Origin of the sequence: Ursidibacter maritimus (assembly GCF_009761395.1) — a bacterium.
In the GTDB taxonomy this organism is placed as follows: domain Bacteria; phylum Pseudomonadota; class Gammaproteobacteria; order Enterobacterales; family Pasteurellaceae; genus Ursidibacter; species Ursidibacter maritimus.
Genome location: NZ_LEKN01000036.1, coordinates 57672 through 113068 on the forward strand (window position 1 = coordinate 57672; position 55397 = coordinate 113068).

Sequence of the window (55397 nt, forward strand, 5' to 3'; positions counted from 1 at the left end):
GTGAATATATGCAAAAAGCATACGATTTAGGTCACGGTTCACAAGTGGTTGATTTAAGCAAATTTACTGATGAAGAAGTAATGACACTTGCGCAAAACTTACGTAAAGGTTTACCGCTTGCAACACCAGTATTTGACGGTGCTCACGAAAGTGAAATCAAAGGGTTATTAGAGCTTGGCGGTTTACCGACATCAGGTCAAATTACACTTTATGATGGTCGTACAGGTGAGAAATTCGAGCGTCCAGTAACCGTAGGTTATATGTATATGCTCAAATTGAACCACTTAGTTGATGACAAAATGCATGCTCGTTCAACAGGTTCTTATAGTCTTGTTACTCAACAACCACTTGGTGGTAAAGCACAGTTCGGTGGTCAGCGTTTCGGTGAGATGGAGGTTTGGGCATTAGAAGCGTATGGTGCAGCTTACACCTTACAAGAAATGCTCACAGTTAAATCCGATGACGTGAATGGTCGTACGAAGATGTATAAAAACATCGTGGACGGTACACACTATATGGAACCAGGAATGCCAGAATCTTTCAACGTAATTACGAAAGAGATTCGTGCATTAGCGATTGATATGGAGTTGGACGAAGCGTAAGAGCGAAAATTGGTATGGATACACACAGTATATCCCTACGTTCGTTCGAACAAGCGGTCAGATTTTCGCAAAAAATTTGCAAGAAATGACCGCTTACAACCAAAGATTTTCAGTTGAAATGGCTCTCTATTTTAAGTTAGCCATTTCAAGAACAAAAACCTCAAATCAGGGGCAAAAACGTGAAAGACTTAGTTAAGTTTTTAAAAGCACAATCAAAATCAAGTGATGATTTTGATGTAATTAAAATTGGTTTAGCATCACCAGATAAGATCCGTTCTTGGTCTTTCGGTGAGGTAAAAAAACCTGAAACCATCAACTATCGTACCTTTAAGCCAGAGCGTGATGGTCTTTTCTGTGCACGTATTTTCGGACCAGTAAAAGATTACGAATGTCTTTGTGGTAAATATAAACGTTTAAAACATCGTGGTGTAATTTGTGAAAAATGTGGTGTTGAAGTAACGCAAACTAAAGTTCGTCGTGACCGTATGGGGCACATCGAATTAGCTTGTCCTGTTGCACACATTTGGTTCTTAAAATCATTACCGTCCCGTATCGGTTTGATTTTAGATATGCCACTGCGTGATATTGAACGTGTGCTTTATTTTGAAAGCTATGTAGTTATCGAACCAGGTATGACTGATTTAGAAAAAAATCAGTTATTAACCGAAGAACAATTCTTAGATGCTGAAGAGCGTTGGGGCGATGAGTTTGATGCCAAAATGGGTGCGGAAGGTATTCAAGCCCTATTAAAAGATTTAGATTTAGAGCATCAATGTGAATTATTACGTGAAGAATTACAAGAAACTAACTCTGAAACTAAACGTAAAAAAATTACTAAACGCTTAAAACTGTTAGAAGCATTTATTCAATCAGGTAATAAACCTGAATGGATGGTAATGACAGTATTGCCTGTTCTTCCACCAGATTTACGTCCATTAGTTCCACTTGATGGTGGTCGTTTTGCAACATCAGACTTAAACGATTTATATCGCCGAGTTATTAACCGTAATAACCGTTTAAAACGTTTATTAGATTTAGTTGCACCAGACATTATTGTGCGTAACGAAAAACGTATGTTACAAGAGTCTGTGGATGCGTTATTAGATAATGGTCGTCGTGGTCGTGCAATCACTGGCTCTAACAAACGTCCATTAAAATCGCTTGCCGATATGATCAAAGGTAAACAAGGTCGTTTCCGTCAGAACTTATTGGGTAAACGCGTAGATTATTCTGGTCGTTCTGTAATTACCGTAGGTCCATACTTACGTTTACACCAATGTGGTTTACCGAAAAAAATGGCGTTGGAATTATTCCGTCCATTTATTTATTCAAAATTAGAAAGCCGTGGTATCGCATCAACTATTAAAGCTGCGAAGAAAATGGTAGAGCGTGAAGATCCAATTGTATGGGATATTCTTGCTGAAGTTATTCGTGAACACCCGATTCTTCTTAACCGTGCACCAACACTTCACCGTTTAGGTATTCAAGCGTTTGAGCCGTTATTGATTGAAGGTAAAGCGATCCAGTTACACCCACTTGTTTGTGCGGCGTTCAACGCGGACTTCGATGGTGACCAAATGGCGGTTCACGTGCCATTAACATTAGAAGCTCAACTTGAAGCTCGTGCGTTAATGATGTCAACGAATAACGTACTTTCTCCAGCGAATGGTGATCCAATTATCGTTCCGTCTCAAGACGTTGTTTTAGGCTTGTACTATATGACGCGTGAGAAAGTAAACGGTAAAGGTGAAGGAATGTATTTCTTAGACCCACGTGAAGCAGAAAAAGCTTATCGTACAGGGCAAGCAGAGTTACATTCTCGCGTAAAAGTTCGTGTAACAGAATATGAGAAAAATGAAGCAGGAGAATTTGTTGCTTCAACCAATTTAGTGGAAACTACAATCGGTCGTTCAATTTTATGGATGATCGCACCAAAAGGTATGCCATTTAAATTATTCAACCAAACCTTAGGTAAGAAAGCGATTTCTAAATTGATTAACGAAAGCTACCGCCGTTTAGGTTTGAAAGAGTCTGTTGTATTTGCTGACCAAATTATGTACACAGGTTTTGCCTACGCCGCTCGTTCAGGTTCTTCTGTTGGTATTGATGATATGGTTATTCCAGAACAAAAATATAGCATTATTTCAGCGGCAGAAGCAGAAGTAGCAGAGATCCAAGAACAGTTTAACTCAGGTCTTGTAACAGCAGGCGAGCGTTATAATAAAGTAATCGATATTTGGGCTGCAGCAAACGAACGCGTTGCGAAAGCGATGATGGAAAACTTATCAACGGAAGAAGTACTTAACCGTGAAGGTAATCCAGAAAAACAAGCATCATTCAACAGTATCTTTATGATGGCGGATTCAGGTGCTCGTGGTTCTGCGGCACAGATTCGTCAGTTAGCAGGTATGCGTGGATTGATGGCTCGTCCAGATGGCTCGATCATCGAAACGCCAATTACGGCAAACTTCCGTGAAGGTCTGAACGTTCTTCAGTACTTTATTTCAACCCACGGTGCACGTAAAGGTTTGGCGGATACTGCGTTAAAAACAGCGAACTCAGGTTACTTAACCCGTCGTTTAGTTGATGTGGCACAAGACTTAGTTATCATTGAAGATGACTGTGACACCCACGAAGGTATCGTAATGACCCCACTTATCGAAGGTGGCGATGTTAAAGAACCATTGCGTGAGCGTGTGTTAGGACGTGTGGCAGCAGAAGATGTATTAAAACCAGGTACAGATGAAGTATTGATTCCACGTAACACCTTAATTGATGAAAAATGGTGTGATGTGATTGATGCAGAATCAGTTGATGTGATTAAAGTTCGTTCAGTTGTAACCTGTAACACAGACTTCGGTGTTTGTGCGAAATGTTATGGACGTGACTTAGCGCGTGGTCACTTGATTAACCAAGGTGAAGCAGTTGGTGTTATTGCTGCTCAATCAATCGGTGAACCAGGTACACAGTTAACGATGCGTACGTTCCATATCGGTGGTGCGGCATCTGCGGCAGCAAAAGAGTCAAGCATTCAAGTTAAAAATGCAGGTACTTTAAAATTAGCTAATGCAAAATTTGTTACTAATAAAGATGGCAAAATTGTTTTAACTTCTCGTAATACCGAATTAACTGTTGTTGATGCCTTTGGTCGTACCAAAGAGAACTATAAAGTTCCTTACGGTGCGGTGCTTTCAAAAGGCGATGGTGCAGAAGTCAATGTAGGTGAAGTTGTAGCAAACTGGGATCCACATACAATGCCGATTATTTCTGAAGTAAGCGGTTTCATTAAATTCAGTGACGTGGTCGATGGTTTAACAGTAACTCGCCAAACCGATGAATTAACAGGCTTATCATCAGTGGTAGTACAAGATGTGGGTGAACGTGCAACAGCAGGTAAAGATCTACGTCCAGCATTAAAACTGGTTGATGCGCAAGGTAACGATATCTTTATCTCAGGAACAGATACGGCAGTACAGTATTTCTTACCAGGTAAAGCTATTGTAACCTTAAACGATGGTGCAGAAATTTCTGTGGGTGAAGCATTAGCTCGTATTCCACAAGAATCGACGGCAACTAAAGATATTACAGGTGGTCTTCCACGCGTTGCAGACTTATTTGAAGCTCGTAAACCAAAAGAGCCAGCCATTCTTGCGGAAGTCTCAGGTATCGTTTCATTTGGTAAAGAAACTAAAGGAAAACGCCGCTTAGTGATTACGCCAGCAGAAGGCGAAGCATACGAAGAAATGATTCCAAAATGGCGTCAGCTCAACGTATTTGAAGGCGAAATGGTACAACGTGGTGATGTGATCTCAGATGGTCCAGAAATGCCGCACGACATTTTACGTTTACGTGGTGTTCACGCAGTAACAGACTATATCGTTAATGAAGTACAAGAAGTTTACCGCTTACAAGGGGTAAAAATTAACGATAAACACATCGAAGTTATTGTTCGTCAAATGTTGCGTAAAGCAGTGATTACCAATGCTTACGATTCAGAATTCTTAGAGGGTGAACAAGTCGAAGTTTCACGCATTAAGATTGTGAACCGTAAACGTGCCGAAGAAGGTAAACCGCTTGTTGAATTTGAACGTGAATTGCTTGGTATTACCAAAGCGTCTCTTGCAACTGAGTCATTTATCTCAGCGGCGTCGTTCCAAGAAACAACTCGCGTATTAACCGAAGCGGCTGTTGCAGGTAAACGTGATGAATTACGCGGCTTAAAAGAGAACGTAATCGTAGGTCGTTTAATTCCTGCGGGTACAGGTTTTGCGTATCACCAAAACCGCTCGAAAAAACGTGTAAACAATGATGAAATCGTAGCGTTAGAAACAGCAGCGTCATCTTTTGCAACAGCAGAAGATATTGAAGCGGAAACACAAAGTTTTATTGCTGATGAAGCAACTCAAAACTTAGCCGCATTATTAAATGCAGGTTTTGATAGCGATAACGAAGAGTAATTGTTCGTTTTAAATTTGGATAAACCTAGCTTGCAAAAACTAGGTTTTCTATAAAAGGGTTGATGATGATTAGATCGGATTCAACCTTTTTTATAAGCAGTAAATTGTTAGTTTAATGGACAAAATAGTTGTTAATAATATTTTTCTTATGTTGATACTTTCAGAAGGTAAATAAATATAGGGGCTCTAATACAGCCCCTAATGTTATGATTGTGAATAATAGACTACCTACTCTCTAGAACCAGCGAGACCGTAATTTTTACTTAGGTCATTATTTTTATCATTTAAAATCATATTGCCTGAGACTTCTTCTCCAGCTGGGCCGTACAGGTTAAGATTATAATGCCCCTCTCCAGATGAGTATTTAGCATCCCCAAATAAGATGCCTTTCATATCAAAACTATGTCCTATTTTAGCTTCTTGAAGTTCAACATTTCCGATTGGCAAACCAGTTACGCTACCTTTTCCTTTTTTCGTTGAGAAATTAATATCATAGTTAAGTACTCCTTCTCCTTTCATATCTATAGCTACACCTTTATAGCTAAAATTTCCTGATGTAGGTAAGTCTGCCAGATTTGTTTTTACTCCAATGTCTCTAGGCATATTGACGAAATTCCCTTCGTCATTATTTGCAAGAGAATTTGAACGATACTCTATTTTTAAGAGAGAATATTTCTGATTATATATGGATGATCCTACATCATAGGATTTCATATTATCCAAAACTTCTTTAACAATAGGATTTCTTGTTAAGCCTTGAGGATAGTCTTTCCCAAGAATTTCTTTTTTTATTTTTTGTGCAAGTTCTTCATCAGGGGTAGGTTTCTTCTCTTCAGAGATTGGCTTAGGCATATCTTTTTTCTCTTCAGAGATTGGCTTAGGCATATCTTTTTTCTCTTCAGAGATTGACTTAGGCATATCTTTTTTCTCTTCAGAGATTGGCTTAGGCATATCTTTTTTCTCTTCAGAGATTGGCTTAGGCATATCTTTTTTCTCTTCAGAGATTGGCTTAGGCGTATCTTTTTTCTCTTCAGTTATTACTTTAGGTGTATGTTTACTCTCTGGCATTTCTGCTTGAGCATTATTTCCTTTCTTTTCCCCACTACTGCAAGCAGTTAAGCTTACAAGCAGAATACTAGCTAAAGTTGCTTTCATTAATGACATTTTTTCCTCCGTTCAAAGTCATAAATAATAAAGGGTTATTATATAAAATTATGGGATAAAGAGTTTAATTTAGGTCAAATGAATAGTATATACAGGGCAAGATCGCATTTTTCCTAAGTTTATGATCTAATAGTGATTCATATCCAATATCAATATAGGATGTAAAATGAACATTTCTAGTTCTTCTGAGAATGTATTTGACCCTCGAGCATATAACTAAAATTTTAGACATCATCTTTCTTATTCGCATCTCATTAGTGCAACATATGCTCCTTACTATGTGGGTTTGGTAAAAAGTCTTAACCTAGCTTGCTCCACCTTTAATAAACTGATGCTAATCGTGGTTTCCTACACAATAGGATAAAATCCTTTATTTTTCATTTAATAAATCTACCACCGCTTGAGCTGCTTGAACGTCTGCATTACATTGAATTTGTTGATGTAATTCAGTAAAACGTTGTTTGAGTGCGTTGGTTTTAGTTTGATTATCACTATCTTCAGATAAATAAATACTAAGATGTTGAGCTAAATTTTCAGGGGTACATTCGTGCTGAATTAACTCAGGTACAAGCGGTTGGTTTGCCAATAAATTTGGCAATGAGATATAGTCTGTTTTGACTAATTTCTGTGCTAACCAATAGGTTGTTGGTTTCATTTTATAACCAACAACCATTGGTGATTTACATAACATTGCTTCTAATGCGGCAGTGCCTGATGCTAGTAGTGTTGCGTCTGAGACAATCATCGCTGATCTTGCGTTACCTTCTAAAATCGTGACATCAAGTTCGGGAGCAATGTCTGCTTTAATTTGCATAAATTGTTCAATACGTTTCCGATTGACTAATGGTACTAAAAATTGCAAATCAGGATATTGTTGTTTAAGTAATTGAGCGGTTTTAAGAAAGGGTTCAGTTAGAAAGCCGACTTCACTGCTACGACTACCGACTAAAATCGCTAAATAGCGCTGTTTTTCATCAACATTGATTAAACGACATGCTTCATTTCTGCTTGGTTTGAGTGCAATCGCATCAGCCATTGTGTGTCCAATAAAACGACAAGGCACATTAAAGCGATCGTAAAAGGCTTTTTCAAAAGGAAGAAAAGCCAGCACAAGATCCGTTGCTCGAGCAATTTTATGAATGCGATTTTGTCGCCACGCCCACACAGAAGGGCTAACATAGTGAATCGTTTTTATCCCTTTTGCTTTAAGTTTTTCTTCGATCCCAATGTTAAAATCTGGAGCGTCTATACCAATAAAAATATCGGGTTTTTCAGCCAACATTGTTTCAATCACTTGCTGGCGACGTTTTAATAATCTTGGTAAATGCTTAACGACTTCGGCTAACCCCATTACCGCAAGTTCTTCCATATCAAAGAGGGTTTCACAACCAGCCGCTAGCATTTGCTGCCCAGCAACACCAATAAAACGAGCATTTGGGTAGTGAATTTTCAATGCATTGATTAATCCAGCCCCAAGTATATCCCCTGATATTTCCCCCGCAACAATAGCAATAACTGGTTGGTGTTCCATTTTTTATGTCCTTTTCTCATTAAAATAATTCTATTATAGAGAGCATTCGCTATTTTGGGTAGGCTTTCGAGCTTTACCAGCTAGAGCATTAAAACTGCTAGCGTTTTAATGCTCTTATATTTTTTTAAGCTATTTTTACCGCTTTGTATTGGCTTTGTGGCTTAACGATAAATTCTCTAGCTTTGATGATTTGTAGTTCGTATTTGCCACTTTGTTGAGTGACACTCATCACATCATTCACTGCATTTGCAGTATGCTCGAAAGCATCAAGATCGGATTTGCCGTTGAGTAAATTTGCTAAAAAAAGACCGCTTGTAAGATCGCCAACACCAACAGGATCTCGCCCAACAAATTCGTGAAGTGGGCGACGGATATGCCAAATTCCTTCGGCTGTGGCTAATAACATTTCAAACTGGCTTGGATCTTTCCCAACCTTGCTAAGATGTTTAACTAATACACGTTTAGGTCCTTTGCTTAAAATAACGTTAATTGCGTTAAGAGCTTGTTCAAAGTTTTCAACAGCTAAACCTGTTAGCTCTCTCAATTCGACAAGATTTGGCGCAATCAGATCGGCTTTTGTCATTGCGAAATCGCGTAGAAATTCCGCCACACCAGGTGCAACAATACAGCCTTTATCTGGGTGACCCATTACGGGATCACAGAAATATAAAGCATTTGGGTTCTTTGCTTTAATTTTTTCAACAGCGGCGAGAATCTCGGTACCCTGCTCAGCAGCACCGATATAGCCTGAAAGAATGGCATCGCATTCACTTAATGCTTCAATTTCATCAATACCTTGTACAATTTCACCAATTTGTTCTTTCGGCACGACCATTCCTTTCCATTTTCCGTATTGCGTATGGTTTGAAAATTGAACAGTATTTAATGCCCAGATATCTACACCAAGTAGTTGCATTGGGAAGGTTGCGGCTTTATTACCTGCGTAACCATAAACTACGTGCGATTGAATTGAGAGAACATTTTTCATCATTTTATCCTTAACATTGATCTTTAATTTTATCCAACTACCGCAGGTAGATAACCTGCTCTCACCACAAATGCAATGAGTATAATCATACCCTAAATTGCAGGGAGAAGTAATTTTAGATTTTCACTAATGACTCGATAATATAAGTACACCAACTAAAATACGATTTGCTGAATAATTAAAGGTGTGTTTGTCTGTTTATTATCCATTTTGCAACCGTTGTAATAACCTATCCATTGCTCGATAGCCTAAGGCTTCGGCAAGATGAGCTTGCTGAATGTTAGGTTCATTAGCTAGATCAGCAATAGTGCGAGATACTTTTAAAATGCGATGATAAGCTCTCACCGAAAGCCCAAGTTTTAATAATGTATTCTCTAAGAACTGAGCATCTTGTGGAGAAAGTGAGCAATCCTGTTCAATCTCTCTAGTTGTCAGTTGAGCGTTAATTTTTCCCCGTCTGGCTAATTGCAAATCACGAGCGGCAAGTACCCGCTTTCGAACTTGCTCGGTAGTTTCTCCACGCTGCTCACTACCTTGTTGCAATGCCCCTTGTGGTAAAAGTGGGACTTCAATAGAGAGATCAAACCGATCAAGAAAAGGCCCTGATAAACGATTAAGATAACGCATTACTTGTTGTGGTGATGTACGATTGTGAGTGCCTTGATAATGACCTGTTGGGCTTGGGTTCATTGCGGCGATTAACTGAAATCGTGCTGGAAACTGTACTTTAGCATTGGCTCGAGAAATAATAATCTCGCCAGATTCAAGGGGCTGGCGTAATGCGTCCAATACTTTTCTCTCAAACTCAGGAAGTTCATCAAGAAAAAGAATACCATTATGAGCTAAGCTAATTTCACCAGGTTTAGGGATCGAACCACCGCCCACCAATGCAACCATTGACGCACTATGATGAGGTGATCGAAAAGGACGATATTTCCAGTTTTGGACGTTTAGTTCATTCTGAACAAGGCTAGTGATTGATGCGGTTTCAATTGCTTCATCATCAGACATTTCAGGCAAGAGATCGGCTAAACGGCTTGCCAACATCGTTTTCCCCGTTCCGGGTGGCCCTAGAAATAACAGGTTGTGTTGCCCAGCCGCCGCTATCGTTAAAGCCCTTTTGGCGTGTTGCTGCCCGATAATATCGGTTAAATCTCGTTGAATAAGCGGTTGGTTTAAGTTCGTTTTTTGCAAGTCTTGCTGTGCAACGGATAATTTATCTCTATTATTCAGGAAATTGACAACTTGCAATAGCGAGCCTGCAAAATAGGTTTGGGTGCTAGACACAAGGGAAGCTTCATTGGCATTTTGGCGGGGAATAATGAGTTCTCGTTTATCTTTCTCAGCTGAAATTACCGCAGGAATTGCCCCTTGAACGCCACGTAGATGACCTGTGAGAGAAAGCTCACCTAAAAATTCAAATTGTTTTAGTTTGTCACTATCAATCTGTCCTGATGCCGCTAAAATACCAATTGCAATTGGTAAATCAAAACGTCCACCTTCTTTGGGCAAATCCGCAGGGGCTAGGTTGATGGTAATGCGTCTTGCAGGATATTCAAAATTGGCATTTAATAATGCACTTCTTACTCTATCTTGAGCTTCTTTAACACTCTTTTCTGGTAAACCAACCAAGCAAAGCCCGGGGCTACCTAAACTAATATGTACTTCAATTGTAACTAATGGAGCTTCAACACCAATAGATGCCCGACTATAAATAATGGCTAATGACATATTTTCTCCGTCAATATACTCTTATGATGGCCCCACAGCTTAAGCAAAGCTACCTTGCAATTCACGCAAGAAAAAATTGTTTTTCGATCTAGTTCACAAAAATTTTGCAAAAATCAGTGCATAACGCACCGCTTGTAGTACACTTCCGTTTTATTTAGGTGTGAATAAGTGAAGGGGAATATGCGCAATCAGCAAGATGTAATCGTGGTCGGTGGCGGAATGGTTGGAGCGGCGACAGCCTTAGGGTTAGCAAAATTAGGGTTGAAGGTTGCCTTGTTGGAAAAGAATCCATTACCAGAATTTTCCAAAAATGCACCTTATGATGTCCGTATTTCTGCCATTAGCGTCGCGTCTGTTGCCTTGTTAGAAAAATTAGGTGCGTGGCAGGCGATAGAACAAATGCGTGTATGGGCGTATGATGGTTTGGCAACTTGGGAAATTGACGGCTTTAATACCGCATTTCACGCTGCTGAACTTGGTTTAGATAAACTGGGTTTTATGGTGGAAAATAATGTTATTCAAATTGGTTTATGGCAAGCATTGCAAACCTACCCTAATTGTGTTCAAGCGGTAGGATTTCAACATATTTCTGCAAATTCACAACAAGGTATTTGGACATTAACCCTTGATAATCAACAGCAGTTCGCAGCTCCCTTAGTTATCGCTTGCGATGGTGCAAATTCTCAAGTCAGAAATTGGGCTGGCATTGGTTTAACTAGCTGGCAATATCGTCAGCATTGCTTATTAGCCGTTGTAAAAACGTCTTTACCACCGCAAACTGCCACTTGGCAACAATTCTTCCCAAGTGGGCCAAGGGCTTTTCTTCCTTTAGCCGATGATAATGGTTGTATTGTGTGGTACGACTCGCCACAGCGTATTCAGCAACTACAACAAATGAGCAGTGCTGCATTATCCAGTGAAATTGATCAATGTTTCCCAACAAGACTGTGTGAGGTAGAAGTGATAAACCACGCTAGTTTCCCACTCACTCGACAACACGCTCAACACTATTTCCGTAATGGGATTGTTCTTGTAGGGGATTCAGCTCACACAATCAACCCGCTTGCTGGACAAGGGGTGAATTTGGGCTTTAAAGATGTTAAAGCACTATTAGAGATTGCAGAACAAGCGGCCAGAAAAGGGCAATCTTTTGCAGATGTTGAGTGGCTGAAACAGTATGAACGGCAACGTAAAATGGATAATTTAGTCATGCAAACAGGAATGGATATATTTTATAAAGCCTTTAAAACTGATCTCTTACCTGTTAAAGCCTTGCGTAATCTTGCACTTATTGTTGCAGAAAGAGCTACGCCACTTAAAAAACGTGCGTTGAAATATGCGTTGGGGTTGTAATAAGTGATGTGCTATCGGCACACAATAGCCGATAGCAACTAGATGATGGGAGATTTTAAAGGGAAGTTACTTTTTACCAAACATTCCGCCTAAGCCACCAAGTCCGCCTAGACCACCCCCCATCATTCCTTTCATTCCACGCATCATTTTAGCCATTCCGCCTTTACGCATTTTTTTCATCATACGTTGCATTTCATCAAATTGTTTGAGCAATTTATTCACATCTTGCACTTGAGTGCCTGAACCTAATGCAATTCTGCGGCGACGAGAGCCTTTGATAATATCTGGATTAGCACGCTCTTTAAGCGTCATTGAATTGATGATAGCTTCCATTTTAATAAACATCTTATCATCAACCTGATTTTTAACGTGATCAGGTAGATTTTTCGCCCCAGGTAATTTCTCAAGCATTGACATCATTCCACCCATCTTTTTCATTTCAACAAGTTGATCGCGGAAATCATCAAGGGTGAAGTCATCGCCTTTTTTGAATTTAGCTGCCATTTTCTCAGCTTTTTCTTGATCGACAGAACGTTGCAAATCTTCAATCAATGAAAGCACATCACCCATTCCGAGAATACGCGATGCAACACGATCAGGGTGGAATGGTTCTAAAGCATCTGTTTTTTCGCCTACCCCTAGGAATTTAATCGGCTTGCCTGTAATTTGACGAATAGAAAGCGCCGCACCGCCACGAGCATCACCATCTACTTTGGTTAAGATAACCCCCGTTAATGGTAGTGCTTCATTAAAGGCTTTTGCGGTATTAGCTGCATCTTGCCCTGTCATTGCATCAACCGTAAAGAGTGTTTCAATCGGGTTCAAGACTGCGTGAACTTGCTGAATTTCACTCATCATGTCGCTATCAACGTGTAAACGACCTGCGGTATCGACAATCAACACATCAAAGAAATTCAGTTTAGCGTGCTTTAAGGCATTTTCAGCAATTTCAGTGGGTTTTTGGTTGGTTTCACTTGGAAAAAACTCAACTTTTAAAGCTTCAGCTAATGTTTGAAGCTGTTTGATCGCCGCAGGGCGATAAACGTCCGCAGACACAACAAGCACTTTCTTCTTATGACGTTCTTTTAAGAATTTTGCTAATTTCCCCACAGAGGTGGTTTTCCCCGCCCCTTGTAAACCTGCCATTAAGATAACAGCAGGTGGCTGTGTGGCTAAATTCAGCTCTTCATTCGCTTCACCCATCGCTTTTTCAAGCTCAGCTTGCACGATTTTCAAGAACTCTTGCCCTGGCGTTAAGCTTTTATTAACTTCTTCACCAATGGCACGTTCTTTGACTTTATTGATAAATTCACGCACCACAGGTAAAGCGACGTCTGCTTCTAACAACGCCATACGCACTTCACGCAAGGTATCTTTAATATTGTCTTCGGTTAAACGCCCTTTACCTGTAATGTTTTTCAAGGTTTTGGAAAGTCTGTCGGATAGGTTCTCAAACATAATCTTTTCTCTATTTGCAAAATATTAGTTCAATTTAACCGCTTGTTTGCGGCGGAATGTTGGCATTATACAAAAAAAGCGTGGAAGGCGGAGTTATATCTTTGCATAATCTTTGATTTCCCAACATAAGCTATATCTTCCCGGTTATTCAACTTGAATAATTTTCATAATAAATACTAAAATTTATCATTTTGACTCACTAAAAAATTGTGATTTAATTCATCTATTAAAAAAATAAGTAGGAAGAACAGAATGACAACCCAATTCCAATGCCGTGTGCATACTGAAAGATTTGATGAAAATTACGAACCCGCGAACAGTACTCGCTTAACCACCAACTTTGCTAACCTCGCTCGTGGCGAGAATCGCAAAGAAAACCTGCAAAATGCTATTGCGATGATCGATAAACGTTTTAACGATTTGGCAAACTGGGATAACCCAACTTCCGATCGTTACTCCGTCAATTTGGATATTGTTTCTATTGATCTTGATGTAGAAGGTAAAGGTAAATTTTTCTCTGCATTGGAATGTCTTAAAACATCCGTCATTGACAAAAAAACGGGCAAAACCATTGACGGTATAGTGGGTAACAGTTTTTCTTCTTTCGTGCGTGACTACGATTTCAGCGTGTTATTGCTCGATTACAACAAAGATAAGCCAGAGTTTACTGTGCCGGAAGGCTATGGAGATCTGCATGGCAAATTGTTCAAACATTTGCTAGCTTCTCCTGAATATAAGGCACAATTTAAAAAGCTACCAGTGATCTGTTTGAGCGTCGCAACTACTCGTACTTACCACAAAACAACCAATGTTCACCCGATTTTGGGCGTGGAATATGAACAAAACGACTATTCATTAACTGATGCCTATTTTGCGAAAATGGGTTTGAAAGTACGTTACTTTATGCCACCTAAATCGGTCGCACCTTATGCGTTCTATTTTGACGAAAATGCAGATTTGTTGAACGATTACACCAACATTGAGCTAATTAGCACGATTGCGACAATGGAAGCGTTCCAAAAAATTTACCGCCCAGAAATATATAACGCGAATTCAGTGGCAGGACAGGTCTATAAACCAAGCTTGACGAGCAAAGATTATTCTCTCACCAAAGTGGAATATGACCGTGTTGAACGTACTCAGCTTGCGGTTAAGCAAGGCAAATATGCTGAAGAGCATTTCATCAAACCTTATAAAGCATTATTAGATGCGTGGTTAAATGAAAAATAGTCAATAAAGGACAACATAAATTATGAGCAAAATTCTTTTACCCACTTCCACCGCAGGTAGTCTGCCGAAACCGTTTTGGCTTGCTGAGCCTGAAAAACTGTGGTCTGAGTGGAAATTTAGTGGCGATGAGCTGTTACAAGCCAAACGTGATGCGTTGTTGATCTCCCTTGCAGAGCAAAATGCGGCAGGGATTGACATTGTTAGCGATGGTGAGCAAACTCGTCAGCACTTTGTGACAACGTTCATCGAACATTTAGAAGGCGTAGATTTTACCAAGCGTGAAATCGTGCGGATCCGCAATCGCTATGATGCGAGTGTACCCAGTGTAGTTGGAACGGTTCGCCGTCCAAAATCTGTGTTTGTGGAAGATGCGAAATTCTTACGTCAGCACACAGATAAGCCGATCAAATGGGCGTTACCTGGCCCAATGACAATGATCGACACACTGTATGACGGTCACTATAAAAGTCGTGAAAAATTAGCGTGGGAATTTGCCAAAATTCTCAATGAAGAGGCGAAAGAGTTAGAAGCGGCTGGTGTGGACATTATTCAATTTGACGAACCTGCATTTAACGTCTTTTTTGATGAACTCAACGACTGGGGTGTGGCAGCATTAGAGCGTGCGGCGGAAGGTTTGAAATGCCAAACGGCAGTGCATATCTGCTACGGTTATGGTATTAAAGCGAACACCGACTGGAAACAAACGCTCGGCGGCGAATGGCGTCAATACGAAGAGAGTTTCCCGAAACTGCAACAATCTAAAATCGACATCATCTCGCTTGAGTGCCAAAATTCAAAAGTGCCGATGGACTTGCTTGAATTAGTTCGTGGCAAAATCGTCATGGTCGGGGCGATTGATGTTGCCACCAACGTGGTCGAAACGCCAGAACAAGTCGCAGATACACTCCGCAAAGCGTTGCGATTTGTTGATGCAGACAAACTTTACCCAAGCACCAACTGCGGAATGGCACCTATGCCACGCCATATCGCTCGTGCAAAACTCAATGCCTTGAGCCAAGGGGCTTCGATTGTAAGAGCGGAATTGATCGGGAAATAGTGAAAATAGGGTAGATAGGATTGTGAATACCGTAGGGTTTACCTATGGTCAGATTATTGACAAAGTAATTTGATAGCTTCTTATCTTCCTTACTTCATTGTATATTCTGTCAAATCTCCCCTAACCCCTCTTTGCTAAAGAGGGGAACTGGTACAAACGAAAATTCAACATCGAAGTTCTTTAAAAAGATTTTGAGTTTTCTGATGAATGCATAACTTTCTGTGATCTAATCCCCCTCTTTAGCAAAGAGGGGTTAGGGGAGATTTGGAAGAATTGATCTGCACCCCAAAAGTTAGACTGATTTAAGACAAGCGGTGCGTTTTTAGAGGAAATTTGCAAAATTCTTTATAAATCGCACCGCTTGTAAGTATCTTTAATTATTTTTGTGTAATTCCTTCAACAGCGGAATAAACAACGTTTTCTGTGAAGCACTCAACTCTTGCCAATGGCGATCTAACTCCATTTCATCATTATTCCAACCAAATTCTTCCATACAATCCGCAAAAAAGTAGCTTATCGGCGTTTTTAAAAACGTCGCAATCGCAACCAAATGAGCCATATTGATTTTATTTGTCCCACGTTCGTAGCGGGAGAACTGGGGCTGAGAAATATCAACGCATTCAGAAAGTTTTTCTGCTGTAAAACCCAATTCTTTACGTCTTCTTTGAATACGTTGTCCTATTAATCGATCAATCTCACTTGGAACAAATTTTGCCATATCCATACACTTTTAATAATATTCTATAAGTGCATATTTTCTTAGTTTTTATTCTTGCAATAAGAACTATAAAAGCATAAAATAACAATAAATTCATTTATGTAATTTTTAAAATTCTGCATAATAATAGGAGTAAACTATGAAATTAAGAAAATTAATGCTTTTAGCTATTGGTTTAAGTTCTTCAAGTATGGTATTTGCTAACTGGGAAACAGCATTTTTGAAAGCAGAGCATCGGGGTAATGGTTTATATAACACCTGCGTATACGAAACTATATTAGGATACAGATTTTCTCTTCAGATGACATTTTGCCAATATAGTGTTGAAATAAATACAGAAACAGGAATGGTGAGAAAATAATCATTAACATAAACGGTCATTTCACTAAAAAATTTTGCAAGATTTTCCACAGTTCTGACCGCTTATTTTACTACATTTCAACCCAACACTATTTCACTCTTTTACCTTTTCTAAAACTCATTTCAACATTTCCGAGTCATAATCTTGTTTGCAAAAGTCAAGAAAGATATGTCTGCCAAATTGTCGTAGATAGCCATTATTGAGATTGTGATAGATACTAATCTTGTACAAAACTGGTTTATTCTTTATAACAATTCTTCTAGAATAAGTCGATTTTTTTACAATATGAGTATGCTATGTCGAAATCTATTTGTATCATCACCGGTAGCACCTTAGGCGGTGCGGAATATGTGGCAGATAACCTAAATGATGTTTTAACCGCGCAAGGCTTCGAGGTCGAGCTATATAATCAGGCTGAATTGGCGGATATTCAGCATCAATCTAATTTATTGGTCGTTACTTCTACACATGGAGCTGGTGAGCTACCTGAAAATATTCAACCTTTATTTGCAGATTTATTAGAACAACGCCCTGATTTTAGCCAAATGAAATTTGGAGTAATTGGGTTAGGCAGTTCCGATTACGACACTTTCTGTAATGCGGTAAATATTGTGGAAGAGACTTTAAGTTCTCTCGGTGCAACGCAAGTGTGTGAATCTTTACGCATTGATGTGGTAAGTGACTTTGATCACGATGGTAGTGCTGAAGCGTGGTTACCAAACTTGGTTGAGAAGCTATAAATGAAAATCGGATTAGTACTAGAAGGCGGGGCAATGCGAGGAATGTTCACCGCAGGGGTACTTGATGTTTTTTTAGATGAAAAGATTAAAATTGATAGCATTGTGAGCGTTTCTGCTGGTGCGTTGTTTGGAGCAAATTTTCCATCGCAACAAAAAGGTAGGGCTTTACGATATAACAAACAGTTTTTAAATGATAAACGTTATATCAGTTTACAAAGTTGGCTGACAACAGGTAACGTTGTGAATAAAGAATTTGCATTTTATGACGTGCCTTTTAAGTATGATCCTTTTGATAATGAACGCTTTAAACAATCGGGCATTGATTTTTATGCAACCGTGACTAATGTGGTTACAGGAAAAGCAGAATATATCAAAATTACTGATCCCTTTGTTCAAATGGAAGCGCTTAGAGCAACATCAGCAATGCCTTATGTTTCTAAAGTGGTAGAATACAATAATCAACTTTATTTAGATGGCGGTATCGCTGATTCTATTCCGATAGAAAAATGCCAAGCGTTAGGTATGGATAAAATGATTGTGATATTAACTCGCCCATTGGAATATCGCAAAACGCCATCGAATAAATTGATGAGCAAACTCTTTTATTACCGCTATCCAAATTTAGCTCGCACGCTAGATAATCGTTATCAAGAATATAATCAAAAAGTAGAAAAAATCATTGGGTTAGAAAAAGAGGGTAAAATTTTTGTGATACGTCCCTCGCAAACTTTGGCCATTAAACGTATTGAAAAAGACCTTAGTAAAGTGCAAGCAATGTATGATCTTGGTGTATCTGATGCTCGCAATGTAATGGAGAAACTCAAGGTGTATTTAGAGTACTAGAAATGAAAAAAGCCACTATTAAGTGGCTCTTTCTAACGTAATAAGGAGTTATATTATGACGTTTAAATTAATTGGCGGAATGGACGGGACTCGAACCCGCGACCCCCTGCGTGACAGGCAGGTATTCTAACCAGCTGAACTACCACTCCGCAACGAACGAGGCGTATAATAATAATTTCGTTATATAGCGTCAAATACTTTTTTCAAAATTTCTTTTGGTTGCTTTTTTACTATACAGTTCGTGCATTTTTTAGTTTATGCTCGTGTCATCATCAATAGCTATTTTTGTCCATAAGCAATTTCCTTTAGATTTCTTATCGAGTAATTTCAAGTAATCTAAGTGTGCTTGTTGTTCTTCTTCGCTCGGTTGTAACACTATTAAACCTTCACTATTGATAGCTTTATGTTCAAAATTATTATCGCTACCGATAGTATTTGCTTCTGTCTCTTCATCGGCTAGTAATGCAATTTGCCCACCTGTCATCACCAAGAATACATCGGCAAGGATTTCCGCATCCAATAACGCTCCGTGTAATACACGCTTGCTATTATCGATACCTAATCGATCACAAAGCGCATCTAGGTTATTTCGCTTACCTGGGTACATTTTTCGGGCGAGCTGTAAGCTATCTGTTACCATACACATTTCGGCAACTTTGTCAGGGGGATTAGCTAAAAATGAAAATTCATGATCGATAAAGCCTACGTCAAAGGGAGCATTATGAATAATGAGCTCAGCACCTTTAATAAACTCAAGAAACTCATCAGCAATTTCGGCAAAAGTGGGTTTATCCACCAACATTTCATTGGTAATACCATGAACTTTTATTGCTTCTTCTTCGACTTCTCGTGGAGGTTTGATATAGACGTGATAAGTTTTACCTGTTAAGCGGCGGTTAATCACTTCTACCGCACCAATTTCAATAATGTTATGTCCAATATGTGGCGCACCATTGAAATTCATTCCTGTTGTTTCAGTATCAAGGACTACTTGGCGTAGTATCGGTTGTTCGCTCATTTTATCTTTAAAGGCTAGTAAAATATGTGGGATATTATTGAGATTATGTAGCAGTTGCACAAACAGTCAATTTTTGTAGCAACTGCTTTAGATTGCTTACCTATGCATTTTTCATTATTCTCTGAATTCTGCCTTCGGTAATTTCTTCTTCACGAATGGTCATTATTTCACAACCGTCTTTAGTGACTACAATTTGGTGCTCAAATTGTGCAGAATGGCTACGGTCTTTCGTTTTAACTGTCCATCCGTCATTCATCAGACGCACTTCTTTTTTGCCTGAGTTGATCATTGGCTCAATCGTAAAGACCATTCCTTCTTGTAAAATTACACCGCCATCATCGCTAAAATAATGTAAGACTTGTGGATCGCAGTGAAATTCATCGCCGATACCATGTCCGCAGTATTCTCTAACCACTGAAAAACCTTCTTTTTCAACATATTGTTGAATCGTTTTACCAATTTGATTTAAGCGAATACCTGGTTTTACAATTCTTAATGCTTTGTAGAGTGACTCTTGTGTCACTTCAATTAAACGCTTATCTCGAATGCTTGGTTCACCCACCACATACATTTTGGAGTTATCTCCAAAATAACCGTCTTTAATAACCGTTACATCAATGTTGAGAATATCACCTTTTTTCAGCTTTTTATCATCGTGTGGGATACCATGGCAAACCACTTCATTTAGTGAAATACAAGTTGCTTTAGGATATCCATGATAGCCTAAACAGGCTGGGATAGCTTGTTGAACCTTTTCGATATATTCTTGGCAAATACGATCAAGTTCGCCCGTAGTAATCCCTTCTTTTACATAAGGTTCGATCATCACAAGAACATCAGACGCTAACTGACAAGCTAAGCGTAATTTTTCGATCTCTTGCTCTGTTCGGATTGCAATATTTTTCATTATTAACTCTCGCTAGGAAACAAAGTAGAGCCATTATACTGCTTTTGAGATAAGAATTCACGAAAGGAAATCATTTGTAAGCGGTGAGATTCTGTAAATTGTTTGCAAAATCTTACCGCTTATACTGGATTATTTCACTGCTAAGTGTAATTTCTTAATAATGATATTAAGTAAGACGCCATATAGTGGCAAAAATAAGATAAGACTTACAACTAGTTTGAACGCGTAATCGACAGTGCCGATCGCAAACCAATGCTCCGCCATATAAGGATCGCTACTTTGGTAGAACGCAACAGCAAAGAACACAAAAGTATCGATCAGACTTCCGAAGGTTGTCGAGCTTGCAGGAGCTAACCACCAGTGTTTGCCTTGACGTAAGCGGTTAAATACAAAAATATCCATTAACTGCCCCACTGCATAGCCAGCAAAGCTCGCTAAAGCGATACGAAATACAAATAAGTTAAATTCGGTTAGGGTAGAGAAACCTTGAAATACCCCTTCAAAGAAAATCACTGAAATGATGTAACTTGTAATTAAGGCAGGGAGCATCACTAAAAAAATAATTCGGCGAGCTAAATCCGCACCAAAAACCCGTACGGTTAAATCGGTAGCAAGGAAGATAAATGGAAAGCTGAATGTCCCCCAAGTTGTTGGAATAACGCTATCTGTGAAAGGTAGTTTTATCTCAAAAGTAATTTGTACAAGATAATTACTAATGGTGATGATAAAGATGTGGAATAATGAGAGTAAACATAAAGAACGACGCACTTGTGCATCGGAAAAGTTAAGAATAGTCATATTGTACCTTTTTGTTAAAATTTGGGGTTAGGGAACCCAAAGTGAAAATGGAGGCAGAATGATACTCGCAAGCGCGAAAAGATCAAGAAAATTTAGTGCAATACCGCGTACAATTTACTCTAAAAAACAACAAGGACTAAAATTTAGCCCTTGTTTGCAAAAATAATCTGAAAACTGACCGATTGTAAGCTGCCTAGTTTGCGATTTTATTACTCTGCCATTATGAACGTTTCATTATTTCAAAGAATTCATCGTTCGTTTTAGCTACCATCAGCTTATCAATTAAGAATTCCATCGCTTCCACTTCACCCATTGGGTTAAGAATTTTACGCAGAATCCACATTTTTTGTAATTCATCAGGTGTAGTGAGTAAGTCTTCTTTACGAGTACCTGAACGGTTAAAGTCAATTGCTGGGAATACACGTTTTTCAGCAATTTTGCGTGAAAGGTGTAACTCCATATTACCTGTTCCTTTAAACTCTTCAAAAATAACTTCGTCCATTTTTGAGCCTGTATCAACAAGTGCAGTCGCAATAATGGTTAAGCTACCACCTTCTTCTACGTTACGCGCAGCACCGAAGAAACGTTTTGGACGATGTAATGCGTTAGCATCCACACCACCTGATAAAATTTTACCTGACGCTGGCGTAACTGTGTTATAAGCACGAGCTAAACGGGTAATAGAGTCAAGTAAGATCACCACATCTTTTTTATGTTCAACTAAGCGTTTTGCTTTTTCGATTACCATTTCAGCAACTTGAACGTGGCGTGTTGCTGGCTCATCAAAGGTAGAAGCAATAACTTCACCACGCACTGTGCGTTGCATTTCTGTTACTTCTTCTGGACGCTCATCGATCAAGAGAACGATCAATTCACATTCAGGGTAGTTATTCGTAATGCTTTGAGCGATATTTTGTAGAAGAACGGTTTTACCCGCTTTTGGTGGTGCAACAATCAAACCACGTTGCCCTTTTCCGATAGGTGATGCTAAATCTAAAATACGAGCGGTTAAATCTTCAGTTGAGCCATTACCACGTTCCATTCTTAAACGAGAGTTAGCGTGTAATGGGGTTAAGTTTTCAAATAAGATTTTGCTACGAGAAACTTCAGGCTTGTCATCATTTACTTTATCGACTTTTAAAAGTGCGAAATAACGTTCACCTTCTTTTGGTGGGCGAATTTTCCCTTCAATCGAATCACCTGTTTGTAAATTAAAACGGCGAATTTGGCTTGGGGAAACATAAATATCATCAGGGCCGGCTAAATAAGAGCTATCGCCTGAACGTAAGAAACCAAAACCATCTGGTAAAATTTCTAACACGCCTTGCCCGAAAATATCTTCACCACTTTTGGCGTGTTGTTTAAGAATAGCGAAAACGATGTCTTGTTTGCGTAAACGAGCTAAATTCTCTAGCCCCATTTGTTCTTCACCAATACGGACAAGCTCCGAAACAGGTGTATTTTTTAGTTCTGTAAGATGCATAGAAATGTTATATGTTGTTTAAGATTGGATTAAATATTAGATTAATTCAGGAATTTCAATAGAATTGAGTTGCTGAAGAATACAGCGAAATTGGCTTTTTTGCAAATTTTTTCTGAAATCTTACCGCTTGTTGCTTGAATTTCTATAAAATCCCCCCATCTTGCAGGCTATTGTTTTGCTAAAGTAACTTGATAATGAAACAAAAAGAGACCGAAAATAACGATATTCGCCTAGATAAATGGTTATGGGCCGCTCGTTTTTATAAAACCCGCAGCATTGCGAAAGCAATGATAGAAGGCGGAAAGGTGCAATATAATGGACAGCGAGCCAAAGTAAGTAAAACCGTTGAAGTTGGAGCAACCATTAAACTTCGCCAAGGGAATGAAGAAAAAGAGATTTTGGTTATGGCTTTAAGCGATCAACGTAAAGGCGCACCCGAAGCACAAAAACTTTATCAAGAAACAGAAAAAAGCATTCAAGAACGTGAGAAATTAGCCTTTGCTCGTAAAGCAAATGCACTTTCTATGCCACATCCAGATCGTCGTCCAAATAAAAAAGAACGTCGAGATCTGATTAAATTTAAACTGACTAACTCGGATACATTATGACCCCAATTCAAGCTCATCAAGATAATGACAAACTCTATCGCTTTCTTTTCCAAAATCGTGCAGTACGTGGCGAATGGGTACGTTTAAATAATACGTTTACCGAAACCCTTAATACTCATCATTACCCTAAGGCAGTACAAAATCTATTGGGAGAAATGTTGGTAGCAACTAGCTTACTCACTGCAACCCTTAAATTTGAAGGGGCTATTACGGTGCAAATTCAGGGAGATGGAGCACTAAAATTAGCGGTGGTAAACGGTAATGATCAACAACAATTTCGTGCTTTAGCTCGCGTTGATGGTGATATTGCAGACAACGCGACATTGTCTGAAATGATCGGCAATGGTGTCTTGGTTATCTCAATTATTCCTGAAAAAGGCGAGCGTTATCAAGGCGTAGTTAGTCTTGATAAATCAACTATTAGCGAATGTTTAGAAGACTATTTTGCTCGTTCAGAGCAGTTAGCAACACAATTAGTTATTCGTGTTGGGGAGTATGTAGGACAAGCTGTCGCCGGCGGAACTTTATTACAAATTGTTCCAGATGGTACAGGTACGCCGGAGGATTTTGAACATTTAGCGACACTAACATCCACGATAAAAGATGATGAATTATTTAGTTTAAGTGCTGAAGAACTACTTTATCGCTTATTCCACGAAGAAGTGGTTGAAGTTTATCCTGCTCAACAGACTGAATTTAAATGTGGTTGTTCAAGAGAACGTTCAGGTGCTGCGATTATGCTCGTGCCAGATGAAGAAATTGCGGAAATGCTTGAGGAAAAAAATGGGGTAATAGATATGCAATGCGAATGTTGTGGCACACAATATTTCTTTGACGAAAACGCCATCAATGCACTCAAACAACAAGCATAATAAACTTCTCTTTCAAGCGGTTAGATTTGGTAAAAAATTTGCGAAATCTGACCGCTTCATCGTCATCATAGCTGGTAATTATTCTTCACTGTGAATAGTTAAAGGAAAATCAATCACTTGTTCTGCCAGTACTTCATCTGCAATATTGAGCAATACCAAGTAAAAACCTGAAACTTCATAAACAGGGTTTTCTGAAAAATCAACATTTTCCCAGTTTATTTCGGAGTAAAAATAATAGTTTTCTTCTTTACAGGCTTCACTGTTAATGATGCTAGATTGGTATAATTCTTCGTTAATTGCTCCATTCACGATGTCATAAATCTTTATCGATGCACCGTGCTTTGCCTGATGATTGAGATAAGTATATAAACGAATCTCTCTATCAGAGCTAATTGTACTACCTTCAGAAACTGCAGAATATTCTTTATTTTCATCTGGTGTGGCATCATAGGCACCATCAAAATCAAATCTAACCGCTTGATCTTTGCCATCATCACGCCAATCTTCTACTTGGAGTGGGAAATCTATATCAAGTGTATCAATCAGAATGTCATAACGATTATATGCTGTAATCGCAAAACCACTAATTTCCCCTATTTCGTGCATAGTAAAAGACAAATCCGCTTTGCCTTCGTATGGGGAGGTCATTGGGTTATAACCGAATGATGAATCGGTTTTTGCAAAACAACAAAACGTCAAATCATCATTAGGTGTATGAATGCGTACAGTGATACTGGAGCCAACGCTAATGCTATCATTCGGCGATAAAATACGATCTTGGCAACTTACAGAAACAAATTCAACTTTTAGGTTTTCTTTGTCTGCTGCTTGGCGTTCGGCTAATACTTCTGCTGAAAATGGCAAATACTGGTAATGAATGGAATGTACTTCTTCGTACAGCATCTGTGTATCAGCCATTGCACGAATCCTTGTACCAACGACCTTTAAACCATTGGGATATATTTGAGCATCAATATTGTTAAAATAAAAATAACGTTTAATCTGATGTCTTCCCGAAGGCAATACATCAGACGGCATATAACCACCACCTAGAGATGAGCCTGCTTCCGAGGGGTGTTCTAAAACTGGTAATAACCACAGCTGGCAGTCATATTTGCTTTCAAAATCAATGGTCGCCCACAAAAAATCACCATCGGTAAGTGTTTCTGACTCTGGCGTTTCAAAATGAATGCTATGTAAAATGAAATCTTGTTGAGGGGCTTTTGTAAAGAATTTAGAAAATAATTTAAAAAAGAATGACATAGAGGTTTCCTTGATTTTAAGATGACGGTCTATAATTGTAGAAGCTCAGACTTGATCTGACAAATCATTATAAAAATGAGAGTTTCCCGTTTAGCATATGAGTATCAAAATTCAATCTAAGCAAAAAAGGAAACTCTCATGTTTTATTCTAACAACCCACTCATTAAACACAAGACCGGTTTACTTAATTTAGCAGAAGAACTTGGCAACATTTCTTAAGCTTGTAAAGCGATGGGAATGAGCCGAGATACATTCTATCGCTATCAACAAGCCGTAGAGCAAGGCGGTGTTGAAGCGTTACTTAACCAAACTCGTCGGGTACAGAATATCAAAAATCGAGTAGATGAGCATATTGAGCAAGCTGTTGTAAAATTTGCCCTTGATTTTCCCGCTTACGGACAAGTTTGAGTGAGTAATGAACTTCGCAAGCAAAGTGTTTTTGTTTCAGCCGGTGGTGTTCGTTCCATTTGGCTACGCCATCATCTTGCTAACGTTAAACAGCGTTTAAATGCGTTGGAAAAAGAAGTGGCTGAGAAAGGAATTATCTTAAGTGAAAGCCAAGTTCAAGTACTTGAACGTAAGAAAGAAGATGATATTGCGTGTGGCGAAATCCTACAGCTTATTATTTTTTATAAAATCAGCGTACAGCTGTTCACTTTTTTCTAGATTTTTAGATCCTAAACTTTTATATTAGCGAACATTTGTAAGCTGAAATTATAGGGTCAAACAGCGAGATGGATCTGTTGAATTTTCATTTTGTTAATCGTTTTAACATTCAAGCTCAGCAATTGGCTGAGAGTACAGCTGTACGCTTTCTAGAGCAAAATCAATGGCAATCACTTTCGTGGTCTGCATTTCATTCTCAGATTAACCAACTCTCTTATGCGTTGTTAGCCAAGGGTATTGGCGTTCAAGAAAAAATTGGTATCTTTGCTCACAATATGCCACGTTGGACAATTACTGATATTGGTGCAATGCAAATTAGAGCGATCTCAGTGCCAATTTATGCCACAAATACCGCTAAACAGGTGGAATATATTGTAAATGATGCCGATATTAAAATTCTCTTTGTCGGTGACCAAGAACAGTATGATCAAGTGTTGGAAATAGCGAACAACTGTTCTCAATTAACACACATTGTGGCAATGAAAAGCAGTATTGAGCTAGGTCAGCATCCGTTAGCTTGTTATTGGGAAGATTTTATTAGCGTTGCGCCACAACAAACTTTGTTAGAGCAACGTTTGGCTGATAAACAATTATCCGATCTCTTCACACTGATTTATACATCAGGTACAACAGGCGAGCCGAAAGGAGTTATGCTAGATTATGCTAATTTAGCTCACCAACTTAAAGCACACGACCAAGCCTTAAACGTCGATGAAAATGATGTTTCCCTTTCATTCTTACCTTTTTCGCATATTTTTGAGCGTGCGTGGGTGGCGTATGTCTTCCATCGTGGTGCAACAAACTGTTATTTGGAAGATACTAATTTAGTTCGCCAAGCATTAGTCGAAACACAACCAACAACAATGTGTGCGGTGCCACGTTTATATGAAAAAATTTATGCGGCAGTGTGGGATAAAGTACAAACAGCACCAGCTCATCGCCAAGCTTTGTTTAAGTGGGCGATTAAAGTGGGCGAAAAATATTGCCAAACGGATAAACCATCTCTTTTATTACGTTGGCAATATGCCTTAGCCGATAAATTAGTGTTATCAAAATTACGAGCATTACTCGGTGGGAAAATGAGAATGATGCCTTGCGGTGGTGCCAAATTAGAACCGACTATTGGAATGTTTTTCCACAGCATTGGCATTAACATCAAATTAGGTTACGGAATGACAGAAACAACCGCAACAGTTTCTTGTTGGCAAGATAAAGGATTTAACCCTCATTCTATTGGTAAGCTGATGCCTAATGTGGAAGTAAAAATTGGCGATGACAACGAGATTTTAGTGCGTGGTGGAATGGTAATGCGTGGTTACTACAAAAAGCCTGAAGAAACCGCTCAAGCTTTTACCGCCGATGGTTTCTTAAAAACAGGTGATGCTGGAGAAATGGACGCTGAAGGTAATCTATACATTACAGATCGTATTAAAGAGCTGATGAAAACCTCAAACGGTAAATATATTGCGCCACAATATATTGAAGGCAAAATTGGTAAAGATAAATTTATTGAACAAATTGCGGTGATTGCTGATGCGAAGAAATATGTTTCAGCGTTGATTGTGCCTTGTTTTGAAAGCCTAGAAGAATACGCTAAACAGTTGAATATCAAATATCATAACCGTTTAGATCTCATTAAACATTCGGATATTGTACAAATGTTCGAAAAGCGTATTCACGAGCTACAAAAAGAGCTACCGAGCTTTGAGCAAGTGAAGAAATTTACCTTGCTGCCTGAAGCTTTCACAATGAAGATGGAAGAAATTACGCCAACGCTGAAATTACGCCGAAAAGTGATATTAGAACGCTATAAAGCACAAATTGAAGCGATGTACAGCAAGTCAGATCATTCAAAATCGTAAAAAAGCATTGATTTATTCTTCATATTTGGATTTAATGCTTGCCCGATTTTTGATTTTAAACTTAGATAGATAAAGAGGCATATTATGGCACAGAGTTTTAGCGTAACTCGTCGCTTTTTTGATGATAAAAATTACCCGCGTGGTTTTTCTCGTCACGGAGATTACACCATTCGTGAATCACAGACTTTAGAGCAATTTGGTCAAGCTTGCTTAGCATTAGAAAGTGGTGAGCGCACACCAGTAACAGAAGAAGAAAAACAATTTGTTGCGGTGGTAAAAGGCGATAAAGCACCTGAAACTTTTTTAGAGAAAGTATGGGTAAAATATCGCACGTTAACTAGCAAAACTAAACGCATTTACACTCTTTCTGGCGATGTAAGTGGCGATATTGGTAGCGGCGACGATTCAGAATAATGAGTAGGTGGGCATAACCCACCGCTTATCTTTTTTTATATTTTCTAAATTAGCTATTCTCAAAATAACTCAATATACCGATGACTTTACCCATTTCGCAATATTCTGATTTACTTGCAAAAAAAACAGCAAATCTAACCGCTTTACTTTTACCCTATTCAGCCCCTGAGCTTGAAGTATTTGCTTCAGAAACTAGCCATTTTCGCTTGCGTGCGGAATTTAGAGTATGGCATGAAGATGGCGATCTTTTCCATATAATGTTCGATCCTGAAACAAAGGCTCGTTATCGTGTCGATCAGTTTCCTATTGCAAGTCAGCTTATCAATCGAATGATGACGGTTTTATTAGCGGAAATTAAAGGTAATGAACTCTTAACTAAAAAGCTTTTTCAAATCGATTATTTAAGCACGTTAAGCGGACAGATTGCAGTCTCGATGCTTTATCACAAAGCGCTAACGGATGAATGGATTGAACAGGCGAAGTTGCTTAAACAGCGATTGATTGGTTCAGGCTTTGATGTACAAGTTATTGGTAGGGCTAGTAAACAGAAAATTGCGTTAGACTGTGATTATGTAGAAGAACAACTTTCTGTTGATGGTCAAAAATATATTTATCGCCAAGTAGAAAATAGCTTCACTCAGCCGAATGGTAAAATGAACGAGAAAATGTTGGAATGGGCAAGAAGTTGTACGAGGGAGAGTCAAGGCGATTTACTTGAGTTATATTGCGGTAATGGCAATTTCTCCATTGCATTAGCCAGTAATTTCCGTAAAGTTTTAGCCACTGAAATTGCAAAATCATCGGTAGAATCAGCGCAATATAATATTGAGAAAAATGGTATTACTAATCTGCAAATTATCCGAATGTCTGCCGAAGAATTTACGCAGGCACTCAATGGCGTTCGAGAGTTTTATCGCTTGCGTGGTGTAGATCTTAACGCTTATGATTGTAATACCATTTTTGTTGATCCGCCAAGAGCTGGATTAGATCAAGATACATTAAATATGGTGCAAAATTATGAGCGTATTTTATATATTTCGTGTAATCCACATACACTAGTAGAAAATTTAAAACAGCTAACACAAACTCACCGAATTGAACGTTGTGCCTTGTTTGATCAATTCCCTTATACCGATCATATTGAAAGTGGGGTATGGTTAATTCGCAAAGGCTGAGCTGACGAAAAATAAAGCATTTAAAGCGTTTCATACATTTTATACTTGACCGATATCTCGGTTATCTATATCATCTCGCCTGTTTTCAGCGGAGGAATGGCAGAGCGGTTGAATGCACCGGTCTTGAAAACCGGCGAGGGTTAACGCCCTCCGTGAGTTCGAATCTCACTTCCTCCGCCACTGAATATATAGCCTGTTGATAATTATTTATCAGCAGGTTTTCGCTCTAAAGAGCAATTAAAATTTTAAATAGCTTTCAACTCGGAGGAATGGCAGAGCGGTTGAATGCACCGGTCTTGAAAACCGGCGAGGGTTAACGCCCTCCGTGAGTTCGAATCTCACTTCCTCCGCCATATAACAAAAGCCGTAAGTTCATTAAAAACTTACGGCTTTTTTATTGCTATCGCTATTCACTAAATATTCATAAAAAGGTTAGAATAGCTGAGTTTATTTAACTAACTACTTAAGGAATCAAAATGAAATTTATTAAATCCCTATTCATTATTAGTCTTTCAATGCTTGCTTGCTATTCTGCAAATGCAAATACACAAAACAGTAAAGCGACAACACAAGAACAGAAACAAACAGAGAAAGCATTGAAACAATTTTCAGATGCTATCTCTCTCAGATTTGGGGGAGTTGAAATTAATAATGTTAATAATCAAACTATCGTAAATTTTAATTATTCGGTTGAAAATAAATCAAAGAAAAAGATTACTCAAATCCATTGGGAAACTGTATATTTCTATCAAGATAAAGCAATCCTTGTACAAGATGTACCCGCACCAATTAAAGATGGTTTAAACGCAAAACAATCTTTACCACTCGTATTCTCTATTCCTTTTGATAGCTTACCAGAACAAACGAAAGCCGCTCTTTCAACTCAAGGAGCTCAAATTTCAGCACAATTCAGAGCTAAAACAATTATGTTCTCAGATGGTTCAAAAATTGAAGTAAAGTAGAGTTCTAAGTTCTCACGATATCACTGCTGACATATTTCCATTTATATTTCAATATGTTAGCAGTGAGCATTATCAAACTATGGTGTAATGGAAATATAGTTTTTTAAAATTTCGTTAAGACCTTATATTATGAGGCTTTATCGCTATCTTTTTAGAAATGAATAAAAGGTATATAGGACAAAATAGTTGCTAATAGCATAAGAAAAATATTATTAGCAACTATTTTTTTGGTTATAAAAACCTCTACACCAAAAGTTCTCGAAATCTCACTGCTTATTACGCATTACTGTACACCGTTTTACTATTCAACCAACGGTGAATAAGTTGGTTGGTGAGTTCTGGTTTTGCAGCAATAATCTGTTTTGCATAATTTTGCACTAGTGGGATTATTTTTCGATCTCTCATCAGATTAGCCACTTTGAATTCCGCCATTCCTGTCTGTTTTGTACCTAGAATCTCGCCAGTACCACGAATTTCAAGATCTTTCTCTGCAATCACAAACCCATCTTGGCTATCTCGCATTACTTGTAAACGCTTACTGGAAATCTTGCCTAATGGGGCTTTATACATTAGTACGCAGTGAGACGCTGTTGCACCACGTCCGACTCGTCCACGCAGTTGGTGCAACTGTGCTAAACCTAATCTTTCGGAATTTTCAATAATCATCAAACTGGCATTTGGTACATCAACCCCGACTTCAATCACTGTTGTCGCAACCAATAAATCAATATTTGCTTGTTTAAATTCCGCCATAATTGCTTGTTTTTCTTGTGGTTTCATTCTACCGTGAACCAAACCAATGCGTAAATCGGGCAAGGCTCTTTGTAAATCTTCTGCCATTGCTTCTGCGGCTTGAGCTTCGAGTACTTCTGATTCATCAATCAAAGTACAAACCCAATAAGCCTGCCGATGCTCATTTTTACAGGCTTGATATACTCGGCGAACAATTTCATCACGACGTTCTTCTGAGATAGCAACTGTCGTAATCGGTGTTCTACCTGGTGGTAATTCATCAATAATAGAAGTGTCTAAATCAGCATAAACTGTCATTGCTAATGTGCGGGGGATTGGCGTTGCCGTCATAATCAGCTGATGTGGATAAACATCGCCTTTAGCACCCTTTTCTCGTAATGTCAGCCGTTGATGCACGCCAAATCGGTGTTGTTCATCAATAATTACTAATGCCAAGTTATGAAATTCAACTTGCTCTTGGAAAAGAGCGTGAGTTCCAATGATCATCTGCACATTACCATTTTTGATTGCTTCAAGTTGTGCGGTACGTGCTTTTCCCTTTACTTTTCCTGCTAACCAGCCCACTTCAATGCCAAAAGGTTGTAGCCAATTTGCAAAATTAGTAGCGTGTTGCTCCGCTAAAATTTCAGTAGGTGCCATTAACGCAACTTGTTTACCATTATCAATGGCTAATAATGCCGCTAATGCAGCCACAAGGGTCTTTCCCGAACCAACATCGCCTTGCACTAACCGCATCATTGGGAACGATTTGGACAAATCTTGCTCAATTTCGAGAGTTACTCGTTGTTGTGCCTTGGTTGGTTGAAAAGGAAGGCTAGCTAAAAAACGTTGTTTTAAATCACTTTGATAACCTAATGATTCCGCATAATGTTGTTGCACGCCAATTCTAATCTGCTGCATTGCTAAATTGTGTGCCAGTAGCTCTTCAAAAATAAGTCTTTTTTGTGCGGAATGTTCGCCTTTTTCCAATAATTCGACAGAAACATCAGGGGTTGGGCGATGTAAAAATTTTAAAGCGTCCTTTAAACTATATGGATACGGATTGAATTGATCATGCAATAATTCTTCAACCTGGATTTTATCCAACAACGCCAAAGCTTGATCGGTTAATTTTCTGAGTGATGCCTGCTTTAATCCTTCAGTGGTTGAGTAAATAGGTGTAAGCCTTTCTGCCAATACAAGCGGTTGGTTTCCCCGAATAATTTGATATTCAGGGTGATGAATCTCCGCCATATAACGCCCACGTCTAACTTCACCAAAGGCTTTTACTCTTGTTCCAGCCACAAGGCTATTTTTCATCCCAGCATTAAAATTAAAAAATTTTAAGGTAATTTTACTGGTGCCGTCAGATAACGTTGTAGAAAGAATAGGGCGTTTACCAAATTGCACTTCTGTTAGCTGAACAATGCCTTCAATAGTGGCATAAGATTCTGGGCGTAGATCAATAATCGGCGTGATCCTTGTACGATCTTCATAACGCATCGGCAAATGGAAAAGCAGATCTTGCACATTATTGATCCCAATTCTACTTAGCTTTTCGGATATTGCAGATCCCACACCCGAAAGCGCAGTTAAAGGAACACCATCTAATAATTGCTGGCTCATTTGTAAAATTCCTGAAGAAATAGACCGCTTGATTGTATAAAACTACAAAGGGTGTCGCAATCATCAATGATTGCTAACACCCTGAGTTTATTAAATATTTAAACAATATTTGCAAAAAATTAAACAGATCTTACCGCTTTCACCACACCGACAAGATAAGAAAGTTTATGCAAAATTGCATCTAGGTGTGTTTTATCTTTTACACTAATCAACATTTTCACTTGGTAAACACCGCCTGCTCTTGCTTCACTCTGAATGCTAAGAATATTGCTTTTCATTTTAGCAACAGCGGTGGTAATGTCCGCCAGTACACCCTGTTGATTTAAAATATCAATCCAAATTTCCGCGTCAAACTCAACCGATTTTTCTTTAGCAATTTCCCAACTGACTGGCATATAGTGACGCTGATCTTGTGCATAATCTTGGACATTTCGACAACCGATATGATGAATACTTAGCCCTTTTCCTGAGCTAATATAAGCAATAATCTCATCACCAGGCACAGGTAAACAGCATTTTGCAAAGCTAATGAGGCTACTATCAACCCCTTGAATTGCTAATGGCTGATTATTTTCAGGATTACCGTCCGTATCAATTTCTAATCTTTGCCCTGATAAACGTTGTGCCACTACACCACTAATTTGATTACCCAAGCCGATTTCTGCAAGGAGATCATCAAAACTGGCTAATTTCAATTCATCAAGCAGATTTTGCTTCACAAGCGGGTCGATTTGCTCAAAGTTTTGCGAATTGAGCGAAAGCAATAATTGTCGTTTACCTAAAGACACAGCCGAATCACGTTGCTGTCGTTTTAAAGTACTACGAATACAAGAGCGTGCTTTGGCTGTTACCACAAAGTTCAGCCATAGGGCATTTAATCGTATTGTCTCAGCGGTTTGAATTTCAATGGTTTGCCCTGATTGTAATGGTTGAGAAAGTGGATATGGATTGTGATCAACGACCGCACCAATACAGCGATCCCCAATATCCGTATGTAACGCATAGGCAAAATCCACCGCTGTCGCATTTGCAGGAAGTTGAACAATTCGGCCTTTAGGGGTAAACACATAAATATCACTAGAGAACAGATCTGATTTGACATTCTCAATAAACTCGGCTGAATTTCCTGCACTTTGCTGCATCTCAACGATACTTTTTAGCCATTGTTGTGTCCGAACTTGCACACTAGTACTGACGTGATCTTGATAGCCCCAGTGAGCCGCAACGCCGAGTCGAGCCATTTGATCCATCTCTTCAGTACGAATTAACACATCAACAGGCACGCCTCTAGGCCCAATCATAGACGTATGCAGAGATTGATAACCATTGGTTTTCGGTACAGCAATATAATCTTTAACTTGGAAAGGGAGAGGCTTATATAGTGAGTGCATCTGCCCAAGTACTCGATAGCAGTTATCGACACTTTCAACTACAACACGAAATGAATAAATATCTAAAATAGAATTAAAATGTTGGGTTTTTTCACGAATTTTTTGATAAAGATAATAAAGTGGGCGCTCTTTACCATACACTCGACATTTCATTCCTACTTCATCTAAGCGAGCTTTGATTTCAGCAGAAATGCGTAAAATCATCTCTTGCAAATTCCCTCTTGCCGTTTCGACTGAGCGTTTAATCACTTCATAACGGTAAGGATACATTGCCTTAAAGCAAAGATCTTCTAGCTCATTTTTCAGTGATTCCATTCCCAAACGATGAGCCAATGGTGTATAAATTTCAAGGGTTTCTTTCGCAATTCGCAAACGCTTATCAGGGCGTAATGCACCTAATGTCCGCATATTGTGCGTACGGTCGGATAACTTAATTAATACCACCCGCACATCTTTGGTCATTGCCAAAATCATTTTACGGAAATTTTCGACCTGTGCTTCTTGGCGAGTACGAAACTTCAACTTATCAAGCTTAGAAACACCCTGTACGATTTCCGCTACACTTGCCCCAAATTCTTCGGCAAGTTGCTCTTCCGTATAGGGTGTATCTTCGATCACATCGTGCAACAACGCTGCCATCACTGCTTCGTGATCGAGTTTCATTTCAGCAATAATACAGGCTACTGCAACAGGGTGAGTAATGTAAGGTTCGCCACTTGAGCGGAACTGACCTTCGTGAGCATCTCGTGCCACTACAAAGGCACGTTTTACTCGCTCGATTTGCTCTGCGGGCAGATAACCTTGAATAATGGAACTGAGAGGTTCAAAAAGATCCACGTTGCACCTTCCTTGAATAGAATTTAGATACAAAAATGGACAATTCAATTGCAAACTAAGTGATAAATCTCACCGCTTACATTAAATTGTCCATTCGAAATTATGAATTTGCTTGGACATCCGCAAGGAAAGAAATTGCTTCTCTTTCAACCACTTCTTGATGAAGTGCATCAATTTTTTCTTGCTGATCCATAATTTGGTTATTGATTAAACCTTCTTCGATCTCACGCAATGCAATTACTGTTGGTTTATCGCCTTCTTCCGCCACGAGAGCTTCACGCGTATGTAGCTGTAATTGTCTTGCTCGGCGAGCTGCAGTTAAAATTAAATCAAAGCGGTTTCCAATTTTATCTACTGCATCTTGAACGGTTACACGAGCCATTTTTTACTCCAAATTTTGCAAAATTTTTAACTTATAAAAGGGTAAGGATTATACAGGTATTCAGTTGTAGTGACAATACACTCCCATTAAGATTATGCAAAATACTCAGGGGGTAGTGTAACCGTATATAGTAAATTAACTCCAAAACAAATAAACTATGATTGGCTATCTAGAACGCTTTACTTTCCTGTTTGAAATGGTAGATTGTTCTCTTTTTTATGAGGTAATGTAATGAGAGAATTTTTTTTAGAGCAGGTTGATTCAACAAATCGTTCTCTTATTTCGTTGCCTGAGATCATTCAGCGTATTGATAAACTCGATCAATTTCGAATCAAAAGGGCATTGAATAATTCAAATGATGCTTTTCAGCGTGTATTTACTTTTGTACCGCTTTTACTCCACTATAATCACCCTTCACTTCCATCTTATACAGAGGATGCTCCTTGTGGCATTTACCAATTTGAGCCAAATGAACTTCAATCTGCTTATTTAGCAGGTATTCCATTAAACAGCATTGAACAGTTTGATTTTGATGGTTTATATGCGATGGGAAGTTTAGGCTCAATTACCCAAACGACTTTATCTGATTTGGATTTCTGGCTCTGCTATTCAAAGCCATTTTCAGAAGAACAGCGTTATTATTTAGAAAAAAAGTTACATAAAATCGAGCTATGGGCCAAAGAACAAGGTGTTGATCTCAATTTCTACCTAATGAACCCAGAAGAGTTTCGTTCTCATAAATATGATAGCGAAGTAACCGCAGAACATTGCGGTTCAGCACAGCATTACTTTTTATTAGATGAATTTTATCGCTCTGCTATTCGTTTAGGTGGGAAACGTGTCTTGTGGTTACATTTATCTGATGAATGTGAAGATTACCAAACAACAGTAGCTAATGCCGTCAGTAATAATTTGATTCGTTTAGATGAATGGCTTGATTTCGGTGATTTCTCTGAATTACCGTTAGGTGAATATTTTGGGGCGAGTTTATGGCAACTTTATAAAGGTATTGATTATCCTTATAAATCTGCAATTAAAATTTTACTACTTGAGAGTTATTCCGAAACTTATCCTGAAACATTTCTGATCTCTAAAAAATTTAAAGCGTTATTACATTCAAATAAAGCGGTGAATTACCATTTCGACCCGTATGTTGCAATGCTTGAGCAAGTTACAGATTACTTAACTAAACGCCAAGAATTTACTCGTCTGGAATGTTTACGCTACTGTTTTTATATTAAATCGAGTGAAGGGCAGTTTGATAGTTGGAAAAAGCAAGAGCTCAATGCCTTGGCTAGAACGTGGGGATGGAGTGAGGCAGAATTTCATCTATTGGAAATGAAATCTCATTGGAAAGTTAAGCAAGCAATGCGTCATCAACAGATGCTAGTCGAACAATTTTTGCAGAGTTATCGACATTTAATCAATTTTGCTCGCAAATTCCAGATAGATCCAAGTATTATGCCACAAGATACTGATTTGCTAATGCGTAAGCTCTATTCTGTATTTGAAGTCTTACCAGGTAAAATTACGCTTATCAATGAAAAGATTGCAAGTAATTTATCTGAAAATGAAGTTACTTTTGTTGAAGTAGCAGAGCACTCTTCTGCGAAAGCTGGTTGGTATATGATAAACCATGCGCCACTTAGTGCCTATGACTCAACTAAGCGTTATGTACAGTATCATAAGAGTCTAACTAAACTGGTCGCTTGGGCATATTTTAATGGTATTGTAACCGCTAATACCCAACTGCATTTAGCTAGTCAAACCATTAGCCTAGCTAAATTACGTCAGTTTATTGCGGACTTGCGTCTTTCTTTTCCTGCGAAACCCCCGATTGTTAAAGAGAGTGATCTTTATCACCCAAATGAAATTCGTAACTTGATTGTCGCAGTCAATCTTACTAAAGATCCAACTCGTGAAATGAGTAACCGCCCTGAGCTTTCCCAACTTAGTCTATTTAATCTAGGATCATCAGAAGAAGGGATCATCGGCAGTATTAGTATTATTTATCGCAATATGTGGAATGAAATCATCACCCAGCATATTGAAGGACACGATTCTATCTTAAAAGCCCTTAAACTGATTTCAAATAAAATTTACCGTAATTCAGCACCTCCGCAATCAGTAAATGTATTTTGTTACAGTACTCAACTGCGTAATGAATTGCAGAAATTTGTGATGAGTCTAGTAAATCGTTGTATTACCGTGCAGACAGGGGGGATTTATAGTAAACAGGCAGATACATTTAATCTAGCTGGTAAAAAATGGCAACTAGTCTTTGGTAAACAGGTTGAATTAAAAGAGCTGATTACAGAAACTGAACAATCTATTACAGTTGAATCACCGAAAGCATTCACCGTACCCAAAGAGATTTATAGTTTCGCGAGTGAAGGTTTTTTGCAATTCTTCTTTGAAGATTTGCCGACTGGGGAATTTAATGTTTACGTATTGGATAAGAAAAACAAAGTAGAAATTTACCCCGAATGCCTTGGTGAAAAAGAAGACAAAATCAAGCAAATTAGCCGTTTATATGCAGAAGATGAATCCTCACAAAATAGTCATTATTTGGAGAGCTTTAATTACCCGCAGTTCTATCAGTTACTTCAACAAAGGGAGGGCTTGATTATTGTTCCTTTTCAAAGTAAACAGCACCGCGATTATCTCGAAAAAAGAAAATCTAGTGATATCTAATATTGGTTAGATTGTATAGTTTTTACGGTGCTGATTTAACCGCTTATTGTTTCATTTGATGTACGACTTTCATAAAGCCATCGGCCGAAGCGTAAACTTCTTCTTTTCCCTGAGCTTTTAAAATCATATCAGAAAGTTCTCTAAAGGCTGAATCCCCACCTTTACGAGTTAAAACAAGATCGGCTTGTTGCTTGATATAATCAAATGCATCACCAACAGCGACAGACAATCCACAAACTTCAAAGGCAGGAAGATCTAAGGTATCATCGCCTAGAAATGCAGTTTCTTCTGCATAAACCCCCGCTTGCTGCATTAATTCCAAGCAAGCCTGTTTTTTAGACATCTTACCTAATTGAAAAAGTGGAATGCCTAGATCCTTAATTCTTCTTCGCAAAATAGGCGTATCGCCACCTGAAAGTACTGCAACTTGAATGCCACAAGCAAGTAACATTTTAATGCCCAGCCCATCTTTGACATTAAAATATTTGAGAGCCTCACCATTTTCACTGTAATACAAACTGCCATCAGTTAAAACACCATCAACATCAGTAATGACTAATTTTATTTTTGTAAGCTGTTCCATAAGGTTTCCTTGATTTTAAACAGGGGGAGTTTTATTATCTCGTATTATAGCTTTTTGGAGGTATGAATGTCGATTTCTCAAAATTTAGCGACAATTTCTCAGCGAATTCAACAATTTACTCAACAAACACAACGGCCAGAAAATAGCGTAAAATTACTTGCAGTGAGTAAAACCAAGCCGATTTCTGCCATTGAGCAAGCGATTTGTGCAGGGCAGCGAGCATTTGGTGAAAACTATGTTCAAGAAGGAGTTGAAAAGGTGCAATATTTTGCTAATCAATCGGATTTGGAATGGCATTTCATCGGTGCATTGCAGTCAAATAAAACACGCCTAGTGGCAGAGCATTTTGATTGGGTACAGACGATAGATCGACTAAAAATAGCTCAACGTTTAAGTGAACAACGTCCTGTTGGCAAACCAGCCCTAAATGTATTACTACAAATTAACATTAGCGATGAAGCTTCAAAAGCGGGTATTGCTCCTACAGATATGCTAGCACTAGCTACCGAAATTAGCCAATTACCCAATTTAAAACTGCGTGGCTTAATGGCAATACCGAAACCTGAATCAGAGCCAGAACAACAGCGAATTGCTTTAGTACAAATGCAAATGCTATTTGAACAGCTGAAATGTCATTTTAAGGATATTGATACCTTATCAATGGGAATGTCAGATGATATGCAAGTTGCTATTGAATGCGGCTCTACAATGGTACGTATTGGTACTGCTATTTTTGGTGCGAGAAATTATTAGATAAGAGTAGCGAAGGAAATCGGAAATATAGAGAAATTTAGCTTTATATAATGAACGTGAGATTTTTAAGATGATATCTTATTAAGTAAAAATGGCTCATCTCCATTAAGATATGAGCCATTTTTAATGGATAAATGTTTTAATTACATTTCAGTCAGATCAAGGTTTTTTGTCTCTTTTGATGCAAATAGTGCCAAGAGAGTAATTAGTGCATTTATAGCTAAGTAAATACCAACACCTAAGATACCATATGCAGCATTGATCTTGATTGCAAAAGTTGCTGCAATGGTTGCACCTACAATAGAAGCAAAGTTATAAGCAAGTGATGCACCAGAATAACGCACTTCTGTTGGGAATAATTCTGGTAGTAAAGCAGCCATTGGACCGAATGTCATACCCATAAAACTCATACCGATCACAAGGAAAATAAATACGCTTACTGGTGTACCATTTGATAAGAAATATGGCATACACAAGCCGAAAATACCAATTCCAGCAGTGACATAAATTAACCATTTACGGCGACCAATTTTATCTGCAAAGATGCCCGAAATACTCACAAATGTCCCAAATACAATTGCACTCAATAGCAATAAACCTGTGAAAGTATTTGGCTCAATTCCTAACCCCATCGGGTGACCTGCTTCAGATAGTTTTACAGGTGTTCTTGAATATACTTGTGCGAAAGCGGTCATAATATAGAACAGTACATAGGTTGCAGTCATAATGAATGTACCTAGAATAAGTGGTTTCATATGATGCTTAAATACTGCACTTACTGGTGCTTTTTGTGTTTTACCTTTCTCTTCAGCTTCGCGGAAAACGTGGCTCTCGTGAAGTGTTAGGCGAACCCATAAGCCTACTGCAACTAATACAATAGATGAAATAAATGGAATACGCCAAGCCCATTCAACTAACGCTTCTTTACCAAAGGTATAACTTACTAGGAAGAATGCTCCGTTTGCTAAGAATAATCCAATTGGTGCACCTAATTGTGGGAATGTACCATACCAAGCACGTTTACCATCTGGAGCGTTTTCAGTTGCAACTAGTGCAGCACCACCCCATTCTCCACCTAAACCAATACCTTGTCCGATACGGCATAGGCATAGTAAGACAGTTGCCCAAATGCCAATACTTTCATAATTTGGTAAAAGACCGATAGTAACAGTTGATAAGCCCATTAGTAGTAATGAGGCAACTAATGTTCTTTTACGTCCGATTTTATCGCCAAAGTGTCCGAATAAAGCTGATCCTATTGGGCGAGCAAAGAACGCTAAAGCAAGCGTTGAAAGAGAGAAAAGTTCATCAGAAACAGGGTCGCCACTTTTGAAAAACTGAGTATTAAAAACTAATACCGCAGCGGCTGCGTAAATATAGTAATCAAAAAATTCAATTGCTGTACCAATCATTGAGGCGATAGCAACTTTCTTAGGATCGTTCCTTAAAGTATGTGTAGAAGTCATTTGTAATTCTCATATAGTAAAAATGAAGTGCGGATATTATTGTTTTTAAATAAAGAAAACAAGGCTATAAGGTTGCGCATTATATTTTTAACTTTATAAAAAACTGCTTTTATTGGTTTTTTTAGAAGATAAGTCTAATTTTATATATCTTTACATTTGCGCTATCTGTTTATGAAAAAAAAACGTGAGAAAATTTTTTCTTATCCTGACTTTTAATTTCTTGCATGCAATAGCCTATTGGAATAACGGACCCCAACAATAAATATCTTTGTTTTTTTATTTTGTGTTGGCAAAATGATCAGTGATTGATTGTTAACTGATCAATTGATTTAATTATAAATATAAGCTAACTATAGGAGATTAACAATGCTTAAACAATGTACTTTGGCTGCATTTATTATTGCTCTAGCGGGCTGTGGAAGCTCTTCTAATCCTAAAAATATGGAGAATAATACTGTAACGCCATCAACGCCATCAACGTCCCCATCTAATGTAGATGTGGTACCAGTGTATAGTGGGGGATATTTTTTTACTGGTGATGGTAAAAACGGTAATTTAAATTCTGCTTCCAACTTAGATTCTCTTGAAATTGACGGAAAAAAATTATCCTTAGTTCTTGGTAATGAAATTCATAAAGAGAAGAAATTAACTGATTCTACTTTTGGAGTTTATGCAGCTCGTGGTTTAGATGAGGATTATGCTATTTCTAGAGGAAAAATTACACCTGATAGCCAAATCCCGACAACGGGTAAATTTAATTATAAAGGTGATGCCTTCTATGGAAGTCAAAGACTAGGGGGGTGGGTTGACGGTAAATCATCTTTCTCTGTTGATTTTAACAATAAAACCGTAGATGGAAATATTACAGTAGCAAGCCATAATGTAAATATTCAATTACCAACTGCAACAATTTCAGGATCGTCATTCTATGGTGGTTCAGACAGAACTTCTTGGGTTCGTGGTAAATTTTATGGTGAAAATGCCAAGGAGTTAGGTGGTATCTATGAGGATGATGTTAATGGTTCTGCTGCGGTGTTTGGTGCAACTAAGCAATAAGCATTAACATACTTCATAACTATAATTAAGAAAAACGGTTTTTAGCGATCTGATATGAGAATTTAGATGCTAATTGCCGTTTTTTATTTGTGTATATTTTTTTATGATATTCTTGAAAAGAAATTGAGAGTTTTAGCGATTATGCTATGCTGACGAGCAGTTTTATCAATAACTCTTAAGGTAAATTCGTCTATGTGGCAGACGTTTCTTGCAGTATTTTGCGTATCTTTCTTAGCGTTGATTGTAATGCGACCTGTGGCAGAGAAAATAGGTTTGGTGGATAAACCAAACTTTCGTAAACGCCACCAAGGTGTTATCCCGTTAATTGGGGGGATCGCTTTATTTCTTGGGAATTTAACATTCTATTTATTGGAATGGCAACAGATGAAATTCCCAGAGCTTTATTTAACAGCGGTAACTATTTTGCTGATTATCGGTGTACTAGATGACCGCTTTGATATTAGCCCCTTTTTACGAGCAGGTATTCAAGCCTGTTTAGCAGGGGCAATGATTTATAGTGGATTATCCATTGCCAGTCTTGGACAGCTGATTGCACCTTTTAGCTTAGAGCTTGGTGCTGTTGGAGTGGTATTAACGGTATTTATCACTATTGCGATTATCAATGCGTTTAATATGATTGATGGTATTGATGGGCTGTTAGCGGGGCTTTCTTCGGTAAGTTTTGCAGGTATCGGTATTTTAATGTGGCTTGATGAGCAATACACTTTAGCTTATTGGTGTTTTGGCTTATTGTTAGTCCTTCTGCCTTATGCGATGTTTAATTTGAGTGTTTTTGGGGCGAAATGGAAGGTCTTTATGGGCGACTCGGGGAGTACCTTAATTGGCTTTACAATGATTTGGATTTTGCTCTTGAGTACACAAGGGCAAGGACACGCCATTAGCCCCATTACAGGTTTATGGTTAATTGCTGTGCCGTTAATTGATATGGTTGCCATTATTTTCCGCCGTTTACGAAAAGGCAAAAGCCCATTCCGTCCAGACCGCTTACACATTCATCACTTAATGATGCGAGCAGGATTAACATCTCGTCAAGCCTTGGCGGTAATTACATTCGGTGCAGCCCTTTGTACAACCTTTGGCGTATTAGGTGAAATTTACTACTGGAACCAGTGGGTAATGTTTATCTGCTTTATTGCCTTATTTTTCTTATATTCTTACTCTATCGTACACGCGTGGCGAATTACCCGTTTTGTTCGCCGTCATAAACGCCGATTACGCAGAAAACAGAGTAACTAAAATTTATATCGGAGCAAAAACAAAATGGAACTCGAATTAGAAACAAAAAAACAGCCCACTCGATTTAATCGACTGGGGCTATTTTCCCAAAGTTTATTTATCTTCATTTTATTGACGTTAATTGGGAGTGCTATTGGTTGGAAGTCGTCTGAATTTCAATCTGAGCAATGGCAGGCAGAAGTTAAATTAGAAGAACCTGTTGTGCAAGATTTGGGGAATTATTATGCTCTCGCAACCACCTATGATTTTTTACAAGGCAAGAGTGAGCGACACTTAACAAACAATGTCTATCAAGAATTTTTACTGAATTTATCTTCTCAAGATGTATTAACCGCTTTTTTAGCACAGCACGAGATTGTTAAAAAATACGCCTCTGATCATAAACAGCTTGTTGAAGCAGTATTGCCACATTTTATTGAAGGATTTGCATCTGTCTTGCCAAAATATAATGATAGCAGTAACGCTACTTTTACTTGGCAAAATGCAGAGCAAGCTAAGGTTTTACTAAATGATTACATTCAATTTGCAGGTGTAAAAGCACGAGAAAGCTTAAATGGCGAGTTGATTACCAAATGGAAAGTTTTATTTCAGCAGGTAAAATTTTCAGCAGAAAATCAACTTGGAGCAGTATTACAAGGTGATCAAATTGCTCAACAAGATTGGAATGGAAAATTAAGTCTAATGCGAGCTGTTCAGCCGTTAGATGATAAACTTGTCCCTTACCGAATTACCCAAAGTGTAACGGTTAAAAAGGCTCAAGCACAAAACCAAATATATTGGGGATTGTGTGGTGGTGTGATTGGCTTGTTGTTAGCCCTATTGTTTATCGGTTTTTCTCGTGTAGGACGCCAGTCTGCATAATGTTAAAACGTCATATTTTGGTTGTAATTGGCACACGACCAGAAGCCATCAAAATGGCACCGCTTGTTAAATTATTACAGCAAGACGGTGCTTTTTTCACGCAGGTTTGTGTTACAGGACAACACCGTCAGATGCTTGACTCTGTCTTGCGTTTATTTGACATAGTGCCTGATTTTGACCTTGATATTATGAAATCAGGGCAAGACCTAACCGACACTACCGTTGGAATTCTTACCGCACTAAAAGCCATTTTTAGCCAAGTTAAGCCCGATTTAGTACTTGTTCACGGCGATACGACCACTACCTTTGCGACATCATTAGCCTGCTATTATCAGCAAATTCCAGTGGGGCATATTGAAGCAGGCTTACGCACGAAAAATCTCTTTTCTCCTTATCCTGAAGAAGCGAACCGAGCTTTAACCAGTGTTCTGGCTCAATATCACTTTGCCCCAACGGAAACCGCAAAGCAAAATTTATGTCGAGAAGGTAAAAATGTCGAGCATATTTGGGTAACTGGCAATACGGTGATTGATGCCCTTTTTCTAGCATTGCAAAAAATTCAGCGAAACCCACCGCTTGTACAGCAACTTGCACAACAATATCACTTTTTAGATGAACATAAGAAACTCATTCTGGTTACAGGGCATCGCCGAGAAAGTTTTGGGCAAGGTTTTGAACAAATTTGTAACGCTTTAGCGGCGATTGCATGCCAACATTCCGATGTACAAATTGTTTACCCTGTTCATTTAAACCCAAATGTGAATGAACCTGTGAAGCAACGGCTCGCGGATATTCAGAACCTCTTTTTGCTCGAACCGCAAGATTACCTTTCATTTATCTATTTAATGGAAAAAGCCTATTTAGTGCTAACGGATTCTGGTGGCATTCAAGAAGAAGCACCAGCATTAAATAAACCCGTGTTGGTAATGCGAGAAATGACAGAACGCCCTGAAGCTATTGAAGCAGGCACAGCAAAATTAGTCGGCACAAATTCGGCTCAAATTATTGAGGCGGTTCATCAGCTACTGACGAATAAAGATGATTATGATGCAATGAGTCAAGCTAATAATCCTTATGGCGATGGGCGAGCTTGTGAGCGAATTGTTCAAATTTTGAAAGAATTGAAAGAGTAACATAATGGGAAATATTGAAACAGTCGCAGTAATTGGGCTAGGTTATATCGGCTTACCAACCGCAGTCGCTTTTGCACTAGTGGGTAAAAAGGTGATTGGGGTCGATATTAACCCTGAGATTGTGAACGCAATCAATCAAGGTATGCCACATATTCAAGAGCCACAATTAGCCGAAAGTTTGTCGCAAGCGGTCATTTCAGGGCAATTTTTTGCAACGGAAAAAATTCAGCCTGCAGATGCTTTCATTATTGCAGTACCTACGCCTTTTAAAGCCGAATATCAGCCTGATTTGAGCTATATTCAACAAGCTGTGCAAAGTATTGCACCTGTTTTAATGAAAGGAAATTTGGTTATTTTAGAATCCACATCACCTGTTGGGACGACGGAACAAATAGCACAGTGGTTGAAAACCGCGCGCCCAGATTTATCTTTTCCAACGGATAGGCAAGAACAGCCTGATATTGCGATTGCATATTGCCCAGAACGAGTGCTGCCTAGCCGAATTATGCAAGAACTGATTGAAAATGATCGTATTATTGGTGGGCTAGATACTTATTCTGCCAAACAAACGGTGGCTTTGTATCAATCTTTTGCAAAAGGGGAATGTATTGCAACAGAGGCACGAACCGCAGAAATGTGCAAATTGACCGAAAATAGTTTTCGTGATGTAAACATTGCCTTTGCCAATGAGCTATCAATGATTTGTGATGAGCTTGATATTAACCTGTGGGAGCTTACCCGTTTGGCAAATCGCCACCCACGAGTGAATATCTTACAAGCAGGAGCAGGTGTTGGGGGACATTGTATTGCGGTCGATCCTTGGTTTATCGTGGCACAAGCGCCAACGCAAGCAAGGTTGATCCGAATGGCTCGCCTTGTTAATGAGCAGAAACCAAATTGGGTCATTGAAAAAGTGAAAGCCACAGTGGCGGAGTGTGCAACAGCAAAAAATTGCAAGCCTAGTGAACTTACCATTGCTTGCTTTGGCTTAGCATTTAAAGCCGATGTAGATGATCTGAGACAAAGCCCTGCACTAAACATTACTCAAACGCTTGCGGATTGGCATCGTGGAAAAGTTTTGGTGGTTGAACCGCATATTCAGATTTTGCCAGAAAATCTTCAAAATAAAGCCGAGTTAGTTGATCACGCAATCGCATTACAGCAAGCGGATATTGTGGTTTTACTCGTAGATCATCAACCTTTTAAAACGCTTAAACCTACACAGACTTGGATTGTGGATTGTAAAGGAATTTGGCAATGAGAATAGAACGAAATCAATGGGAAAGTGATTTTTTCGGGCGTGAAATTTACCAAATTTATTTTGATGAGTTTATTCCCATAGCAGATATAAACATTCCCCATTTTCATCAAGTAACGAGTGGGGATATTTTATACCAAGCTAAAATCCCGAGTGGCGATCTCGCTAAAATAGATTTTCTACAAGCACAAGGTTTCCGCTTTGTACAAGGGGAGATAATCTTTCAATTAGATCTTGCAAAATATACGAAAGATCTCACCGCTTACCCAAATTGCCGATTGGCAACTGCACAAGATCTGCCAACGTTGAAATCGCTAGTGGCAACCGCTTTCCCAAATAGCCGATTTCGTCCCCCATACTTTACTCAAGCGGAAAATCAACGTTTTTACCAGCAGTGGATCGAAAATGCAGTGAAAGGGGCGTTTGACGATCTCTGCTTGATTGCCGAGCAAAACGGTGAATTACAAGGGGCTGTTAGCCTTCGATATAATGGTGAACAAGCTAAAATTGGTTTACTCGCGGTTTCTCCTAAACATCAGCAACAAGGCGTTGGCAAGCGGTTACTTCATTCAGCTATTTTGCAAGCAAAAGCCCAAAATGCCACGATGCTTGAAATCACAACACAATTAAATAACCCCCAAGCGATAGGACTATATCAAACGCTGGGGGCGAAAATTGTGGCGGTTAATTGTTGGTTTTACTATTTGTCTATTTATTAGACTGAAGGCTCTAATTTTGTAGCATAAAAATACGATTGGTCAAACAGAATAGGGTAAAATTTTTTCTACTGTCAATGGATTGACAGTACCGTTTTTTATTTGTAAATTTATTAATAGCCCCTTTGAGATAATTTTTAAGGCGAGAACTCGGTAAATTATCTTGTAGGGGTGTTTTTATTTCTGCAGGTGGTTTATCTTAATAGAAGGAATCACACAATGTCTCATTCAAAATCAGCATATTCCATTGATATCCCTAAAGAAAAGCTTCCTAGTGATATAATTTACTGGGGGCTTAGTCACATCTATATGGATACGATTTCAGCAGTGATTGCTGAAAAACAGCTATTTCAAACCGTAGATAGCTTTTTTGCCTTTGTGCGTAATCAACGGCTTTATGTTGTACGAGAATCTGAGGATCAATGTCTTAGTCTATTTTTGTTAGATATTGATTTACAAAGCGAAACATTGGTGGATGATTTATTTGAAATAGCTCATCGCATTTGTGATAAATACGAGAAACTCTATTTACGATCCCCTTTTTTTGACTATTTTTTCATTAGATTGGAACTTGGTACACACCGCATCAACGTACAATGTCTTGCGAAAGAAACGCTCGATGTTTTGGACTTTTTATTGAAATTGTGCCGATTTTTTTCTCGGCAAAAATATCCTAATATCATCTGAAAAATACCATCTTTTTTGTTATTTTTGCTATATATCGTATGTAGTTTGTGGTGAGTGACTTTTATAAAGTAACAGACTATGAACAAAGAACAACGTACGCTTATTTTAAAGCAACTAGGACTAGCGATTAAACTGGAACGCGTCCGTAATCGATTATCACAAGAAGAGCTTGCTGAAAAAGCTAATTTGCACCGTACCTATATTGGTATGGTGGAGCGTGCCGAACGCAACATTTCTGTGATTAACTTGGTTCAAATAGCACAGGCATTGAATGTGAGCTTGGATCAGTTGGTTTACGGAGAAAAAGTAAAGCCTAGCGGAAGCTAGGCTTTGGTAGTAAGAAAAGTTATTTTTTGAAATAGTTCCAGAGTGCTTGATTATTCATTTCTGAATTTAATGCTTTTGTAAATTTATTGGGTAAGACATAAGCCTGCTTAGTACTATCAAAGTGTGCAATAACCTTACCAGTTCTTTTCCCTACAAATTTTCGATAATAAGACTGGTTATAGTGTTCCCAGCCTTTAGGGGCTTCATCTGGACCAAATTCTTTTGCCTGATATTTTGTTAGATTATAACTAAATTCGACTGGATAAAACTCAGAATTTTCGGATAGGTCAGTCCTAATTTTATATTGGCAATTCAAATCTATTGTACTTGCCATAGAGGAAAAATTAATACAACCTTTTAGCATTTTAGGCTTATTTCCTACTAGGTATAACCATTCTGTTGAACTTTCGAAGCCGTGATTCGCTTCGTTTTGGGTTTTTAGCTCAACACCAAGCTTTTCCTTGCCAAGAGATACCACCTCTCCGATATACGATTGACTTGGATAATCAGTATTTTCCACCTCGTAAATATTTGAGAATGTTTTTTTCCAATCATTTTCTGATTTTTTGAACTCATAGAGATGAACTTTCTTTTCAGCTATATTATCTTCACTTAGAGCGATAATTCGTACTTTGCCCTCTTGTGTGGCAATTTCTTTTATACTTGGGGTAATTGTAACCGTGTATTCGTTATCTAAATAAAACCAGTATTTCTCTGTTTTATCATACTTTGCCTTAGGAAATTGCTTCTTAATTACAGACTCAACAAATTTCTTGCTTTCAGTAGAAAGATTATCAGCACAGGCATACCCAGAAATCAAAAAAATAATAGTAGTAAGTGAAATCAGTTTTTTCATATTTTACTCCATCAATAGTTAGTAAGGGGATTTAGGACAGCGGTAGTAAGTTTTACCATTAATTTGAATCGTATTTTTATTTAGTAATTTCACTGAAATATCGCGATAGGTTTCGGGTTCGGCCTCTTCAATGATGTCTTTAGCTTTTGCGGTAAATTCTGTTGGCGAATACGAATAGTATCCAAGTATTTCATACATTTCAAAACCAACTAAAAATATAAGGTTTTCATTAGGTTTGATATCCCAAATAGCGTGTTTGGGACTATCTGTTGGTGGATAACAGTAAGCGGTACTTGGTTTTTTCTTATCTGTCCAAGTGCCTGCAAATTGTTCTGGAATTTGTGCTGTTGGAAGTGGATATAGTGATTGTAATACAGAGCAAGATGTTAGTAATAAACAGCTTGATAGTAGTAATGTTTTGAGTTTGAGAAATTTCATAAAGCGTAACCAATTAAAATATAAAGAAATAGATAGTAACGATTTTTGGAAAATTGGGCATCGGTGCGATGCCCTCGTTATAGTTATTGGCAAAGTTCAGAATCACGACAACCAATTAAGCTGACTTTTCCACTAGAACCTCTCGAATTGTTCATATCTTGTGTTGGGCTGTAAAATTGGTATTCAGCACCAGATTTCAAAATTGTACCTGTGATTTCCTCGGCATTTGGACCTTTTAACGCTAACAAATAGATATTGTTGCTCGCAAGATCTGTTTTGCCTTTAAAGCCAATCATTTTATTTGGATCTTTAAACTCATCGTTTTTGTCGGGTAAGCCTTTCTCAAAATTATGGAAACGAATATGGTCTAAAGATGCTTGTTGTAGTTTGATTGTATCTGCAGTATTTGCACTATCAAATGCAAGCCCTGTAATCTCACCTTGACCGATTTTTTCCCCAAAATCTACGGTGTAGTTGAATTTACCTGTTTGATCCAATGTGAATGCAACTCCTTTATAAGTAAAAATTTTACCTTCTTTACTTAGCTTTTCAATTGAATCAGACGATGGATTCATACCAAAAATACCTTCGCTGAAATAATCTTCGTCACCACTCCAAGCACTCGGAATGTTACTGATCCAACTTGTTGAATAGGGCAAATTGTATATGCGTTTGGTATAACGTCTATGCACAGAACCATCTTCTTTGTAGTAAACGGCTTTGTAATTAGCTAAACCAAGTTTTATATTTTCATCAACAAGATAGATATTATCGGTAAGTTCAGTTAGATTCTTGCCGTCAATATCAATACGAGTGACTTTGTTTGTACCGTTGTTTGTCAAACTACCGACTTTGAAATAACCGTATTTCAAATTGGCTACCGCATTTTTATATTCTTCGGGTACATAAGAAAGCGATCTTTTGCCATCACCATTTTGATAAAGTGTTGGCTTTGGTAATTGCGGTTCTTTTTGCTCAATTAACGCAGGTGGCTCAGTCACAGGTTTTTCCGCTTTCTTAGCCTCTCTTTCTTTATCAGAACTACCACAAGAGACAAGGCTGAAAGTTGTTAATAATGCAAGAGCGATCTTGGTTAGCTTCATAAAAACTCCTAGAGCGTAAGGTAATAAAATGTGATAGAAAATAAATGATACGAATAGTATGTAATTTTATCGCATAAAAAATCTGCATAGTCAATCAAGATTTGGATATACAACTCAAAATTATAGCGTTATCCAATCTACTAATGTTATTAGCCTTACTCAAAGAATTTCAGTCTTAATTCTGCGCTACATTAAATTATTGATTTCATTTTGCTGTTGTTCGCTTAGAATAGGCGAAATTTAGTCATATAAAAGGAATATCCGATTATCCCCTTCAACAAACCGCCCGTTGTTGGCACAGAAATTGAATATCTTCAGCAGGCTATCGCAAGTGGTAGGCTCTCGGGAGATGGACGTTTTACCCGTTTATGTGAGCAATGGCTTGAGCAGCGTTTTCAAGCAGAGCGTGTATTGCTTACGCCGTCTTGCACTGATGCCCTTGAGCTGTCAGCACTGTTATTGAATATTCAGCCTGACGATGAAGTCATTATGCCAAGTTATACTTTTGTTTCTACGGCAAATGCCTTTGCACTCAGGGGGGCAAAGATTGTCTTTGTAGATATTCGCCCTGATACGATGAATATTGATGAAAGCAAAATTGAGCAAGCGATTACAGCAAAAACGAAAGCAATTATTGTGGTGCATTATGCTGGCGTGGCTTGTGAAATGCAGCGAATTATGTCGATAGCAGAAAAACATCAGTTGTGGGTGGTGGAAGATGCAGCACAAGGCGTGATGGCGAGTTATCAAAATAAACCATTAGGCACAATTGGACATATCGGCTGTTATAGTTTTCACGAAACCAAAAATTATACAGCAGGTGGCGAAGGTGGTGCGATTGTTATCAATGATGCGAAACTAGTTGAACGTGCCGAGATTATTCGAGAAAAAGGCACAAATCGTAAGCAATTCTTTCAAAAGCAAGTGGATAAATATACTTGGCGAGAACTTGGCTCAAGTTTTTTAATGTCTGAATTACAAGCGGCTTATTTATATGCACAATTATTGTCGGCAGATCAAATCAACCAACGTCGTTTAGCATTGTGGCAACGTTATTACACTGCATTGACACCGTTGGCGGAACAAGGATTGGTAAAATTACCCCATATTCCGACCGCTTGTCAGCCAAATGGTCATCTCTTTTATCTCAAATTGGCAGATAAGCAACAACGTTCAGCTTTGATTGAACATTTGAACAAAAAGGGGATATTAGCAGTCTTTCATTATGTGCCTTTACATTCAAGCCCAGCAGGGCAACAGTGGGGTACTTTTGTTGGTGAAGATTGCTATACCACGCAAGAGAGCGAAAAACTCCTTCGCTTGCCACTCTTTTTTAACTTAACCGATAATGAAATTACTCAAGTGATTGATGCGGTGTTAGATTTTTTTATGAACCCAAATGAGTAACCTATTGCATATTTTAGGGGCGGATATTCCCCATCATAACCATAGTTTATTACGCTTTTTCAATGATGATTTATGGCTAAAATTAGCCGAAAAGAGTGAGCAAAACCAAACGCACTCTTTTTATGTGGTAAGCCAAGAAGATCTTACGACTCAATATCCCAATTTGCCGATTAATGTTTTCCCAAACAAAAAAGCATTAACCCAAGCGGTATTGGCATTTGTGAAATCGCAAGCAGATACTTATTTTTTATTACACGGGCAATTTAACTGGGGAATATGGTTTGCAATTTTATGGGGGAAACTCCCCGCTTATCGTTGCATTTGGCACGTTTGGGGAGCGGATTTATATCAACAATCAACGGATTGGCGGTTTAAACTGCTTTATCCCTTACGTCGCCTAGCACAGCAAAAAATCGGGCGAGTTTGGGCGACAAAAGGGGATTTAGATTATGCTCATCGGCGACTTAACCGTAGCTCAGAACAAGATCGCTTAGTCTATTTCCCAACTAAAATGCCCCAAGTGGTGCCATCATCAACAGAGAATAAAACAGAACAGCCATTGACGATTTTAGTCGGAAATTCGGGCGATCGTGCTAATCAGCATTGCCTTGCACTACAATATATTCAGCAAACATTTGGCGCAAAGGTACAAATTATTTTACCGATGGGGTATCCTGCCAACAATTACGCCTATATTGAACAGGTGCGACAACAGGCTTTAGCGTTATTCCCTGAAAAAAACATTACGCTTTTAACTGAAAAATTGGACTATCACGCGTATTTGGATTGGTTGAAAGATTGCGATATGGGCTGTTTCTTATTTGAACGGCAACAAGGGATAGGCACAATTTGCCTATTAACCGCAATGAATATTCCTGTGTTATTGCACCCTAATAATCCATTTAAATTAGATATGCAACAAGAGAACGTTCCTTTTATGGAAATGGGGCAATGTTCAGCAGAGCAAATCAAGGAAGTGGCAGGGCAGTTGGTAGCTTGTGATAAACAGCAAATTGCTTTTTTTCCACCAAATTATCAGCATTATTGGTTAGAAAATTTGCAAGAAATTGCTCGTCTTAGCCATTACAAGCGGTAAGATTGTGCTTGTTTTTTGCAAATATAGCTAAGTTGGCAGAAATGATGGAATATATGTTATTAACAGTTTTTTATGTGGTTGCCACAAGTGGTATATTCACTGTTATTTATAGAAGCTATGTGCAGCAAGGCTTTTCGTTTCATTTTCTTTTTAGTTTAATCTATGTTGTTACGTTTTTTGCAGGCTACCCGATTTCATTATTACTTAAAGTCTATTTTAATGCCGATATCGCACCTCCTGAACAATTTTTTATGGCGTTGCTTTGGACGAGCTTGGGGTATGGTATTTATTGGGGGAGTTACCACTACTGCTTTAATAGGCAATGTGTAAAAGGGAAGCATTCGGTTAAGGTTTCTGCATTTGCAAAAAAACAGGCTAATCTTACCGCTTATTTGTTGGCAACGGTTGCTGTGATAAGTCTTGGTTATTTTATTTATTTGAACGGGCTGCTGTTATTTCGTTTGGAAAAATATAGCCAAATATTTTCATCATTAGTAAGTGGCGTAGCGCTCAAACGCTTTTTCTATTTTTTATTGCCTGCCTTGCTGATTTTCTATTTTTTGAAACCAAATAAAATGCGTTGGTGGTTGTTATTATTTGGTGGCGTGAGTTTCGGTCTGCTCACTTATGTTGCTGTAGGCGGTACTCGAGCTAATATTGCCTTAGCTGTAATGCTATTTATATTGATTGGCTTGTATCAAGGCTACCTTAGATTATCTTCTCTATTTTTTACTGCCATCAGTGGTGTTGTGGTAATGTTTTTTCTTGCATTAATGCGTTATGGCTTAGATGTGAATGGTAAAGAAACATGGTTTACTTTTCTCTATTTAACACGTGATACTTTTTCGCCTTGGGAAAATTGGGCTCGAATATTATTCAGTGAGATTGAATATCAAGGTTTGATGCCAATTATTCGGGATTTTTATGTCTATATTCCCCAGAGTTTATGGCAAGAGCGCCCCGATATTGTGTGGAATAGTGCGAATTATTTCACCAAAGTGATATTGGGTAATCAATCAGGACTTGCGATTTCTCCTACGTTACTCGGCTCATTTTATATTATGGGGGGATACCCACTGATTATTATTGGTATGGTTGGCGTTGGGGGCATAATTAAATTATTTGATAGGTTATTTCAAACATTTCCATCTGCACTTATTCAAGCCTACTGCTTGGGGAATATCTTTAATTTAATTGTGCTAGTGCGTGAAGGGTTTGATGCTTTTGTTTCACGCTTTTGTTTTTTTAGTTTTATGTTTGGCATCGTAAGCGGGATAGCTTATATCTTCGTGAAAATAGGTATAAGGGATAAACATAGTGGATAAAGTGATCATTCGTGGTATTGAAATTTTAGTCGCATCAACACAAACCGCATTGGTGGAGTACCTATTCTCAAAAAATGAGATAAAAGTGGGGCGTTTGGTGGCGATAAATGCTGAAAAAATAGTATTAAGTGAAGAAAATAGGCAGTTACGCCAGTTGATCCAAGCTTCCGAATATAATTATGCTGATGGGATTAGCATAGTGAAATCTATCCATAAGAAATATCCGCAATATCGACATATTGAACGAATTGCAGGGGCTGATTTATGGCTGGCACTGATGCAAAAGTCTGCCGAAATGGCTGTACCTGTGTTTTTAATTGGCAGTGAAGCGGTAACTTTAGCTGAAACTTCTGCAAAATTGGGGACGATGGGTGTAAATATTGTTGGGCAGCAAGATGGCTATTTTTCATCTGCTCAGGAAAATGAGTTGATTGAGCGTGTTCAGCGAAGTGGTGCAAAGCTCATTACTGTGGCGTTAGGCTCACCTAAACAAGAGCTATTTATAAAGAAAATGCAAGATTGTTATCCAGATGCTCTATATATGGGGGTTGGAGGAAGTTATGATGTCTTTATTGGCAAAGTAAAACGAGCCCCCCTTATTTGGCAAAAAATGGGTTTGGAGTGGCTGTATCGGTTATTGCATCAACCAACTCGGTTAAAAAGACAAATAAGATTACTTAAATATGCTTATTATTATTTAGCGAATAAGTTATAAAATGGTCAATTTTGATAATTAGTAAACATTTTGAATAAATTAAAAGCATATAAAAAAATATTTTCAAAAAGTGCTAGACAATAAAGTTTGAAATCTCTATTATACGCCTCCGTTGCGGCGCACTACACTAAATAACGCGTTCGTAGCTCAGTTGGATAGAGCGTTGGCCTCCGGAGCCAAAGGTCGCAAGTTCGAATCTTGTCGAGCGCGCCAGGGTAAATGCAATATTCAAAACGATGGTGGCTATAGCTCAGTTGGTAGAGCCCTGGATTGTGATTCCAGTTGTCGTGGGTTCGAATCCCATTAGCCACCCCATTTAATATACGAAAGTATAATTGACGGCGAGTAGCGCAGCTTGGTAGCGCAACTGGTTTGGGACCAGTGGGTCGTAGGTTCAAATCCTATCTCGCCGACCACTTTTTGCTCTTTAACAACAT

At 38.5% G+C, this 55397-nt stretch carries 47 protein-coding genes, 6 tRNA genes and 1 pseudogene (1 of these 54 only partly in view); 34 read left to right on the forward strand and 20 right to left on the reverse strand.

From position 1 onward, the window contains the following. Both rpoB and rpoC read left to right on the forward strand, forming a co-directional pair. Window positions 1–602 carry the 3' portion of a DNA-directed RNA polymerase subunit beta gene (rpoB, locus tag A1D26_RS08135; protein WP_157403547.1) on the forward strand. Its footprint begins 3427 nt before the window's first position, so 602 of the gene's 4029 nt are visible here — the last part of the coding sequence; its start codon lies off the left edge, out of view; its stop codon occupies window positions 600–602. A gap of 179 nt (window positions 603–781) precedes the next feature. Further along, on the forward strand, window positions 782–5059 hold the full coding sequence (rpoC, locus tag A1D26_RS08140) for a DNA-directed RNA polymerase subunit beta' (protein ID WP_157403548.1): 4278 nt from the start codon (window positions 782–784) through the stop codon (window positions 5057–5059). 228 nt (window positions 5060–5287) lie between these two features. On the opposite strand, the gene A1D26_RS08145 is transcribed toward rpoC, so the two are convergent. From A1D26_RS08145 to A1D26_RS08160, 4 genes are all read right to left on the reverse strand, one after another. Continuing rightward, window positions 5288–6223 (reverse strand): factor H binding protein domain-containing protein, encoded by a 936-nt coding sequence (locus tag A1D26_RS08145; protein ID WP_157403549.1) that lies wholly within the window; start codon window positions 6221–6223, stop codon window positions 5288–5290. 370 nt (window positions 6224–6593) lie between these two features. Continuing rightward, window positions 6594–7754, reverse strand: coding sequence for a lipid-A-disaccharide synthase (lpxB, locus tag A1D26_RS08150; protein WP_157403550.1), 1161 nt, complete (start codon window positions 7752–7754; stop codon window positions 6594–6596). 124 nt (window positions 7755–7878) lie between these two features. Beyond that, a complete protein-coding gene (gene pdxY, locus A1D26_RS08155; RefSeq protein WP_157403590.1) occupies window positions 7879–8742 on the reverse strand; it encodes a pyridoxal kinase PdxY in 864 nt (287 codons plus the stop codon). A gap of 201 nt (window positions 8743–8943) precedes the next feature. Beyond that, window positions 8944–10473 (reverse strand): YifB family Mg chelatase-like AAA ATPase, encoded by a 1530-nt coding sequence (locus A1D26_RS08160; protein ID WP_157403551.1) that lies wholly within the window; start codon window positions 10471–10473, stop codon window positions 8944–8946. A 180-nt stretch (window positions 10474–10653) separates the two neighbouring features. On the opposite strand from A1D26_RS08160, the gene A1D26_RS08165 reads away from it, so the two are divergent. Beyond that, a complete protein-coding gene (locus A1D26_RS08165; protein ID WP_157403552.1) occupies window positions 10654–11826 on the forward strand; it encodes an FAD-dependent oxidoreductase in 1173 nt (390 codons plus the stop codon). Window positions 11827–11892: 66 nt separating this feature from the next. On the opposite strand, the gene ffh is transcribed toward A1D26_RS08165, so the two are convergent. Further along, window positions 11893–13284 (reverse strand): signal recognition particle protein, encoded by a 1392-nt coding sequence (gene ffh, locus A1D26_RS08170; RefSeq protein WP_157403553.1) that lies wholly within the window; start codon window positions 13282–13284, stop codon window positions 11893–11895. A 252-nt stretch (window positions 13285–13536) separates the two neighbouring features. Between ffh and A1D26_RS08175 the strand changes: the two genes are divergently transcribed. Next, complete coding sequence (locus A1D26_RS08175; protein ID WP_157403554.1) at window positions 13537–14514, forward strand: DUF1852 domain-containing protein; 978 nt, start codon at window positions 13537–13539, stop codon at window positions 14512–14514. A 22-nt stretch (window positions 14515–14536) separates the two neighbouring features. Further along, the gene (locus A1D26_RS08180; protein ID WP_157403555.1) at window positions 14537–15571 is read left to right on the forward strand and encodes a methionine synthase; all 1035 of its coding nucleotides are present in this window, start codon (window positions 14537–14539) and stop codon (window positions 15569–15571) included. A gap of 373 nt (window positions 15572–15944) precedes the next feature. Here the strand turns inward: A1D26_RS08180 and A1D26_RS08185 are convergent, their stop codons facing one another. Continuing rightward, window positions 15945–16289 carry a helix-turn-helix domain-containing protein gene (locus tag A1D26_RS08185; RefSeq protein ID WP_157403556.1) on the reverse strand — a complete coding sequence of 115 codons (345 nt, stop codon included), beginning with the start codon at window positions 16287–16289 and terminating at the stop codon, window positions 15945–15947. A gap of 139 nt (window positions 16290–16428) precedes the next feature. Here A1D26_RS08185 and A1D26_RS08190 point away from each other — a divergent pair, with 139 nt between their 5' ends. The 3 genes from A1D26_RS08190 (at window position 16429) to A1D26_RS08200 (ending at window position 18233) form a co-directional block, all read left to right on the forward strand. Continuing rightward, complete coding sequence (locus A1D26_RS08190; RefSeq protein ID WP_157403557.1) at window positions 16429–16650, forward strand: hypothetical protein; 222 nt, start codon at window positions 16429–16431, stop codon at window positions 16648–16650. Between the two features lie 296 nt (window positions 16651–16946). Beyond that, on the forward strand, window positions 16947–17390 hold the full coding sequence (mioC, locus tag A1D26_RS08195; RefSeq protein ID WP_157403558.1) for an FMN-binding protein MioC: 444 nt from the start codon (window positions 16947–16949) through the stop codon (window positions 17388–17390). Further along, complete coding sequence (locus A1D26_RS08200) at window positions 17391–18233, forward strand: patatin-like phospholipase family protein (RefSeq protein WP_157403559.1); 843 nt, start codon at window positions 17391–17393, stop codon at window positions 18231–18233. A 72-nt stretch (window positions 18234–18305) separates the two neighbouring features. Here the strand turns inward: A1D26_RS08200 and A1D26_RS08205 are convergent. From A1D26_RS08205 to rho, 5 genes are all read right to left on the reverse strand, one after another. Beyond that, window positions 18306–18382 (reverse strand) — tRNA-Asp (locus A1D26_RS08205). 101 nt (window positions 18383–18483) lie between these two features. Then, a complete protein-coding gene (gene dnaQ / locus A1D26_RS08210) occupies window positions 18484–19251 on the reverse strand; it encodes a DNA polymerase III subunit epsilon (RefSeq protein WP_157403560.1) in 768 nt (255 codons plus the stop codon). Between the two features lie 100 nt (window positions 19252–19351). Further along, window positions 19352–20158 carry a type I methionyl aminopeptidase gene (gene map, locus A1D26_RS08215; RefSeq protein ID WP_157403561.1) on the reverse strand — a complete coding sequence of 269 codons (807 nt, stop codon included), beginning with the start codon at window positions 20156–20158 and terminating at the stop codon, window positions 19352–19354. A gap of 129 nt (window positions 20159–20287) precedes the next feature. Beyond that, the gene (locus A1D26_RS08220; protein WP_157403562.1) at window positions 20288–20956 is read right to left on the reverse strand and encodes a 7-cyano-7-deazaguanine/7-aminomethyl-7-deazaguanine transporter; all 669 of its coding nucleotides are present in this window, start codon (window positions 20954–20956) and stop codon (window positions 20288–20290) included. 220 nt (window positions 20957–21176) lie between these two features. After that, window positions 21177–22439 carry a transcription termination factor Rho gene (gene rho, locus A1D26_RS08225; RefSeq protein WP_157403563.1) on the reverse strand — a complete coding sequence of 421 codons (1263 nt, stop codon included), beginning with the start codon at window positions 22437–22439 and terminating at the stop codon, window positions 21177–21179. A 194-nt stretch (window positions 22440–22633) separates the two neighbouring features. On the opposite strand from rho, the gene hslR reads away from it, so the two are divergent. Together hslR and hslO are read left to right on the forward strand one after the other, a co-directional pair. Further along, the gene (hslR, locus tag A1D26_RS08230) at window positions 22634–23047 is read left to right on the forward strand and encodes a ribosome-associated heat shock protein Hsp15 (RefSeq protein WP_157403564.1); all 414 of its coding nucleotides are present in this window, start codon (window positions 22634–22636) and stop codon (window positions 23045–23047) included. Then, window positions 23044–23919 (forward strand): Hsp33 family molecular chaperone HslO, encoded by an 876-nt coding sequence (hslO, locus tag A1D26_RS08235; RefSeq protein WP_218958698.1) that lies wholly within the window; start codon window positions 23044–23046, stop codon window positions 23917–23919. The genes hslR and hslO overlap by 4 nt, the downstream gene beginning before the upstream one ends. Window positions 23920–23997: 78 nt before the next feature. On the opposite strand, the gene A1D26_RS08240 is transcribed toward hslO, so the two are convergent. Next, on the reverse strand, window positions 23998–25182 hold the full coding sequence (locus A1D26_RS08240; RefSeq protein ID WP_157403565.1) for a hypothetical protein: 1185 nt from the start codon (window positions 25180–25182) through the stop codon (window positions 23998–24000). A gap of 138 nt (window positions 25183–25320) precedes the next feature. On the opposite strand from A1D26_RS08240, the pseudogene A1D26_RS08245 reads away from it, so the two are divergent. The 7 genes and pseudogenes from A1D26_RS08245 to A1D26_RS08275 form a co-directional block, all read left to right on the forward strand. After that, a pseudogene (locus A1D26_RS08245) lies at window positions 25321–25794 on the forward strand (helix-turn-helix domain-containing protein); the annotation flags it as partial. A gap of 122 nt (window positions 25795–25916) precedes the next feature. Continuing rightward, the gene (locus A1D26_RS08250; RefSeq protein WP_157403566.1) at window positions 25917–27710 is read left to right on the forward strand and encodes an AMP-dependent synthetase/ligase; all 1794 of its coding nucleotides are present in this window, start codon (window positions 25917–25919) and stop codon (window positions 27708–27710) included. A gap of 84 nt (window positions 27711–27794) precedes the next feature. Further along, the gene (locus A1D26_RS08255) at window positions 27795–28124 is read left to right on the forward strand and encodes a DUF413 domain-containing protein (RefSeq protein WP_157403567.1); all 330 of its coding nucleotides are present in this window, start codon (window positions 27795–27797) and stop codon (window positions 28122–28124) included. An 80-nt stretch (window positions 28125–28204) separates the two neighbouring features. After that, the gene (gene trmA, locus A1D26_RS08260) at window positions 28205–29299 is read left to right on the forward strand and encodes a tRNA (uridine(54)-C5)-methyltransferase TrmA (RefSeq protein ID WP_157403568.1); all 1095 of its coding nucleotides are present in this window, start codon (window positions 28205–28207) and stop codon (window positions 29297–29299) included. Between the two features lie 90 nt (window positions 29300–29389). Then, window positions 29390–29479: transfer RNA gene (locus A1D26_RS08265), tRNA-Ser, on the forward strand. A gap of 83 nt (window positions 29480–29562) precedes the next feature. Continuing rightward, a tRNA-Ser gene (locus tag A1D26_RS08270) sits at window positions 29563–29652 on the forward strand. A gap of 123 nt (window positions 29653–29775) precedes the next feature. Beyond that, the gene (locus A1D26_RS08275) at window positions 29776–30261 is read left to right on the forward strand and encodes a hypothetical protein (protein ID WP_157403569.1); all 486 of its coding nucleotides are present in this window, start codon (window positions 29776–29778) and stop codon (window positions 30259–30261) included. Between the two features lie 276 nt (window positions 30262–30537). Here the strand turns inward: A1D26_RS08275 and recG are convergent, their stop codons facing one another. The 3 genes from recG to rpoZ all read right to left on the reverse strand — a co-directional run bounded on the left by recG (window position 30538) and on the right by rpoZ (window position 35229). Further along, on the reverse strand, window positions 30538–32619 hold the full coding sequence (recG, locus tag A1D26_RS08280) for an ATP-dependent DNA helicase RecG (RefSeq protein ID WP_157403570.1): 2082 nt from the start codon (window positions 32617–32619) through the stop codon (window positions 30538–30540). A 119-nt stretch (window positions 32620–32738) separates the two neighbouring features. Beyond that, window positions 32739–34847 (reverse strand): bifunctional GTP diphosphokinase/guanosine-3',5'-bis pyrophosphate 3'-pyrophosphohydrolase, encoded by a 2109-nt coding sequence (spoT, locus tag A1D26_RS08285; RefSeq protein ID WP_157403571.1) that lies wholly within the window; start codon window positions 34845–34847, stop codon window positions 32739–32741. 100 nt (window positions 34848–34947) lie between these two features. Then, complete coding sequence (gene rpoZ / locus A1D26_RS08290) at window positions 34948–35229, reverse strand: DNA-directed RNA polymerase subunit omega (RefSeq protein ID WP_157395339.1); 282 nt, start codon at window positions 35227–35229, stop codon at window positions 34948–34950. Between the two features lie 231 nt (window positions 35230–35460). Here rpoZ and A1D26_RS08295 point away from each other — a divergent pair, with 231 nt between their 5' ends. After that, window positions 35461–37923 (forward strand): class I adenylate cyclase, encoded by a 2463-nt coding sequence (locus A1D26_RS08295; protein WP_157403572.1) that lies wholly within the window; start codon window positions 35461–35463, stop codon window positions 37921–37923. Window positions 37924–37966: 43 nt separating this feature from the next. Here A1D26_RS08295 and A1D26_RS08300 read toward each other — a convergent pair whose 3' ends face one another. Next, on the reverse strand, window positions 37967–38506 hold the full coding sequence (locus A1D26_RS08300; protein WP_157403573.1) for a KdsC family phosphatase: 540 nt from the start codon (window positions 38504–38506) through the stop codon (window positions 37967–37969). Between the two features lie 66 nt (window positions 38507–38572). On the opposite strand from A1D26_RS08300, the gene A1D26_RS08305 reads away from it, so the two are divergent. Next, window positions 38573–39259 (forward strand): YggS family pyridoxal phosphate-dependent enzyme, encoded by a 687-nt coding sequence (locus A1D26_RS08305; protein WP_157403574.1) that lies wholly within the window; start codon window positions 38573–38575, stop codon window positions 39257–39259. A 143-nt stretch (window positions 39260–39402) separates the two neighbouring features. Here the strand turns inward: A1D26_RS08305 and A1D26_RS08310 are convergent, their stop codons facing one another. Then, window positions 39403–40725, reverse strand: coding sequence for an MFS transporter (locus A1D26_RS08310; protein ID WP_157403575.1), 1323 nt, complete (start codon window positions 40723–40725; stop codon window positions 39403–39405). Between the two features lie 366 nt (window positions 40726–41091). On the opposite strand from A1D26_RS08310, the gene A1D26_RS08315 reads away from it, so the two are divergent. The 8 genes from A1D26_RS08315 (at window position 41092) to A1D26_RS08350 (ending at window position 48020) form a co-directional block, all read left to right on the forward strand. Next, window positions 41092–41781: a Slam-dependent surface lipoprotein gene (locus tag A1D26_RS08315; protein WP_157403576.1), complete on the forward strand. Its 690-nt coding sequence runs from the start codon at window positions 41092–41094 to the stop codon at window positions 41779–41781. Between the two features lie 192 nt (window positions 41782–41973). Further along, entirely contained in the window at window positions 41974–43038 is a 1065-nt protein-coding gene (wecA, locus tag A1D26_RS08320; RefSeq protein WP_157403577.1) for a UDP-N-acetylglucosamine--undecaprenyl-phosphate N-acetylglucosaminephosphotransferase, read from the forward strand. Window positions 43039–43062: 24 nt separating this feature from the next. Beyond that, complete coding sequence (locus A1D26_RS08325; protein ID WP_157403578.1) at window positions 43063–43899, forward strand: hypothetical protein; 837 nt, start codon at window positions 43063–43065, stop codon at window positions 43897–43899. Continuing rightward, a complete protein-coding gene (gene wecB, locus A1D26_RS08330) occupies window positions 43899–45032 on the forward strand; it encodes a non-hydrolyzing UDP-N-acetylglucosamine 2-epimerase (protein WP_157403579.1) in 1134 nt (377 codons plus the stop codon). The genes A1D26_RS08325 and wecB overlap by 1 nt, the downstream gene beginning before the upstream one ends. A gap of 4 nt (window positions 45033–45036) precedes the next feature. Further along, window positions 45037–46293 carry a UDP-N-acetyl-D-mannosamine dehydrogenase gene (gene wecC / locus A1D26_RS08335; RefSeq protein ID WP_157403580.1) on the forward strand — a complete coding sequence of 419 codons (1257 nt, stop codon included), beginning with the start codon at window positions 45037–45039 and terminating at the stop codon, window positions 46291–46293. Continuing rightward, window positions 46290–47009 carry a dTDP-4-amino-4,6-dideoxy-D-galactose acyltransferase gene (rffC, locus tag A1D26_RS08340; protein WP_157403581.1) on the forward strand — a complete coding sequence of 240 codons (720 nt, stop codon included), beginning with the start codon at window positions 46290–46292 and terminating at the stop codon, window positions 47007–47009. The genes wecC and rffC overlap by 4 nt, the downstream gene beginning before the upstream one ends. Window positions 47010–47225: 216 nt before the next feature. Further along, entirely contained in the window at window positions 47226–47693 is a 468-nt protein-coding gene (locus A1D26_RS08345; protein ID WP_157403582.1) for a hypothetical protein, read from the forward strand. 78 nt (window positions 47694–47771) lie between these two features. Further along, window positions 47772–48020, forward strand: coding sequence for a helix-turn-helix domain-containing protein (locus A1D26_RS08350; RefSeq protein WP_157403583.1), 249 nt, complete (start codon window positions 47772–47774; stop codon window positions 48018–48020). A gap of 19 nt (window positions 48021–48039) precedes the next feature. Here A1D26_RS08350 and A1D26_RS08355 read toward each other — a convergent pair whose 3' ends face one another. The 3 genes from A1D26_RS08355 to A1D26_RS08365 all read right to left on the reverse strand — a co-directional run bounded on the left by A1D26_RS08355 (window position 48040) and on the right by A1D26_RS08365 (window position 50417). After that, on the reverse strand, window positions 48040–48876 hold the full coding sequence (locus A1D26_RS08355; protein WP_157403584.1) for a hypothetical protein: 837 nt from the start codon (window positions 48874–48876) through the stop codon (window positions 48040–48042). Window positions 48877–48894: 18 nt separating this feature from the next. Next, on the reverse strand, window positions 48895–49314 hold the full coding sequence (locus tag A1D26_RS08360; RefSeq protein ID WP_157403585.1) for a hypothetical protein: 420 nt from the start codon (window positions 49312–49314) through the stop codon (window positions 48895–48897). A gap of 83 nt (window positions 49315–49397) precedes the next feature. Continuing rightward, window positions 49398–50417 carry a factor H binding protein domain-containing protein gene (locus tag A1D26_RS08365; RefSeq protein ID WP_157403586.1) on the reverse strand — a complete coding sequence of 340 codons (1020 nt, stop codon included), beginning with the start codon at window positions 50415–50417 and terminating at the stop codon, window positions 49398–49400. Window positions 50418–50681: 264 nt separating this feature from the next. Between A1D26_RS08365 and rffA the strand changes: the two genes are divergently transcribed. The 7 genes from rffA to A1D26_RS08400 all read left to right on the forward strand — a co-directional run bounded on the left by rffA (window position 50682) and on the right by A1D26_RS08400 (window position 55376). Beyond that, window positions 50682–51824, forward strand: a complete 1143-nt coding sequence (rffA, locus tag A1D26_RS08370) for a dTDP-4-amino-4,6-dideoxygalactose transaminase (RefSeq protein WP_157403592.1) — start codon at window positions 50682–50684, stop codon at window positions 51822–51824. Then, entirely contained in the window at window positions 51817–52920 is a 1104-nt protein-coding gene (locus A1D26_RS08375) for a TDP-N-acetylfucosamine:lipid II N-acetylfucosaminyltransferase (protein WP_157403587.1), read from the forward strand. The genes rffA and A1D26_RS08375 overlap by 8 nt, the downstream gene beginning before the upstream one ends. Window positions 52921–52964: 44 nt before the next feature. Next, window positions 52965–54245: an ECA oligosaccharide polymerase gene (wzyE, locus tag A1D26_RS08380; protein WP_157403593.1), complete on the forward strand. Its 1281-nt coding sequence runs from the start codon at window positions 52965–52967 to the stop codon at window positions 54243–54245. Next, window positions 54235–54960, forward strand: a complete 726-nt coding sequence (gene wecG / locus A1D26_RS08385) for a lipopolysaccharide N-acetylmannosaminouronosyltransferase (protein ID WP_157403594.1) — start codon at window positions 54235–54237, stop codon at window positions 54958–54960. The genes wzyE and wecG overlap by 11 nt, the downstream gene beginning before the upstream one ends. A 136-nt stretch (window positions 54961–55096) precedes the next feature. Then, window positions 55097–55173: transfer RNA gene (locus A1D26_RS08390), tRNA-Arg, on the forward strand. Window positions 55174–55199: 26 nt separating this feature from the next. Continuing rightward, a tRNA-His gene (locus tag A1D26_RS08395) sits at window positions 55200–55275 on the forward strand. Window positions 55276–55299: 24 nt separating this feature from the next. Then, a tRNA-Pro gene (locus A1D26_RS08400) sits at window positions 55300–55376 on the forward strand. Window positions 55377–55397 lie beyond the last annotated feature (21 nt).

Coding starts and splice junctions, on each gene's coding strand:
- A1D26_RS08145 (WP_157403549.1), bottom strand. CDS start 6,223: ATGTCATTAATGAAAGCAACTTTAGCTAGTATTCTGCTTGTAAGCTTA.
- lpxB (WP_157403550.1), bottom strand. CDS start 7,754: ATGGAACACCAACCAGTTATTGCTATTGTTGCGGGGGAAATATCAGGG.
- pdxY (WP_157403590.1), bottom strand. CDS start 8,742: ATGAAAAATGTTCTCTCAATTCAATCGCACGTAGTTTATGGTTACGCA.
- A1D26_RS08160 (WP_157403551.1), bottom strand. CDS start 10,473: ATGTCATTAGCCATTATTTATAGTCGGGCATCTATTGGTGTTGAAGCT.
- A1D26_RS08165 (WP_157403552.1), top strand. CDS start 10,654: ATGCGCAATCAGCAAGATGTAATCGTGGTCGGTGGCGGAATGGTTGGA.
- ffh (WP_157403553.1), bottom strand. CDS start 13,284: ATGTTTGAGAACCTATCCGACAGACTTTCCAAAACCTTGAAAAACATT.
- A1D26_RS08175 (WP_157403554.1), top strand. CDS start 13,537: ATGACAACCCAATTCCAATGCCGTGTGCATACTGAAAGATTTGATGAA.
- A1D26_RS08180 (WP_157403555.1), top strand. CDS start 14,537: ATGAGCAAAATTCTTTTACCCACTTCCACCGCAGGTAGTCTGCCGAAA.
- A1D26_RS08185 (WP_157403556.1), bottom strand. CDS start 16,289: ATGGCAAAATTTGTTCCAAGTGAGATTGATCGATTAATAGGACAACGT.
- A1D26_RS08190 (WP_157403557.1), top strand. CDS start 16,429: ATGAAATTAAGAAAATTAATGCTTTTAGCTATTGGTTTAAGTTCTTCA.
- mioC (WP_157403558.1), top strand. CDS start 16,947: ATGTCGAAATCTATTTGTATCATCACCGGTAGCACCTTAGGCGGTGCG.
- A1D26_RS08200 (WP_157403559.1), top strand. CDS start 17,391: ATGAAAATCGGATTAGTACTAGAAGGCGGGGCAATGCGAGGAATGTTC.
- dnaQ (WP_157403560.1), bottom strand. CDS start 19,251: ATGAGCGAACAACCGATACTACGCCAAGTAGTCCTTGATACTGAAACA.
- map (WP_157403561.1), bottom strand. CDS start 20,158: ATGAAAAATATTGCAATCCGAACAGAGCAAGAGATCGAAAAATTACGC.
- A1D26_RS08220 (WP_157403562.1), bottom strand. CDS start 20,956: ATGACTATTCTTAACTTTTCCGATGCACAAGTGCGTCGTTCTTTATGT.
- rho (WP_157403563.1), bottom strand. CDS start 22,439: ATGCATCTTACAGAACTAAAAAATACACCTGTTTCGGAGCTTGTCCGT.
- hslR (WP_157403564.1), top strand. CDS start 22,634: ATGAAACAAAAAGAGACCGAAAATAACGATATTCGCCTAGATAAATGG.
- hslO (WP_218958698.1), top strand. CDS start 23,044: ATGACCCCAATTCAAGCTCATCAAGATAATGACAAACTCTATCGCTTT.
- A1D26_RS08240 (WP_157403565.1), bottom strand. CDS start 25,182: ATGTCATTCTTTTTTAAATTATTTTCTAAATTCTTTACAAAAGCCCCT.
- A1D26_RS08250 (WP_157403566.1), top strand. CDS start 25,917: ATGGATCTGTTGAATTTTCATTTTGTTAATCGTTTTAACATTCAAGCT.
- A1D26_RS08255 (WP_157403567.1), top strand. CDS start 27,795: ATGGCACAGAGTTTTAGCGTAACTCGTCGCTTTTTTGATGATAAAAAT.
- trmA (WP_157403568.1), top strand. CDS start 28,205: ATGACTTTACCCATTTCGCAATATTCTGATTTACTTGCAAAAAAAACA.
- A1D26_RS08275 (WP_157403569.1), top strand. CDS start 29,776: ATGAAATTTATTAAATCCCTATTCATTATTAGTCTTTCAATGCTTGCT.
- recG (WP_157403570.1), bottom strand. CDS start 32,619: ATGAGCCAGCAATTATTAGATGGTGTTCCTTTAACTGCGCTTTCGGGT.
- rpoZ (WP_157395339.1), bottom strand. CDS start 35,229: ATGGCTCGTGTAACCGTTCAAGATGCAGTAGATAAAATTGGAAACCGC.
- A1D26_RS08295 (WP_157403572.1), top strand. CDS start 35,461: ATGAGAGAATTTTTTTTAGAGCAGGTTGATTCAACAAATCGTTCTCTT.
- A1D26_RS08300 (WP_157403573.1), bottom strand. CDS start 38,506: ATGGAACAGCTTACAAAAATAAAATTAGTCATTACTGATGTTGATGGT.
- A1D26_RS08305 (WP_157403574.1), top strand. CDS start 38,573: ATGTCGATTTCTCAAAATTTAGCGACAATTTCTCAGCGAATTCAACAA.
- A1D26_RS08310 (WP_157403575.1), bottom strand. CDS start 40,725: ATGACTTCTACACATACTTTAAGGAACGATCCTAAGAAAGTTGCTATC.
- A1D26_RS08315 (WP_157403576.1), top strand. CDS start 41,092: ATGCTTAAACAATGTACTTTGGCTGCATTTATTATTGCTCTAGCGGGC.
- wecA (WP_157403577.1), top strand. CDS start 41,974: ATGTGGCAGACGTTTCTTGCAGTATTTTGCGTATCTTTCTTAGCGTTG.
- A1D26_RS08325 (WP_157403578.1), top strand. CDS start 43,063: ATGGAACTCGAATTAGAAACAAAAAAACAGCCCACTCGATTTAATCGA.
- wecB (WP_157403579.1), top strand. CDS start 43,899: ATGTTAAAACGTCATATTTTGGTTGTAATTGGCACACGACCAGAAGCC.
- wecC (WP_157403580.1), top strand. CDS start 45,037: ATGGGAAATATTGAAACAGTCGCAGTAATTGGGCTAGGTTATATCGGC.
- rffC (WP_157403581.1), top strand. CDS start 46,290: ATGAGAATAGAACGAAATCAATGGGAAAGTGATTTTTTCGGGCGTGAA.
- A1D26_RS08345 (WP_157403582.1), top strand. CDS start 47,226: ATGTCTCATTCAAAATCAGCATATTCCATTGATATCCCTAAAGAAAAG.
- A1D26_RS08350 (WP_157403583.1), top strand. CDS start 47,772: ATGAACAAAGAACAACGTACGCTTATTTTAAAGCAACTAGGACTAGCG.
- A1D26_RS08355 (WP_157403584.1), bottom strand. CDS start 48,876: ATGAAAAAACTGATTTCACTTACTACTATTATTTTTTTGATTTCTGGG.
- A1D26_RS08360 (WP_157403585.1), bottom strand. CDS start 49,314: ATGAAATTTCTCAAACTCAAAACATTACTACTATCAAGCTGTTTATTA.
- A1D26_RS08365 (WP_157403586.1), bottom strand. CDS start 50,417: ATGAAGCTAACCAAGATCGCTCTTGCATTATTAACAACTTTCAGCCTT.
- A1D26_RS08375 (WP_157403587.1), top strand. CDS start 51,817: ATGAGTAACCTATTGCATATTTTAGGGGCGGATATTCCCCATCATAAC.
- wzyE (WP_157403593.1), top strand. CDS start 52,965: ATGGAATATATGTTATTAACAGTTTTTTATGTGGTTGCCACAAGTGGT.